General features: G+C 70.1%; 44 protein-coding genes (3 of these 44 running past the window's edge). 24 read left to right on the forward strand and 20 right to left on the reverse strand.

Annotation, left to right across the window (positions count from 1 at the left end; all coding sequences use genetic code 11):
* Positions 1-1,007, forward strand: the 3' portion of a protein-coding gene (locus EV193_RS05845; RefSeq protein ID WP_130342979.1) for a lipase family protein. Its footprint begins 109 nt before the window's first position; 1,007 of the gene's 1,116 nt are visible here — the last part of the coding sequence; the start codon falls outside the window, past its left edge; it ends in the stop codon at positions 1,005-1,007.
* Here the strand turns inward: EV193_RS05845 and EV193_RS05850 are convergent.
* On the reverse strand, positions 973-1,725 hold the full coding sequence (locus EV193_RS05850; protein ID WP_165401254.1) for a pyridoxal-phosphate dependent enzyme: 753 nt from the start codon (positions 1,723-1,725) through the stop codon (positions 973-975). The two genes, EV193_RS05845 and EV193_RS05850, sit on opposite strands and share 35 nt — an antisense overlap.
* A 132-nt stretch (positions 1,726-1,857) precedes the next feature.
* Positions 1,858-2,832, reverse strand: coding sequence for a type VII secretion protein EccE (locus tag EV193_RS05855; protein WP_130342981.1), 975 nt, complete (start codon positions 2,830-2,832; stop codon positions 1,858-1,860).
* Positions 2,833-3,024: 192 nt separating this feature from the next.
* Here EV193_RS05855 and eccB point away from each other — a divergent pair, with 192 nt between their 5' ends.
* A complete protein-coding gene (eccB, locus tag EV193_RS05860) occupies positions 3,025-4,410 on the forward strand; it encodes a type VII secretion protein EccB (protein WP_130342982.1) in 1,386 nt (461 codons plus the stop codon).
* A gap of 17 nt (positions 4,411-4,427) precedes the next feature.
* Here eccB and mycP read toward each other — a convergent pair whose 3' ends face one another.
* Together mycP and eccD are read right to left on the reverse strand one after the other, a co-directional pair.
* Positions 4,428-5,633: a type VII secretion-associated serine protease mycosin gene (gene mycP / locus EV193_RS05865; RefSeq protein ID WP_130342983.1), complete on the reverse strand. Its 1,206-nt coding sequence runs from the start codon at positions 5,631-5,633 to the stop codon at positions 4,428-4,430.
* Entirely contained in the window at positions 5,630-7,183 is a 1,554-nt protein-coding gene (gene eccD / locus EV193_RS05870) for a type VII secretion integral membrane protein EccD (RefSeq protein ID WP_130342984.1), read from the reverse strand. Before eccD ends, mycP begins: the two co-directional genes overlap by 4 nt.
* A gap of 124 nt (positions 7,184-7,307) precedes the next feature.
* On the opposite strand from eccD, the gene eccCa reads away from it, so the two are divergent.
* The 7 genes from eccCa to EV193_RS05910 all read left to right on the forward strand — a co-directional run bounded on the left by eccCa (position 7,308) and on the right by EV193_RS05910 (position 15,851).
* Complete coding sequence (eccCa, locus tag EV193_RS05875; protein ID WP_207222526.1) at positions 7,308-11,237, forward strand: type VII secretion protein EccCa; 3,930 nt, start codon at positions 7,308-7,310, stop codon at positions 11,235-11,237.
* A 120-nt stretch (positions 11,238-11,357) separates the two neighbouring features.
* Entirely contained in the window at positions 11,358-11,693 is a 336-nt protein-coding gene (locus EV193_RS05880; RefSeq protein WP_130342986.1) for a hypothetical protein, read from the forward strand.
* A 27-nt stretch (positions 11,694-11,720) separates the two neighbouring features.
* Positions 11,721-12,020, forward strand: coding sequence for a hypothetical protein (locus EV193_RS05885; RefSeq protein WP_130342987.1), 300 nt, complete (start codon positions 11,721-11,723; stop codon positions 12,018-12,020).
* Positions 12,017-12,331, forward strand: coding sequence for a hypothetical protein (locus EV193_RS05890; protein WP_130342988.1), 315 nt, complete (start codon positions 12,017-12,019; stop codon positions 12,329-12,331). The genes EV193_RS05885 and EV193_RS05890 overlap by 4 nt, the downstream gene beginning before the upstream one ends.
* Positions 12,332-12,352: 21 nt before the next feature.
* Positions 12,353-13,612, forward strand: a complete 1,260-nt coding sequence (locus tag EV193_RS33675; RefSeq protein ID WP_207222527.1) for a hypothetical protein — start codon at positions 12,353-12,355, stop codon at positions 13,610-13,612.
* 5 nt (positions 13,613-13,617) lie between these two features.
* Positions 13,618-13,959, forward strand: a complete 342-nt coding sequence (locus EV193_RS05905; protein ID WP_130342990.1) for a hypothetical protein — start codon at positions 13,618-13,620, stop codon at positions 13,957-13,959.
* Between the two features lie 2 nt (positions 13,960-13,961).
* On the forward strand, positions 13,962-15,851 hold the full coding sequence (locus tag EV193_RS05910; protein WP_165401255.1) for a putative alpha/beta hydrolase: 1,890 nt from the start codon (positions 13,962-13,964) through the stop codon (positions 15,849-15,851).
* 4 nt (positions 15,852-15,855) lie between these two features.
* Here EV193_RS05910 and EV193_RS05915 read toward each other — a convergent pair whose 3' ends face one another.
* Positions 15,856-16,371 (reverse strand): hypothetical protein, encoded by a 516-nt coding sequence (locus EV193_RS05915; RefSeq protein ID WP_130342992.1) that lies wholly within the window; start codon positions 16,369-16,371, stop codon positions 15,856-15,858.
* A gap of 148 nt (positions 16,372-16,519) precedes the next feature.
* Here EV193_RS05915 and EV193_RS05920 point away from each other — a divergent pair, with 148 nt between their 5' ends.
* The gene (locus tag EV193_RS05920) at positions 16,520-17,512 is read left to right on the forward strand and encodes a hypothetical protein (protein WP_130342993.1); all 993 of its coding nucleotides are present in this window, start codon (positions 16,520-16,522) and stop codon (positions 17,510-17,512) included.
* Here EV193_RS05920 and EV193_RS05925 read toward each other — a convergent pair.
* From EV193_RS05925 to EV193_RS05945, 5 genes are all read right to left on the reverse strand, one after another.
* Positions 17,478-20,528, reverse strand: a complete 3,051-nt coding sequence (locus EV193_RS05925) for an AfsR/SARP family transcriptional regulator (protein ID WP_130342994.1) — start codon at positions 20,526-20,528, stop codon at positions 17,478-17,480. The genes EV193_RS05920 and EV193_RS05925 overlap by 35 nt on opposite strands.
* The gene (locus EV193_RS05930; RefSeq protein WP_130342995.1) at positions 20,518-21,900 is read right to left on the reverse strand and encodes an AfsR/SARP family transcriptional regulator; all 1,383 of its coding nucleotides are present in this window, start codon (positions 21,898-21,900) and stop codon (positions 20,518-20,520) included. The genes EV193_RS05925 and EV193_RS05930 overlap by 11 nt, the downstream gene beginning before the upstream one ends.
* A gap of 373 nt (positions 21,901-22,273) precedes the next feature.
* Positions 22,274-22,681: a DUF3224 domain-containing protein gene (locus tag EV193_RS05935; RefSeq protein ID WP_130342996.1), complete on the reverse strand. Its 408-nt coding sequence runs from the start codon at positions 22,679-22,681 to the stop codon at positions 22,274-22,276.
* A 250-nt stretch (positions 22,682-22,931) separates the two neighbouring features.
* Entirely contained in the window at positions 22,932-23,384 is a 453-nt protein-coding gene (locus tag EV193_RS05940; protein WP_130342997.1) for a MarR family winged helix-turn-helix transcriptional regulator, read from the reverse strand.
* Positions 23,385-23,422: 38 nt separating this feature from the next.
* On the reverse strand, positions 23,423-23,629 hold the full coding sequence (locus EV193_RS05945) for a hypothetical protein (protein WP_130342998.1): 207 nt from the start codon (positions 23,627-23,629) through the stop codon (positions 23,423-23,425).
* Positions 23,630-23,664: 35 nt separating this feature from the next.
* Between EV193_RS05945 and EV193_RS33160 the strand changes: the two genes are divergently transcribed.
* A complete protein-coding gene (locus EV193_RS33160) occupies positions 23,665-23,838 on the forward strand; it encodes a hypothetical protein (protein ID WP_165401256.1) in 174 nt (57 codons plus the stop codon).
* Positions 23,839-23,897: 59 nt separating this feature from the next.
* Here EV193_RS33160 and EV193_RS05950 read toward each other — a convergent pair whose 3' ends face one another.
* Both EV193_RS05950 and EV193_RS05955 read right to left on the reverse strand, forming a co-directional pair.
* Positions 23,898-24,641, reverse strand: coding sequence for a S1 family peptidase (locus EV193_RS05950; RefSeq protein ID WP_130342999.1), 744 nt, complete (start codon positions 24,639-24,641; stop codon positions 23,898-23,900).
* Positions 24,642-24,828: 187 nt separating this feature from the next.
* Positions 24,829-25,440, reverse strand: coding sequence for a TetR/AcrR family transcriptional regulator (locus tag EV193_RS05955; protein ID WP_130343000.1), 612 nt, complete (start codon positions 25,438-25,440; stop codon positions 24,829-24,831).
* A gap of 108 nt (positions 25,441-25,548) precedes the next feature.
* Here EV193_RS05955 and EV193_RS05960 point away from each other — a divergent pair, with 108 nt between their 5' ends.
* The 13 genes from EV193_RS05960 (at position 25,549) to EV193_RS06020 (ending at position 39,691) form a co-directional block, all read left to right on the forward strand.
* A complete protein-coding gene (locus EV193_RS05960) occupies positions 25,549-26,892 on the forward strand; it encodes a cytochrome P450 (RefSeq protein WP_130343001.1) in 1,344 nt (447 codons plus the stop codon).
* Positions 26,889-27,788 carry an alpha/beta fold hydrolase gene (locus EV193_RS05965; RefSeq protein WP_130343002.1) on the forward strand — a complete coding sequence of 300 codons (900 nt, stop codon included), beginning with the start codon at positions 26,889-26,891 and terminating at the stop codon, positions 27,786-27,788. Before EV193_RS05960 ends, EV193_RS05965 begins: the two co-directional genes overlap by 4 nt.
* On the forward strand, positions 27,772-28,620 hold the full coding sequence (locus EV193_RS05970; RefSeq protein ID WP_130343003.1) for an SDR family NAD(P)-dependent oxidoreductase: 849 nt from the start codon (positions 27,772-27,774) through the stop codon (positions 28,618-28,620). The genes EV193_RS05965 and EV193_RS05970 overlap by 17 nt, the downstream gene beginning before the upstream one ends.
* Complete coding sequence (locus EV193_RS05975) at positions 28,617-30,074, forward strand: flavin-containing monooxygenase (protein WP_130343004.1); 1,458 nt, start codon at positions 28,617-28,619, stop codon at positions 30,072-30,074. Before EV193_RS05970 ends, EV193_RS05975 begins: the two co-directional genes overlap by 4 nt.
* A gap of 45 nt (positions 30,075-30,119) precedes the next feature.
* Positions 30,120-31,211, forward strand: coding sequence for a calcium:cation antiporter (locus tag EV193_RS05980; protein ID WP_130343005.1), 1,092 nt, complete (start codon positions 30,120-30,122; stop codon positions 31,209-31,211).
* A 39-nt stretch (positions 31,212-31,250) separates the two neighbouring features.
* Entirely contained in the window at positions 31,251-32,063 is an 813-nt protein-coding gene (locus EV193_RS05985; RefSeq protein ID WP_130343006.1) for an NAD-dependent epimerase/dehydratase family protein, read from the forward strand.
* 171 nt (positions 32,064-32,234) lie between these two features.
* Positions 32,235-33,833, forward strand: coding sequence for an AMP-binding protein (locus EV193_RS05990; RefSeq protein ID WP_130343007.1), 1,599 nt, complete (start codon positions 32,235-32,237; stop codon positions 33,831-33,833).
* A gap of 4 nt (positions 33,834-33,837) precedes the next feature.
* Complete coding sequence (locus EV193_RS05995) at positions 33,838-35,070, forward strand: acyl-CoA dehydrogenase family protein (RefSeq protein WP_130343008.1); 1,233 nt, start codon at positions 33,838-33,840, stop codon at positions 35,068-35,070.
* Positions 35,071-35,093: 23 nt separating this feature from the next.
* Positions 35,094-35,840, forward strand: coding sequence for an enoyl-CoA hydratase/isomerase family protein (locus EV193_RS06000; protein ID WP_130343009.1), 747 nt, complete (start codon positions 35,094-35,096; stop codon positions 35,838-35,840).
* Positions 35,841-35,855: 15 nt separating this feature from the next.
* On the forward strand, positions 35,856-36,797 hold the full coding sequence (locus EV193_RS06005) for a VOC family protein (protein ID WP_130343010.1): 942 nt from the start codon (positions 35,856-35,858) through the stop codon (positions 36,795-36,797).
* Positions 36,797-37,828 carry an acyl-CoA dehydrogenase family protein gene (locus EV193_RS06010; protein WP_130343011.1) on the forward strand — a complete coding sequence of 344 codons (1,032 nt, stop codon included), beginning with the start codon at positions 36,797-36,799 and terminating at the stop codon, positions 37,826-37,828. Before EV193_RS06005 ends, EV193_RS06010 begins: the two co-directional genes overlap by 1 nt.
* A gap of 7 nt (positions 37,829-37,835) precedes the next feature.
* Positions 37,836-38,915 (forward strand): alpha/beta hydrolase-fold protein, encoded by a 1,080-nt coding sequence (locus EV193_RS06015; protein WP_130343012.1) that lies wholly within the window; start codon positions 37,836-37,838, stop codon positions 38,913-38,915.
* A gap of 14 nt (positions 38,916-38,929) precedes the next feature.
* Positions 38,930-39,691 (forward strand): class I SAM-dependent methyltransferase, encoded by a 762-nt coding sequence (locus EV193_RS06020; protein WP_130343013.1) that lies wholly within the window; start codon positions 38,930-38,932, stop codon positions 39,689-39,691.
* A gap of 673 nt (positions 39,692-40,364) precedes the next feature.
* Here EV193_RS06020 and EV193_RS06025 read toward each other — a convergent pair.
* On the reverse strand, positions 40,365-41,084 hold the full coding sequence (locus EV193_RS06025; RefSeq protein ID WP_341273140.1) for a tyrosine-protein phosphatase: 720 nt from the start codon (positions 41,082-41,084) through the stop codon (positions 40,365-40,367).
* 36 nt (positions 41,085-41,120) lie between these two features.
* Positions 41,121-42,815: an ABC transporter ATP-binding protein gene (locus tag EV193_RS06030; RefSeq protein ID WP_207222528.1), complete on the reverse strand. Its 1,695-nt coding sequence runs from the start codon at positions 42,813-42,815 to the stop codon at positions 41,121-41,123.
* Positions 42,808-53,649 (reverse strand): non-ribosomal peptide synthetase, encoded by a 10,842-nt coding sequence (locus tag EV193_RS06035; protein ID WP_165401258.1) that lies wholly within the window; start codon positions 53,647-53,649, stop codon positions 42,808-42,810. The genes EV193_RS06030 and EV193_RS06035 overlap by 8 nt, the downstream gene beginning before the upstream one ends.
* Before the next feature lie 48 nt (positions 53,650-53,697).
* Positions 53,698-55,485, reverse strand: a complete 1,788-nt coding sequence (locus EV193_RS06040; protein WP_130343015.1) for an ABC transporter ATP-binding protein — start codon at positions 55,483-55,485, stop codon at positions 53,698-53,700.
* Complete coding sequence (locus EV193_RS06045) at positions 55,482-55,691, reverse strand: MbtH family protein (protein WP_130343016.1); 210 nt, start codon at positions 55,689-55,691, stop codon at positions 55,482-55,484. The genes EV193_RS06040 and EV193_RS06045 overlap by 4 nt, the downstream gene beginning before the upstream one ends.
* A 10-nt stretch (positions 55,692-55,701) precedes the next feature.
* On the reverse strand, positions 55,702-56,766 hold the full coding sequence (locus tag EV193_RS06050; protein ID WP_130343017.1) for an iron-siderophore ABC transporter substrate-binding protein: 1,065 nt from the start codon (positions 56,764-56,766) through the stop codon (positions 55,702-55,704).
* Between the two features lie 76 nt (positions 56,767-56,842).
* Positions 56,843-57,671: the 3' portion of an ABC transporter ATP-binding protein gene (locus EV193_RS06055; RefSeq protein ID WP_130343018.1), read on the reverse strand. The gene runs 2 nt beyond the window's last position; the window shows 829 of its 831 coding nt (coding positions 3-831); its start codon straddles the right edge of the window (only 1 of its three bases is visible, at position 57,671); the stop codon is at positions 56,843-56,845.
* Positions 57,670-57,671 carry a 2-nt sliver of a FecCD family ABC transporter permease gene (locus EV193_RS06060; protein WP_242613175.1) on the reverse strand. Its footprint extends 1,078 nt past the window's final position, so only 2 of the gene's 1,080 nt are visible here; the start codon falls outside the window, past its right edge — the gene reads right to left on this strand; only part of the stop codon is in view: it crosses the right edge, with 2 bases visible at positions 57,670-57,671. The genes EV193_RS06055 and EV193_RS06060 overlap by 4 nt, the downstream gene beginning before the upstream one ends.

The raw sequence follows: 57,671 nt of genomic DNA on the forward strand, positions 1-57,671 counted from the left end.
TGCCTGGCCAGCATTGGTTGCCCGGCACCGGCAAGGCGTACCGGCTGACGTACCGCACGACCGGACCGTCCGGCCCGGCGTCGAGCACCGGCGCGCTGTTCGTGCCGAGGGGAACACCGCCGCCCGGCGGGTGGCCGGTGATCTCCTGGGCGCACGGCACGTTCGGCATCTCCGACGCGTGCGGGCCGTCCACGACCGGCACCAACGAGCGGGACACCGTCCACCTCGCGGCTTTGCTCGAGCAGGGGTACGCCGTCGCCGCGACCGACTACATCGGGCTCGGCGCCGGCGGGGTGCACCCGTACCTGGACGGGCGGTCCGAGGCGCACGCCGTGATCGACATCGTCCGCGCGGCGTCCACAGTGGACAGTGCGGTGTCCAGGACATGGGTCGTCGCAGGGCATTCCCAGGGCGGGCACGCGGCGCTGTTCACCACCAAGATCGCCCCGACGTACGCGCGGGAACTGGACTTCCGCGGCGGCGTGGCGACCGCGGCGCCGAGCAACATCACCGCCGTACTCGCCCTCGCCGCGCCGGGCGAGCCGGTCCCGTTCGCCACCACGTTGCTCACCTACATCCTGGCCAGCTTCGAGACGACCCGGCCCGACGTGGACATGGAGCCGTACCTGTCCGACCGCGGTCTGCGGGCGATCAGCGACGCGCGCCGGTTGTGCTACCGCGACCTGGAGAAGACTCTGGTCGGCGTGACGGTCGGTCAACTGCTGCGCAAACCGCTCGCGCTCGGTGACTTCCTCCCGGCCGCGCGCCAGGCAATGGAGCCGCCGTCGCACGGCTACGAGCGCCCGTTCTTCGTCGGCCTCGGCACGTTCGACTGGCTGACTCCATTGACCGGCAAGCTGCTCGCCGAATTCGCGCTGCACGGCGAGCCGGTGACCGCCAGGTTCTATCCGAGCGATCACGACAACACGATGGACCTGTCCCGCGCCGACACGATTCCCTATGTTCGGTGGCTCATCGGGCGACGTTCCACCACAGGTCCTGGTTAGCCGCGTCGCGCTGGATCAGCGGCCAGAGTTTGGCGTCGTAATGTGTGTTGGATGGGACGGGCGGCGTGACGGCGCAGGGTTCGAGGAATGCCTCGCTCGCTCGCCGCACACTGACGCCGGGCAGGTCCGCCAGTTCGTGAACACGCGCGTCGGCCGGGTCGAGCACACCGACATCGACGCAGGTCAAGCTGATCCCCTCGGGCAGAACGTCGAGCATCGCCCTGGCGAAGGTCCCACTGCCCACCGGCAGCCACACGCGCTCCGGCGTGTATCCGAGATCATTCGTGATGTGTGCCCATTCGCGCCGCAATGTCGCGCGAAGACATCGTATGAACCCGGTGTCGCCGAATCCGAGCGGCAGCTTCACGCAATCCGCCTCGCGATCGCGATAGGCGGAGGCCGCCTTTTCGGCGAGCGCCAATGTCGCACAGGGTTCAATGGTGGCACCATAGGAACGCGCCAATAACGAGAACTCGTGGTAGGAATCGCCGAGCTGCTGGCAGAACAGGACGCAGTCGATCTCCATTCGCCGGCACACATAAGCGAGCGCCACCTGCGCGAACCCCGGCGCCGGGCTGGCGTAGACGACCGACCTGGCACCGCCGGCCACGATGTCGGTCAGATGCGCGGCCAACGCGCGCTGTTTCGTGCCACCGGGCAACAGGTCGTCCCGGACGACGGTCACGGTGCCTGCCGGGGTCTCCAGCGTGGACAGCACGGCTCGGGGTGACAGTTCGTCAGCGTGGCTGTTCGTGATCATGATCATGGTGATCAGTTACGCCAGGACCGGACGAACGGTTCAATGGCGGCGGGCCGGCTGCGGCGACCTGACTCGTCTTCGACTGTTTCCTCAGTGCTTGACGATCGCGTGAGTGAGATTTCTCGGGGTGCCGCCGAATGGGAGGCTCAGGTGGACTCCGGCCGCTTGCCGGCCCGACAGCGGTCTGACTGTCGCGGTGCTCAACATTGTCGAGCGTGCGGCCATGGCGCGTTGATGATCGCGGGCGACGATTCGGACGGCGGCGCGAATCGTGGCGAGCTTTCCGGTCATTTCCACGGACAGGGCGACAATGGTTCGGTCGGCCGGGCCGGTCGACGCGGCGGCCAGCAGGTGCTCCCAGTGTTGGGGTGATCGTGGCGCCGCGGCGAGCACGCAGTGTGCGGCCGCCGGCGTGATCCACGCGTCGGTGCGAAGTTGGCCCTGATGGCTCGCGTCGCCGAGGGTCAGCACGGCGTCTCGCAGCGCGTTACGGGGAAGGATCGACGTCCGGATTCCGCGCTGTGTCAGGACGGCGCGCAGCCGCAGTGCCGTGGCGGCCGCTGCTTTGGACGCGCCGTGCGCTCCGCCGCCGCGGGCGGTGGTGGCGTCCGGCGCGAACAGCGGTTCGTGTCGAACGGCGAGCAGCAGGCGACGCCGTTTCTGGCTGTGTTCGACCAGTATCTGCAGGCCACTGGGGGTGGCGGGGTCGGAGGCCAGGTGCTCGGTGAGGGCCGCGAGATCGAGTGTGGGCAGGGCGGTGTGCTCGAGTTCCAGCACGGCGGCGAACCCCTGCCCGTCGGTGAGGATGCCGACCGGTGGCGAACTCTGGATCGAGCATTCGGTGAGGCGGGCGCTCGGGAGTATGCCGGCCAGCGCACCGAGTTCCGCGGTGGCTGCCGGGGCCGGTGGACCCGACGGGACGGTGGGGTGCGTGCGGTCGAGTTTGCCCAGCGGGGAGACCGCCAGCACGGTCAGCAGCAGGCCGGCGGCGGCGAGGGCGACACCGCCGGCCATCGACCCGGAATCGAAGACCGCCAAACCGGCCACCGCGACCGCGAGACCCACTTCCGCGACGATTATCCGGCCGCACGAAAGAATGGTGGAACCGAATTTTCGGTCGGTGATCACAGGGCCTCCCTCTGGTGCCTTTTCCTACGTTCTTGCCGTATTCGGCAGCCGCGCCCGGCGTGTGTGTGCTACCAATAAGTCAGGGCCGTCCCGCGCATTCCAGAAAAGCGCGCCAGGGGAGAGGAAGCAATGGGGAACACGAAGGATCACGTCGAGGCGTACGCCTACGAGGGCCGCCGGCAGGCGACCAGCCTGCTCCGCGGTGCCGACGAGGCGGCCGTCGATCCGCGGCGCAGGATCAACCGGGGCGCCGCCACCGGCCTCGTGATCGCGGTGCTCGTCATGGCCGGTTTCGGTATCGCCGGCTGGCTGGGTGCGGGCAGCGGGCCGGGCCTGCCCGACTCCGGTGCCGTCATCGTGCGCGACACCGGCGACACCTACGTCGCGGTGGACGGCGTCGTGCACCCCGCGCTGAACGTCACCTCCGCGCTGCTCGTGGGCGGCGGGCAGGTCACCCACGTCAAGGCGAGCGCACTGGCCGGCAAGCAGCGCGGGCTGCCCATCGGCATCCCGAACGCCCCGAATTCGTTGCCCGGTAAGGAAAAGCTCACCAACGCGCCGTGGACGGCCTGTGCCGTCCCGGCCGAGGGGAACCTCGCCCCGCCGGTCGACCTGGTGATCGGCGCACCCGCGCCAGCAGAGGGCCGCCTCGCACCGGACGCGGCGATCGTCGTGCGCAACGCGGCCGGCCGCGAGTGGCTGATCATGCAGGGGCGGCGGTTTCCGTTGGAGCCCAACGCGCGCCGCCAGCTCGATCTGCAGTTCGCACCGGTGGTCACGCTGCCGGATCAGGTGATCGCCACCGTGCCGGAGGGGCCCGTGATCGCCGCACCCACGGTCGCGGGTCAGGGCGGCCGGTCGACGGTGGACGTCCCCGGTACGACCGGGCAGATCGGCGACCTGGTCAGCACCTCGGCGCCGGGCATCGGCGACCGGTTCTCGGTGATCCAGCGCGACGGGCTCACACGGGTGACACCACTGGTGTTCACGCTCCTCGTCGGCAACGGCGCCCGAGTGTCCACAGTGGACCCATCGGTGGTCGCCAGGGCACCGGTCTCCGCACTTCCCGCACCCGGCAGCCCGGCCTGGCCGGACGTGAAACCGCGCAGTGCCAACCCGATGCGCGGGCAGCCGGTCTGTGTCAGCACCACTCCCGGCGCGGCGCCGGGCAACGCCGCCTGGATCGTCGAGGTCAGTCAGCCGTCCAGGGTGCCGAGCCCGCCGGGGTTCAGCCCGGTGGCTGTCCGGGACGTGCAGGGCGTGCTCCGGTCGATCGTGATCGCACCCGGGACGGGCGCGGTGATCAAGGCGGTGTCGTCCAGCGGGCAGGACGGCGCCATCACCTTGATCACCGACGCCGGACTGCGGTATCCGATCCCGCCGGGGGATGCCGTTCAGCGGCTGGGCTACGACCCGGCGGCGCTGCGCGGCGTGCCGAAGTCCTTCGTCGAGCTGCTGCCGGCCGGTCCGGTACTCGACCCGGAGGCGGCCCGGCGGGAGTTCCCCGGGGTGTGAGGTCCCAGCGCGTGCGGTCACAGCAGGTCGACCTCCGGCGGATCGGCCGCCGAGCGCGCCGGGCCGGTGGCCGACCGGCGAGCCCAGCGCAGGACGAGCACGCCGGCGAAGATCGCCGCGAGGGCGAGCAGCGCGCCGCCCCAACCGAGTGCGGTCTTCGCGAGCGGGGGCAGCGCGGTGTCCTCGTGCGGCAGGGGAGCGACCTCGATCTGCTTCGGCCGCGGTGGCGCGCTCGGCACGGCCGCGCCGGGGGCGGTGAGTGCCGCGTACGGGTCCACGATTCCGGCGCCGACCCGGCGATCGCGCGGCCCGGCGATCCGGACCGCGGTGGACGTCAGCCGGTCGGCCACCTCCGCGGCGGTCGCCTTCGGGTACCGCTGGAGCACGAGCGCGGCGGTACCGGACACCACGGCGGTGGCGAAGCTCGTTCCACCGACGGTCAGGTACCGGCCGCCGGGCGCGGTCGTGGTGAGGGCGACCCCTGGTGCGGCGATGTCCACCCAGTCGCCGGCATTGGACTCCTCGACCGGCCTACCCCGCTCGTCCACGGCGGCGACCGCGAGCACCCCGTCGTAGGCCGCCGGGTACCACGTCTGGCCCGGCTGCGTCCGGCCCTCGTTGCCCGCGGCGGCCACCACGACGACACCTCGGGCCACCGCGTCGGCGACGGCCGCGCGGATCGCCGGATCGTCCACCGGCGTCGCGAAGGACAGGTTCAGCACCCGCGCGCCGTGGTCCACCGCGTCTCGGATGCCGCGGGCCAGGAGGTCGCGTCGGAGGTTCTCCACCGGAGACGCGAACCGGACGGGGTAGATCGCCGACTGCGGTGCGATTCCGTACACCCGAGGATCGGTGCCGCGACGCGCGGCGATCAAGCCGGCGACCATCGTGCCGTGCGGCGCGCAGTCCAGCGGCTGTCCGGCCGACAGGGTGCCCGACTCGTCGATCTGGGTACCCGGACCGGCGAGCGCGCCGGTGAGCTTCGGGTGCTGCCAGTCCACGCCCGAGTCCACGACGCCGACGGTCACCCCGGCGCCGGTGGCCAACTCGTGCGCGCGTTCCAGACCGAGCCGGGCGATCAGCGGATCCTGACCGGCCGGTGGCTGTGGCTCGCCTTGCGCGACGGGCGCGGAGCATCCCGGCTGCTGTGCCTGCGCGACGGCGGCGGGGCACACCAGCATGGTGATCGCGGCGGCGAGCCCGGCGGCGGCCCGCCTGGTCATGCGCCCAACTCCAGCAGCGCCGAGTAGACCTCCCACACCGCGAGCGCCAGCGGTGCCACCGACAGCAGCAGCACCAGCTCGGCGAGGTCCAGCGAGCGGGCCGCCCTCGGGCTCGGCGGGCGCTTGCCGTGCACGACACCGGCGAGCCCGCCACACAGCGCGATCGCCAGCAGCGTCGGCAACGCGATGCCCAGCAGCGCGCCGTCGTCGCCCGCGTTCTCCATGAGGTAGCCGATGATGACGCCGACGAGTGCCAGCGCCGCCGTGCACACCGCCGTGATCACCTGCGCGCGCTCGCGGAAAAGCCTGGCGCGCAAGGCAACCAGCACGGCCAGCACGGCGGCGAGCACGCGCGCCCAGGTGCCGTCGAACGCCAGTACCGCGATCCCGGCGGCCACGACGGCGTGCACCCCGGCGGACAGACCGGTCAGCAACTGGCGCGCGATCGCCACCTGACGACTCGCGCGCTCCAACTCCACCTGGCCCGGCACGTTCGCGATGTCCTCCGCGGACTTGGGCAACTGTGGCCTCGGCAGCCGGGCCAGCCGCAGCGCCAGCGTCGGCAACGCCGTCGAGCCGGCCAGTGCCAGGGGCGCGATCAGGGCGGCCACCCATGCCGCGGAACCGTCCGACAACACGGCCACCACACCGGCGAGCAGGCCGAGGATCCCGATCATGGCGATCGCGGCGAACGTGGCGTCGCCCGCACCGACGAGCAGCGCGCCGAGCACCGCGACCACGAGTACGGCGGCCGAGGCGAGCAGCAGGTGCGGTGCGCCCCACGGATCGCCGAGCAGCCGGACGGCGCCGGCGGCGGCGAGTGGTGCGGCGAGCGCGGCGGTGACGGTCGCCGCCCCGGTCTCACCCGCCGCGCGGGCGAGACCGGTACCTCCGGCGACCAGCAGCGCGGCCGCTGCGAGGGTGAGCACACCGCCGAGCATCGCCCCGCTGATCGCCGCCGCGGTCGCCGCGCCGAGTACCGCGAGTATCGCGAACGTCGCGCACGCCGCCCGGGTTTGCTTTGTGCCCCAAGGGTTTTCCACCGACTCGTGGCCGATTACCTCGACCACGTCGTCGTACAGCGGCGGCGGGCGGCGCTCGGACGCCGGGCGCAGCACGAGCACCTCGCCCTCCCGCACGGCGTTGGCGTGCAGGCTGAGTGCAGCGTCAAGCGTCGCGCCGTCCAGTCGGGTCAGCAGCCAGCCGGTGCCACCGGCCGCACCCCGGTCCGGGATCGCGTACCGCAACATCGCGGGCAGCAGGTGCGCGAGCGGAATCGAGGACGGCACGGTCAGGTCGACCCTGGTGCGCGGTCCCGCGATGGTGACGCGGCACAGGCCGCCCGCCGCCCGGCTGCCGATGCCGGTCGGCGAGGCCGCGGGCGAGGGCTGGGGTCTTCCGCCGGGCGGCGGAGCGGCCGGCCGCCGCGCCGGGGGCGCGGGTACCGGTTGCGCTTGCTTGTGTTGTCCTTGCTGGGGTTTCGGCGGTGTGCCGGTAGCGCGTACTGTGGCGTTCGCGCCGCCGGTTGGTGGAGCCGGCGGCCTGGTCATTCGATGTTCCCCCTTGGTTTTCGTGGTTCGCGATTCGTCAGTCGCACCCGCCATGGTGGCGAGCCGACCTTGAACAATCCCTGGTACGGCCGCTCACCGAGAATCGCGACAGGGGAGCGACCTGGTGACCGAGACGCTGTTCCGCCGACCGCCGCGGCTGCCCGTGCCGTCCGTCCCGGACGGTGAGGTGGCGCTGCGCCCACCGCCCGAACTGCCCCGCCCGGACTCCGGCGGCGGCTGGCTGACCGCCCTGCCCGCGCTGTCCGGCCTCGGCTCGGTGGCGTACCTGTTCGCCGGACCGCCGAGTCCGATCACCTACGTGGCCGGCTCGTTCTTCCTGTTCTCCTCGCTGGCGATCGTGGTCTGTTCGCTGCTGCGGAGCCGGTCGAGCCAGAAGGGCGACACGGCCACCACCCGCCGCGACTACCTGCGCTACCTCGTGTCGGTCCGCGCGCAGGTGCGCAAGACGGCGGACGCGCAGCGCGAACACCTGGAGTGGACCGCGCCCGAGCCCGGCGTGCTGTGGTCGCTGGTGGACGACGCGCGGCTGTGGGAGCGGCGGTCATCCGACGAGGACTTCGGCGTGGTCCGGCTCGGCACCGGCCCCCGATACCTGGCCACGCCGCTCGTGCCGGCCGAGTCCGGGGCCGTCGAGGACCTCGATCCCCTTGCGGCACAAGCACTCAAGCGGTTCGTCACGACTCACACGGCCGTGCCCGACCTGCCCGTGCAGGCCTCGTTGCGGCGGTTCGCCGGCCTCTCGATCACGGGCGATCGGGCCGCGGCGCGCGCACTGGCCCGTGCGGTGATCGCGCACGCCGTCACGTTCCACTCGCCGAAGGATCTCCGAGTCGCGGTGTGCGCCGACGTGGACGGCGCCGACTGGAGCTGGGTCAAGTGGCTGCCGCACGCCCGGCACCCCGCGCACACCGACCACGCCGGCCCGGCGCGGCAGACGCACCGCGCGCTGGCCGTGCTGGAGGAGATGCTCGGCGACGAGCTGACCAGGCGGTCGCGGTTCAACCGGCACGGCGAGCCGGATCCGGATCTGCCGCACGTGCTGGTCGTGCTGGACGGCGCGGCGGTGACCGGCGAGGAACTGGTGCTCGCCGAGGACGGTCTGCAGGCCGTCACCGTGCTCGATCTGGACGGGGTGGCCGACGAACTGGTGCGCGCACACGGGCTGGCCCTGCGGGTGGACTCCGACCGCACGCTCACCGTGCGCACCGCCGGCCGCGACGATCACCTCGGCACCGCCGACACGCTCGCGCCGGCCAGCGCGGCGGCACTCGCCCAGCAGCTCGCCGGGTACCGCCTGGACGCCGACACGACCGGCGACGGCGATCTTTCCGCGGCCAGCAAGACGCTGCCGCAGCTGCTCGGCATCACCGATCCGGCGGCGATCGACCTTGCCACGTCGTGGAAACCGCGTCCGGTCCGCGATCGGCTCCGTGTTCCGATCGGTATCGCGGCCGACGGCACGGTGCTCGAACTCGACGTGAAGGAATCGGCGCAGGACGGCATGGGCCCGCACGGGTTGCTGGTCGGCGCGACCGGGTCCGGCAAGTCGGAGCTGCTGCGCACGCTGGTGCTCGGCATGGCGGCCACGCATTCGCCGGAGCAGCTGAACATGGTGCTCGTCGACTTCAAGGGCGGCGCCACGTTCGCCGACCTCGGGCGGCTGCCGCACGTCGCCGCCACGATCACCAACCTGGAGGACGACCTGGCGCTGGTCGACCGGATGCGCGAAGCGCTGGCCGGGGAGATGAACCGGCGGCAGGAGATCCTGCGCGACGCCGGGAACGTGGTCTCGATCCGGGACTACGAGCAGCGGCGACAGGCGGGCGCTCCACTGCCGCCGATGCCGAGCCTGCTGATCGTGGTGGACGAGTTTTCCGAGCTGTTGAGCCAAAAACCGGACTTCGTGGACCTGTTCGTCCAAATTGGACGGTTGGGTCGCTCGCTCGGACTGCACCTGCTGCTGGCGTCGCAGCGGCTGGACGAGGGGCGGCTGCGCGGGCTGGAGGCGCACCTGTCCTACCGGATCGGGTTGCGCACGTTCTCCGCCGAGGAGAGCCGGGTCGCGATCGGCGTGCCGGACGCTGTCGATCTGCCGTCCGCGCCCGGTCACGGCTATCTGGCGACCGAGGCGCGCACGCGCAAGCGATTCCGCGCGGGGTACGTCTCCGGCGCGTACTCGGCACCCGGCCGGCGCGGGCCGGTTGGGCCGGACGCCGTGCCCGAGGTGCGCCCGTTCCCGGCCTCGCGGCTGCCGGTTCCCGCGCGACTGCGCGCGCCCGCACCGGGACCGGCGGACCCGAAGAACGAGGTCACCCTGCTGACGGTGATGGTCGGCCAGATGGCGGGCAAGGGCACGCCGGCGCACCGGGTGTGGCTGCCGCCGCTGGAGGCGCCCGAGCCGCTGGACGCGCTGCTGCCCGGGGTCGCGGTGCGGCCCGATCGCGGGTTCTGCGCCTCGCCGGACGCGCCCGAGTTGGCCGTGCCGATCGGGATCGTGGACCGCCCGTACCACCAGCGCCGCGATCCGCTGGTGATCGATCTCGCCGGCGCCGGCGGGCACGTGGCGATCGTCGGCGGGCCGCAGTCCGGCAAGTCGACCACGCTGCGCACCCTGATCACCGGGCTGTCACTGCGGCACACGCCCGACGAGGTGCAGTTCTACGCGATGGACTTCTCCGGCGCGTTGTTCTCCCTCGTCGGCCTGCCGCACCTGGGTGCGGTCGCCGGACGGCAGGACGAGGAGGTGCTGCACCGGATCGTCGCGGAGGTCACCGCGGTCGTGGAGCACCGGGAGACGCGGTTCCGCGAACTCGGTGTGGACGGGATGGCGGCGTACCGGAAGTTGCGCGCGAATGGTGCGGTGCCCAGCGACACTCATGGGGACCCGTTCGGCGACGTGTTCCTCGTGGTGGACGGCTGGGCGGTGCTCCGGCAGGACCACGAGGACCTCGAGGAGCGGATCCTGAACCTGGTCAGCCGGGCGTTGACCTACGGCGTGCACGTCGTGGTCACCGCGAACCGCTGGCTCGATCTGCGGCTCGGGCTGCGCGACCTGATGGGCACGAAGATCGAGTTGAAGCTGGGCGACCCGCTCGACTCGGAGATCGACCGCAGGACGCAGGAAGCCGTGCCCGTCGATCGGCCGGGCCGGGGCGTCAGCCGGGACCGGGCGCACTTCCTCGGCGCGGTGCCGAGGGTGGACGGCGTACGCGGCGCGGACGATCTCGGCGCGGGCGTCGCCGACCTGATCGGCAAGATCGACGGCAACTGGCCCGGCGCGCCCGCACCGCCGGTCCGGCTGCTGCCCGCGTTGCTGGAGTACGACGAGCTGCCCACCGACGGCGGTCTCGCGATCGGTCTGGAGGGCCAGCGCCTCGGGCCGGTCGTGCTGGACCGGCGCACCGATCCCGGGCTCGTGCTGATCGGCGACGCCGAGTCGGGCAAGACCTCGACACTGCGCGCGATCGCCCGGCAGGTGGTCGATCGGGCGCGGCCGCGCGAGGACAAGATCGTGCTGATCGACTACCGGTTCACCATGCTCGGCGAGTTCGACGGCGACTGCGTGCTCGGGTACGCCAACAACCAGCAGCAGGTCGTGGACGTGGTGGCCGGGCTGGTCGAGGGCTTCACCAAGCGGCTGCCGGGGCCGGACGTGACGCCCGAGGAACTGCGCACCCGAAGCTGGTGGACCGGGCCGGACGTGCACATCGTGGTGGACGACTACGACCTGGTCGCCACCTCGGCGGGCAACCCGCTGCTGCCACTGCTGGAGTTCGTGCCGCAGGCGCGCAGCCTCGGGTTGCACCTGTACGTGTCCCGCGCCGCCGGTGGGGCGGGGCGGGCGGTGCTGGATCCGGTGCTGGGCCGGCTGCGCGAGTTGGCGTTCCCGACCGTGGTGCTCAGCGCGCCGGTCGACGAGGGACCGCTGTTCGGCGTGCGGCCGATCCGTCAGCGGCCGGGCCGGGGAACGCTGGTGCACCGCACGATCGGCACGGTCCCGGTCCAGCTCGCCAGGCTGGATACGGCGCGCTGAATATTACGGAATTCGGCAGAGTGCGCGAAGCAAGGTTTCTTCAAGGTATTCGTCCTGCGGAGATGCCAATCTTGGCGATGTGCGGCACCGCGCTGTCCAAACAATTCGAAGGGACTCGAAATGCCTGATGGTCCGAAAATCGACCTGACCGCCGTGCAGGCGGCGGAGCGGGTCGTCGACGACGCCGTTCAGCAAATGGAGGGCGTGACCAAGCAGATTCTCGCGCAGGCGGGATTGAGCCAGGCCGCCATGAAAGCGCCCGCCGGACAGATCACGGCCAGCACGTTCGACGACATCGGTGGCGGCGGGCGCGCGCTCGCCGAGACGCTCGGCCAGCTGCGTACGGACCTCGGTCTGCTGCGCCAGGCCGCTCTCGCCGGGTCCGACCGGGCCTCGTCGGCGGCGTCCCGGGGTGCGGCCGGTGGCGGGCACCCGGTCGCCGGCGGAATGCAGTAACCGATCATCTGACAAGGGGAGGAAGAAATGACCGATTACCTGGAATTCAAGACCGGGGAGATTCAGCAGATCGCCTCGGCCACTCGTGGTCACCAGGCCCAATGGGATCAAATCTGGAATACCGTGCGCACCCGGCTCGGCGGTGTCGTCTCGGCCGCACTCGACGCGCAGACCGGTTCCTCTCTCGAGGAGCGCACCGTCGAGTACAACCAGAAGACCCAGCAGTACAACCAGCAACTGCTCGCGCAGCAGAACGCGGTGCGCAATGTCGGTGACATCGCCACCGAGACCAATCACCAGATGACCAGGACGATCTCGGGCCGATGACTGGCGATGTCGTCTTCGACGAGGGAAAGCTGCGCGCGTTCGCCGCGGAGCTGCGAAGCACGCACAACTCCGAGCAGCTCAAGGCACAGCTGATCGACGGGCTTGTCGGGCCGGACGTGTTCGGTCCGATCGAGGGCGGGGCGCGGGCCGCGAACGGTTTGCGGCAGACGCTCACCGCGCTGCTCGCCGACCTCGAGCGAATCGGGGTGGACACCGCGGAACTGGCCAGCAACGCCATCGCCGCGGCGGACCAGGCGACATCGGCGGCACGGCGGACGGAGGCGGCCGCGCGCGGCGGTCGCGATCGATAGTCGACAGAGGGGGAGAAGACCATGTCCGGCGCGGACTTCGACGCGCTCTACGCGAAGATCAACGCGATTGTGCCAGGCGGGCTGAACACCGCGGCCGCGGCGTGGCGCGGGTTCGCCAAGGCGTGCCAGATCTCCGCGGCCAAGGCGGGCCGGGCGGCGGGCAACGTCGGCGGTCACTCGACGGCGCCGTACCAGGCGGCGGCCGACCGGGCCAACCCGATCGCCGGCCGGGTCAGCGGGCTAGCCGCGCAGGCGACCGCGATGGCGGGCCGGCTCGCCACCGCGAGCGAGGTGGCCGCGCGGGCGCAATACGAGGCGTACCAACAGAAAGCGCAAGTCGATCAGGCGATCCGGCAGGCCGGCGCGGCCGCGGACTATCACGGTGACACCAACGTGCAGCCCAACGGCGCCGCCACCGCGAGCACGAACGCCGGGACCCGGCTCGCCATCGAGAACGCCAAGGCCGCAGCCGCCGCGAAGCTGCGCGCGGAGGCGGCGAAGGTCACCGCGGCGTACAACGCCTTCGGCACGTCGGCCCCGAGTGAATCCGGCGGCGGTGGAGCGGGCGGCGGTGGAGCGGGCGGCGGCGGTGCGGCTGGTGGCGGTGCGGCTGGTGGTGGTGCTTCGGCTTCCGGTGGGCCGGCGCCCGCGTCGTCGGCCGTCGCCGGACCGGAGGCGGGCGACTTCGCCGGTTGGGTGCGCGACCCGCGCACCGGGCACCTGGTCGATCCGGCGAGCGGCCAGGCGTTCGACCCGGGGTCCGGCCGTTACATCGATCCGTTGACCGGCAAGCCTTTCGGCGAGGTCGCCCAGTACGCGTCTCGGTTGGAGGGCCTGTCCGCCGGCGCGCCGGCGACCAGCGCCGGCGGGATCGCGCCGCTGGCCACCGCCGGCACGGGTTCGGCGCCGGTGTACGGCGGCGTGATCCCACCCAGTTTGAGCCCGACCAACCCGGCCGCCGCGCAACTCCAACAACGGGCGGCGCAACAACTCGCCGCCAACGCGGCGGCGGCGCGCCAGTACGCCGCCGCCTCCGGACACCCGTACCCGCCGCCTGCCGGGGGTGGGTACGCCGGTGCCGCGCCGTCCGGCACCCGAAGCAGGGGTCGGTCGCCCCAGAACTCCGCACCCCCCTCGATCTGGGGCGGCCACCCCTCCTCCACCCGCTCCACGCGCGAGCGGAAGCAGACAGAGGAGTCGGCATCGCATTGGGCCACGGACAACGAGATGTGGTCCAGCGGCCAGCAGATCCGCGACGACCTTCTCGACGACAAGGGCTGATGACCATGAGCGACATGAAGTACAACACCGACCAACTGCGCGACAGCGCGAGGAGCGATCGCCAGGCGAGCGACGCCGCGGACGCGGCGGGGCGTGGGCTCGGCGGCGCCAGCATCGGCGCGGGAATCTTCGGTGACATCGACGGCGGCGGTGGCCTCGCGGGTGCCCTCGGGAGCGCCCAGTCCGACCATGTCCGCGCCGCGCGAGCGGCGGCGACCAAGGCGGACAATCAGGCCGGCGGGACGGATCAGACCGCCGCCGCCGGTGACCACCTGACCGCCGCCACCACGCGGATCGCCAACCAGGGCACGGTCAACCGGGTCGCCGACGGAATGGGTGGGAGCTGACCGTGCCGATCACCCAAGCCGATCTGGCGGCACGTGCCCAGATCAACCCGTGGAAACTGCTGGAGGGATTCACCGCGGGCGATCCCGCCGAGATCAGCAACCTGGCTTCGCAGTTCGCCAAGGCGGGCGGAGACACGAAAGCGTCCGTCACCTACAGCCAGCAAGCCGGAAAACAGGCCCACGACGGCTATTCGGTCGCCGGGAGTCCGGTACCGACGAGCCATGTCACGCAGATCAAGAATCAGGTCGGCAGCGGCGACAAGCTGACCAAGATCGCCGGCAGCCTGGACGCCATCGCCGACGACCTCTACGCGCGCACCGCGGCGTCCAAGAACTCGGTACACACGCTCAACGCGCAGATCGCGACATGGAGTGCCGCATACGACCGGAACGAGCTGCTTCAACGCGATCCGGACCAACCGAATGTCGCACAGCTCAAAGCGGCGAACCGAAAAATCCTGGCCGACGCCGTCGCGGCCACGCAGACCGTCGGAAAAGCGGTCGACACCTCGCGAAAGGCGTACGAACAGGCCTTGGCCGGCCATCGGCGGACCCTGTCGAGTCTCGGCTATACACCGCCACCCGAGCTGAACGAAGGAACTCCGGCCGGGCCGCTTCCCGCGGTCCCGGGGGCGGGATCCACACCGCAGAGCAATCGAGCCTGGTGGAACAGCCTGACCGCGCAGCAGCGTCAGGATCTGATCCAGCAGAACCCGCGGGCGATCGGCAATCTCAACGGATTGCCCGCGTCGGCGCGGGACGCCGCGAACAGAATCGCGGTCAAGCAGGACCTCAGCAGTGCTGACAAACGGGTACGCGACAACGCGAATGCCGCACTCCGAGGTCTCTACAACGCGTCTCAGAAAAAGGATCCGCGAACCGGTGAACCGCCCATCGTGCAGCTTTACGCCTACGATGCCCGCGCCTTCGGTGAAGGGGGACGGGCGGCCATCGCCGTCGGCGATATCGACAAGGCGGACAACGTCGTCTTCAACGTTCCGGGGATCAAGAGCGACGGCCTCAGTGCGCCGGATTTGGCCGGACGTGCGGGAGATGTCTACATCGCTAGCCGGAACAGCGATCCGTCGCAATCGACCGCGGTAATCGCCTGGATCGGATACGACGCTCCCGGTGAGGGGATTCCCTCCTCCGAGGCGAACGCGCAGCAGGGCGCGCAGCGACTGACCGCCGATCTCAACGGCCTTCGTGCGAGCCGAGGCAGCGACCAGCCGCACGTCACCGTCGTCGGGCACAGCTACGGAAGTACCGTCGTGGCGCGCGCCGGGCACGATTACCACGCCTACGGACCGAATGACGACATCGTTCTCCTGGGAAGCATCGGCCCGGGTAACGGGATCACCAAAGCCTCGGACCTCAACGTGTCACCGGATCAGGTCCATGTCGGCACGGCTCGCAATGACATCACCATCAACGCGGGTGGCGGACACGGCGCGGACCCGACCAGCAAGGAATTCGGCGCGAAGAGAATCGCCGCCGAGACCGACACCCCGGATATCGATCTGCCCTACGTTCCGGCAGGCGACTACGGTTTCGGCTTCGGCGGCGCACACGGCAGCTACTTCGATCCGAACAGCGAAAGCCTGTACAACGTTGGGCAGATCGCCACCGGCCACGGGGATTCGGTCATTCGGGACTCCGGATCGGACCATCCCACGGCTCGCCCGAACACCCATCGCGACGCGTCGCCGCATCTCGGGTCGCACGACACCGCTCCGCATGTTTCGCAATCGACGGGTACGGCCACCACCTCGGCGGCACCGGCACCGCAGGCACCCGTTCCGGCGCCGACGAACACGATCACCGCCGTGCCGCCGGCCGGTCCGATTCAGGTGATTCCGCAGCGCGAGCGGGTGACCCGCGGAATGGAATGAGCGGTCACCGAAGGATGTCGCAGAACGCGGGCAGTGCTCGCGTGATGTCGAAGCTGCCGTCGAGCAGGCGGCGCACCGGGTGCGGTCCGGCGGCGAAGAGGATCTTTCCGGTCTGGCCGTCGATGACGATCGGGCCGCGATCGACCAGGTGCTCGGTTCCCCGGCGCACGGTGACCGAGGTGCCGTTGATGTAAATGCGTTGGCGCAGACCGGTTTCCGGGTCGAACGTCGATGTCTGTACGAAGTCGACCGGACTGTCGGGCAGGGTGAGCCCGGTGACCGTGTTGCGCACGGTGTTGTCCTCGGTGATGTGTTGCACCAGCTTCACCCGGCGACCTTTGTCGTCGAAGAACGTCCAGTTGACCGAGTGCAGATCGATACTCCACTCGACGCCGTAGTTCCCGCACGCCACCGGATTGGTCAGCACCTGCTGGCGGTCGGTTTCCGTTCGGGTCGGTGGCACCCACGCGACGGCCGGGGTCGCCAGACCCGCCAGCACCGTCGTCGCGATGACGGTCACCACGATTCCTCGCCACGCCATTCTCATGTCGTCAGCAAACTCGGGCAGTCCTTTCCGCACAAGGCCGGCGACACCGATGGCGGGAATTCTTCAAGGTCGGATCGCTAGCGTCGGTGGCGATCTTGGAATCGGCGGCGGAGGAGGCGGCGTGCGGCGGTGGAGGCGGGTTCTGGTCGCGGCGACGGTGGCCGTCGGAGTGGTGGCAGCCGTCGGGGCCGCGAGTGCGGCACCTGGTGAACAGAACCGCTGGGTGGAGCTGGCCGACTGGACGCAGGGCGAGGCGGTCGGCTACGCGAACCAGCTCGACGGCTCCGGCCAGAACGTGCCGACGATGTACTACGCCGCGCTGGCCTACCACGACGCGCTGCGCCACGGCTGGCAGGACAAGCGCACCCAGGAGTGGCTGGGCAAGGTGTACGGCGACCGGCTGGCCAGCGGCGGGTACGGCCTGGACGAGCGGATGGACGCCTACGGCGACGGGCGCTGGAACACCCCGGACACCACCTACGCGATCACCACGGCGTGGCACGTCGGGCGGGTGCTGCTGGCCGGCTACGACGCCGGCGCCGTGCCGCGCGAGGAGATCACCAGGATCGCCGATACGTTGATCGACTTCCCGGTGCTGCGCGGCGGCGAGTGCATCGCCTACTCGTCCAGCGGCTACGACCAGGGCAAGCCGTGCGTGTGGAACGTGGTCGCCGCGGCCGCCTGGTTCCTGTGGCAGACCGACGTTCGCGGCCTCGCACCGCAGGGGGAGCGGGACAAGCTGCTCGCCAAGACCAGGACCTGGCGCGACAACGTGCGCAGTCAGTTCCGCACCGGCCTCGGCGGCTGGCCGTACCAGGACGACACCAGCGGCCCGCAGGGCGCGTGGCACAACGCGGCCACCGTTTACACGATGGCGCAGGCCGACCCCTCGATCGCCACGGCGGCACTGGACGGGCAGTTCCGCGCGTTCCCGGCCAACGGCTCCAACACCGATCTGATCGGCGCGTTCACGAACTACTGCGGCCACGCCGACGTCACCTACCGGGCCGCCTACGACAGTGCGCACGCCAATCCGCCCACGATCAGGGAGAAGCTCGGCGTCCGGGCGTCGTACGTGTTCAGCACCCTGCTTGCCGGGTCGAGTTGCGGCTGACCGTGGCCAGCACCGCGAGCGCCCGCTGTTCGCCGGGCCGGTGGCCGGTGTCGCGGCACAGCGACAGCGATTCGTTCGCCGCCGCGTCGGCGTCCGCGAGCCGGCCCGCGGCGAGGTGCGACCGCGCGGCGGCACACAGCGCGCGTGCCTCGAACACCCGGTATCCGTGCTCGCGGGCCACCGCGAGCGCTGTGTCCACATCGGACAGATCGGCCGTGTGTTCGGCGAACCGGGTCAGCACCTCGACCTGTGAGCGCGGCACGCCACATTCGCGGCCGGCGCGCACGGCCTGCCGATGCCGAGCGAGTGCGGCATCGGTTCTGCCATACAGGTTTTCGACGCAGGCCAGCGCGCTGAGCGCCTCCGCCTTGGTCGCGACACCGGCCAGCCGGGTGGCCAGCGCGAGGCTCGCCCGCGCGTGCCGTTCGGCCTCGTCGGCGTCGCCGAGTTCGAGGTACGCCGATGCCAGGTTCACGTGCGCGTCGGCCCGCAGCGACCGGTCACCGAGCGCCTCGCCGAGTGCGAGCGCGGCCGTGTGCTTGTCGATCGCGGCGGCGACATCGCCGAGCTGGGCGAGCGCCAGACCGGCGTCGGACAGCGCGTTCGCCTCACGGAACCGGGAGCGCGCGGCCGGCAGCAGCCGCAGCTCCTCGGACAGGTGGGCGAGCGCGCGCCTGAGGTGGCCGAGGTTTCCGCAGACCCAGCCGAGGTTGCCGTGCGCCGCACCTTCGATCGCCGGGTCGCCGATCTTCGCCGCGAGATCGATCGCTCTGATCAGGCACGCCATTCCCTCCTCGGGCCGGCCGAGGTTCGGATACAGCCTGCCGAGCTGGGTGAGCGCCGCGGCCGACCCGGGACGCCAGCCGGCGCGTTCCGCCTCGGCCGCCGCCGTCTCGAGCGCCCGCAACGCCTCGTGATCGCCGCCGCGCAGGCGAAGGAAGTAGCCGTGCGCCAACTCGGCCGTGGCGCGTGCCGCGTGATCGCCGTGCTGTCGCGCCGCGGCCACGCCCGCCTCCGTGACCCGCCGCCAGTCCGGGTCGAACGCGCGCACCTGGAAGTAGCCGCGCAGCAGTCCGGAGAGCTGCCACGCCAGCTCGGGCTGACCCTGTTCCTGCGCGGACGCGGCCAGTGCCACCAGGTTCGGGCGCTCGGCGTCCAGCCATGCGAGTGCGGTCTGCTCGTCGGCGAAGTCCTTGTGCGCCAAGGCAATCGTCGGCATGGCGAGGCTCGGCGCGGCCAGCCGGACGGCCCGCGCGGTCGTCGCCGCATAGTGCTTGCCCAGCCGGCACGCTGCCGCCAATCGGGTGAGGCCGTCCTCGTCCGCCTCGGCCCGGTCGCGCGCGAACTGCCGCAGCAGCTCGTGCAGGCGGTAGGTGGGGTGGGTGGGGACGTCGAGCAGGTGCGCCGAGGCGAGGCCGTCCAGCAGGCGGTGCGCCTCGGACGGCGTGACCTCGGCGAGAGCCGCCGCCGCGTCCGGTCTGATGTCCGGCCCGGGGTGGCAGGCCAGCAGCCGGAACAGCCGCCGCTGCCCGGGTTCGAGCCGCTGATACGACAACTCGAACGCGCCGCGCACTCCCGCCAGGGCCGTGCGTGCCCTCAGGTCACGCACGTACTCGTCGACCGCGCGGGCCGGATCACCCGCCAGGTTCGCGGCCGCGATGCGCAACGCGAGCGGGAGGCCACCGCACAACGCGGCCAGCTCGGCGAGATCGTCCCGCTGTCGAGCCCGATCGTCGTCCAGCGCGGCGGCCAGGAGCCCGACCGCGTCGCGCTCGCGGAGGCTCCGCAGCCGGATTCGCCGCGCACCCTCGTCGATCATGAGGTGTTCAAGGCGACGCCGCGACGTGACGACCGTGGCGCACCCGCCCGCCCCCGGCAGCAGCGGGCGGACCTGGGCGGCGCCGGCCGCGTCGTCCAGAACGATCAGCACTTTCCTGGTGGCCAACACCGATCGGTACAGCGCGGCCGCGGCGGCCTCGTCCCGGGGGATCTGCTCGCGGGCCACTCCGAACGCGCGCAGGAATCCGGACAGCACGTCCAGCGCGCACGCCGGTTCGCCGCCGGAGTGCGCACCCAGGTCGGCGTACAACTGCCCGTCCGGGAAATCCGCCGCGTGCCGACGCGCCCAGGTGACCGCGAGGGTGGTCTTCCCGACGCCCGGCTGCCCGGCGATCACCACGAGCGCGTCCCGGACGGTGAGTTCGTCCAACTCGGCCAGCTCCGCGTCGCGGCCGATCAGGTCGACCGGCGCCGGCGGCAACTGCGCGGGCGACCTGCGCGTTCGAACGGCCGCCACCACGGTGTCGCGGGCGGCGGTGAGCAGCTCGCTCGGCTCCGCGCCCAGCTCGTCGTCAAGCCGCCGCACGATCGCCTCGTAGTGATCGACGGCCTCCTCGACCCGCCCGGCCGCGCCGAGTGCCCCGATGTACTGCGCCGCCAACGCCTCGGCGAGCGGATGGTCGGCAGTCGGCTGCCGAAGCCGCCGGATCACGTCGTCGGCCGTGCCGGCGTCGGCGAGCCGCAGCCGGGCCCACTCGGTCAGCACGCCGAGACGTTGGCGACGCAAACTGTCCCGGACCCGGTCGACCCAGTCGCCGGACAGGTCCGCCAGCGGCTCGCCGCGCCACAGGTCGAGTGCCTGCGCCAAGAGCGTGGCCCTCGGCGTGCCGGACAGCCGCCGGGCCCGCGTGACGATCGCCGCCGCGTTCAGCACGTCGACGCGCGACGGCGACACGTCCACGCGGTAGCCGCCGGACTGCCGGGTCAGCGTCACTCCGGCTGCGCCGAGATCACGGCGGAGCCCCGCGAGGTAGGCGTACAGCGTGCTGCGGCTGTGCTGTGCTGCCGGCCGGCCCCAGATGTGGTCGGCCAGCGTGTCGGGCGACACCGGCTGCCCGGCGGCGAGCAGCAACGACGCGAGAACGCACCGCTGCTTCGGTCTGCCGATCGGGCGAGGCACGCCGTTCACCAGCATCTCGACCGGCCCGAGCAGCCGGAATTCCGGGTCAGTGGACATCGGCCGCGCCCCGGACGTAGTCGGCGAGCGTGCGTCCCGGCTGATCGTGCAGCGTGCTGGCGGCGATCCGCAGGGGGAGTGGGAACCGGCCGCATCGTTCGGCCAGGTCCTCGGCGGCGGCCGGGTCCACTCGGTGTTCGCCGAGACGGTCGACCAGGACGGCGACCGCTTCGTCCAGCCGCAGCGGTTCGACGGCGAGCTGGCGGGTGCCCGGAGCGGACAGCGGGCGGCGGCTGGTGATCACGGCGAGGCTGCCCGAATCGTCGGGCGGCAGCAGCGGGAGTACTTGGTCGACGGCGGACGCGTTGTCGATCAGCACGAGCAGGCGGCGGCCGGTGACCGCGGCGCGGAAGGTGCCCGCGACGTCCGCGCCGGCCGGTTCGCCGAGCGCGCGCAGAAACGCCGACAGCACGTCGAGTGGCGGACGGTCCCGCAGATCGGCGTACAACTGGCCGTCCGGGAACCGGGCCGCCGTCCGGTGCGCCCAGGTCGCGGCGAGTGCGGTCTTGCCGATCCCGGCCGGACCGTGGAGCACCACCGCGGCGAGCCGCTGCGACAGCACGGTGTCCAACTCGGCGAGGTGATCGGTTCGTCCGACGAATCCACAGGGCGGCGCGGGGAGCTGGGCCGGCGGGGCGGCCGGGAGCGGGACGGCGGTGCTGGCCGGGCGGGCTCGCAGCAACTGCCCGTGCAGCTCGCGCAGCTTTGGCCCGAGCCGTTCGCCCAGGTCGTCGCGCAGGCGGGCCCTGGCGCGCTCGTAGTGCTCGAGCGCTTCGGCGACCCGGCCCTCGGCCCGCAGCGCGCGCAGGCACGCGGCGATGAGCGGCTCGGCGTGCGGGTGATCGTCGAGCGCGGACTCGACGCGCTCGACCACCTCCGCCGCCTGTCCGGCGTCCACGGCCGCGTCCGCCCACGTGGTCAGCAGCCGCACCCGTTTGCGGTGCGAACAATCGCGGACGACGGTCACCCAGTCACCGGAAAGCCCGTCCAGCGGCGTGCCGCGCCACTCCCGCAACGCCGCGTCCATCCGCGCCAGCGGCACCGGGCCGGCCTGCTCGGCCACCCGGGTGAAGCGGCACAGGTCGACCTGGTCGGGCGATGCCGTGATCACGTAGCCACGGTTGGACCGGCGCACCTCGACGCCGGTGCCACGCAGCAGGCGGCGGATCCGGGCGAGGTAGCTGTACAACGTGTTGCGTGGTTCGGCGGGCGGCGACTGCCCCCACACCCGATCGATCAGCATGTCGGTGGGCACCGGCCGCCCTGTCTGGGACAACAGGGCGGCCAGCACGCACCGCTGTTTTGACGGCCCGAGCTCCACGATCCGGCCCCCGTCGTGAAGCTCGACCGGGCCGAGCAATCGGAATTCCACCGTTCCCCCTCACGGTCACGCCGACGCGCACATCTCCTTGACACCCCCGGGACGACGTACGGGCCACATCGATTTCCGGCCGGCGTCCTCAGTGAAGAAGACGCCGAGTCACGCCGGCCGGATGCACGCGACGGCCCCGCGTAAGGCGCCTGTAAGCAACAGGCCCCTCACTCAGGTCTTTCGGACGGTCGCTCTATGAGGTGACGCGTGAAGGTGGTTCAGTCAGTAACGAATCGATAACACCGGTTCACAGGGTGAGCCGGGGCCAGGATTCCGTGTCCCGCAACAACTGCCGGTCGTGCGTGGCGATCACGACGGCGGCCGGGGTGGACCCGAGCGCCGCGGTCAGCTCGTTCATCCGAATTCGGCGAGATCACTGCTCGGCCGGAAGCTCGTACTCGAATTCGTAGGTCTGCTGTCCGCCGTCCATTCCCAGCACCAGCTTTCCGCTGATCCCCACCAGTTCCTCGGTGCCACTGTCGGGCACGACCGCCACGTCGACACGCCCGTCGCCGCGGTTGATCGTCGCGTAGTACTGGAGCACGAAGCTGCCGCGTCGGCCCGCGAGCGTTCCGGTGACCCGCTCGAACGCCACGTATCCGCCGGACGCCTCGGCCTGCGTGGAGGTGGCCCTGAGCAGTTCGGCCATGCCGGCGCCGTCCAGGTCGCCCTCGAACCGTTTGACCACGGTCACCCGCGCCAACTCGGCGCCCGCCACGTCGTCGTAGGGCGGCTGCCGGTCGACGGTCGAGGTGATGCGGCCGCGTGCCTGGTGATTCATCGAGTTCTCCTTCACTGAGGTGCTGTGTCGGAACCGTGAAATGCGCGAGTCCCGCGCTGTGCACCGCCGAGTGCCGCGCTGTGCACCCCGCGCCGGTGGATGAGCGCGGAACTCACCGTGTCCGAGCGCGGGACTCGCGGGCGCCGCGACCGTCCTCCGACAGGGTTTAAGTCGGCTATTAAGTCGACTATAACCCTGGCACAGACTTCACCCCGCGAGGGGTGATCAAGGTGCTGTGGCTAGCGCCCGCTCACCAGGCGTCGTCGTCGAAACGCTCGGGCAGGGAGGCCGCCACGAGCAGCGCCTCGTCCAGGGCCTCTCGTTGTGCGCCGGTGAGCGACGCGGTGAGTTCGTCGTCCAGGCCGCCGACGATCACGCGCACCTTGTCCAGGAGTTTCTTGCCTTCGGGCGTCACCTCGAGGCGAGCGGGATGGCCCTGCCCGGCGAGGGTGCGGTGCACGGCGCCCATGGTCTCCAGCCCTCGGACGGTGGCGAGCATGCTCGGCGCGGTCACCCCGGAACGGCGCGCCAGTTCGCTGTAGGACATGTCCGGCCGGCGGTTGAGGTGCCCGAGGGCGCCGAGGTGGCGCATCGTCAGCCCGAGTTCGGCCAACTCGCCCTCGAGGCGCTTCTGCAGCACGCGCCCGGCGCGGATCGCCTGCATCACCGTCGACGCCGACAGTTGGACCTCTTTCTTCGCCATGCGCGCCTCTCCTTGTGAACGGGCACTTAGCCTAACGTTTAGCCTGACGCATGGTCGGACAACATGGCGAGGCGTTCTGTGAAATGAACAGTTAATCGAACGTTCAGACGGCCATTGACGGGGTCTGTCGCCAGAGTTAGCGTGATCGCGTTCATTTTAACGAACAGTGACGCCTCGGTGTTCTCGCCGCCCTGCTCATTCGGCGCACCGGGGCCGTCGCTGACGCAGCCCTGCCCGAAATTCACTGCGTCTCGGCGAAAGCCGATCGGAAAGGCCCGTCATGAGATCCAGAATCCTGCTGCGGTGGTCCAACGTGGACGCGGGCGGCGCGTACACCGCGCGCACGGCGAACCTGTCGCAGTGGGCGGGCAAGACGGTGGCGCTGAGGTTCGTCAGTCGCGAGGACAGCACTTTGCAGACCGATTTCCTGATCGACACCGTGTCGATCGGCTGAGCTGTCGCGCTGAGGGAGCGGGCCGATGGACCCGCTCCCTCAGCGCACATGCCGGTTGATCAGATGCCGGCGACCTGCTTGATCCACGACCGGTACGAGGCGGTTGTGCTGTAGCCGCCCCACTGGTCGTTGGCCGGCTTGTGCCCGATGGCGCACACCCCGGCGTGCACCCACTCGCCGGTGGCGGCGCTCTTCACCAGTGCCGGACCGCCCGAGTCCCCGCCGGCCACGCCGCCGTCCGCGTCGGTGCAGGTGACGTGCACGGCCTGCTCGTCGCAGTTGTACGCGGTGCCGCTGGCCATTTTGAGCCGGCGTGGCAGGGGACCGGTCCAGTCGGCCTTTTCCGAGCCCCAGCCGTAGATCTCGACGGCCTGGCCGTCCCGCATGTCGGCGTCATTGGCGAGTGGCAGAGTTTCGGTTTGGACCGCCCGCTCCAATTCGAGCAGGGCGATGTCGTGGTCCGGCCAGTTGAACTGCGGGTGTTGTACGACCCGCTTGACATTGACGACCGTGCCGCCCTCCGACCGGTCGAGTGATCCGACGCGGACGGAATAGCCGGAACCTTCGACGCAGTGCGCCGCGGTGAGCACCCATGTCGGCGCGACGACCGACGAAGTGCAGGTGAAGCCGCCGCCGCCGTGCAGCGCGGCGATCCAGGGCTTCTGATCGGTGACGGTCTTGCCGCCCACGATGAACGGCTGCACCGCGGGTTCGTCCGCCGCCGCCTGACCGGTGAACGCCAATCCGGCCACGAGGCCGGCGGTGATCATCGTGACGGCCGCGCGTAGCAGGGATTTACGCATGGCTGTTCCCTCATTCTATTCGGGAAATCGATAACGCCTCGTTGTAGCAGCGCTCCACGGCGACAAACAATGACGGATTCGATCCGTACCGCTACCTAATTCACTACGCGTGATACGCAGCGGAAGGCATTACCAGTGAATATCGAAGAGGAAATTCAGACTTTCGGCTCTACCGCGATTCCGGCGGTCAGCGTCGGGGGTCGAGCAGGGCGATCGACGCCCGCATCGCGATCTCGGTGATGTCGCTGACCCGGCCGCCGTCCTCGACCGTGGTCGCGATCAGCTCACGGAGACCGCCGATCAGCAGCAGGATCAGTTGCCTCGGTACCGGCCCGACACCGGCCGAGCGCCACTCGTCGGTGTCGCACAGGGTCTCGATCATGGTGACGAACGCGGCCATTGAGTCGCGCTGCAACTGACGTGCGGCGACACCGAGTGACGGCACGTCCCTGATCCAGCTCACCGTGATCGCCGGCTCGGACTCGGACGCGACGATCCAGGCCTCGACCGCCTGGCGCACCTGGTTCTCCCACGGCGCCGCCGGGTCGACCGACGCGACGATCTCGCGGATCATCTCCGCGTTCTTCTCCGCGAGCAGCGCGACGAAGCAGCGCTCCTTGTCCTCGAAGTGTTCGTAGAAGGTCCGGCGTGAGGTGCGCGCGCGGCCGACGATGTCGGCGACCGTGGTGCTGCGGTACCCGTTGTCCACGATCGCCGAGGCGAGGCCGTCGAGCAGGCGCTGGCGGAACGTGCCGGCGTCCTCCGGCGTGCTCGCCGTTCGCTGCCCCGCGGTCGTCATCGTGTCCACGCTATACCTCGCTGTCGTCCACCCCTTGCCCAGTGATGGTACGCGGGCGTACCGTCCGTTGGTACGTCGATGTACCACTATTTCGGGAGGGTGCGATCAATGACGACGCCAATACTTCCGCCTGGCCCGAAGGTGCCGCGCGCCCTGCAGGGCGCGTACGCGCTGACCCACCCGTTCCGCGGAGTGGACAAGATGCGCGAGAAGTACGGCGGCGCGTTTACCGTCGACATCCCGGTGTTCGGCAAGGCGGTGGTGATCAGCGATCCCGCCGAGATCAAGCAGCTGTTTCAGACCAAGCCCGAGGTTGCCGAGAACATCGAGCCCAACCTGGGCCGGGTGCTCGGCGAGGGCTCGTTCTTCGCTCTCACCGGCGACGCGCACCGCAAGCAGCGCAAGCTCCTCGTCCCGCCGTTCCACGGCCGCAGGCTCACCGCCTACGAGCGGATCGTGGAGGAGGAGACCGTGCGCGAATTCGCGAGCTGGCCGCTCGGGTCGGAGTTCGCGACGCTCCCGTCGATGATGCGGATCACCCTCAACATCATTCTGCGCGCCGTTTTCGGTGCGGAGGGCGCCGAATTCGACCGGCTGCGTGATCTGTTGCCGCGACTGGTCAATCGCGGTTCCAAGCTCGCCGCGCTGCCGTTGCCGGACGTCGGCGGGAAATGGGGACCGTGGGGCCGGTTCCGCACGCTGCGACGCGAATACGACGCCGTGATCGAGCGGCTGATCACCACCGCCGAGCGGGACCCGCGCCTGGACGACCGCGACGACGTGCTCGCCCTGATGCTGCAGAGCCGCTACGACGACGGCTCCCGGATGAGCCACCGGGACATCGCCGACCAACTGCTCACCCTGCTCGCCGCCGGGCACGAGACCACGGCCACCACCCTGGCGTGGGCCGTCGAGCGCCTGCGCCGCCACCCGGCCGTCCTGCGCGATCTGGTCGCCGAGGTCGACGCCGGCGGCAAGGAGCTGCGCGAGGCGACGATCGTGGAGGTGCAGCGGATCCGGCCGGTGATCGACTTCGTGGGCCGCTCGGTGCGCGCGGAGACCATGGAGCTGGGCCGGTGGCGGGTGCCCCGCGGCCACTCGGTGCTCGTCAGCATCAGCCTCATCCACGACGACGACGCGATCTTCCCGAACGCGCGGGCGTTCGACCCTTCACGCTTCCTCGACGCGAAACCCGATCTGTACCAATGGATCCCGTTCGGCGGAGGCAACCGCCGCTGCATCGGTGCGGCGTTCGCGAACATGGAGATGACCATCGTGCTGCGCACCCTGCTCCGCGACTACACACTTGTCCCGACCAGCGAGCGGGACGAGCGCTGGCACTCCCGGGGTGTGGCCAACGCGCCGGCCAAGGGTGGGCTCGCGGTGGTCCACCGCAGGGCGATCAGAACCGGGGCGCAGGCACCCGCGGCCACCGAAGGAGCACTGTCGTGACCGAGCGGATCGTGGACACCGGCCGGGGGATTTCCCTTGCCTACGAGGAGATCGGCGACTCGGGCGGTGTTCCGCTGATCGTCGTCGCCGGGCTGGGACAGCAGTTGCATAGTTGGCCGGCCGAGTTCTGCGAGCGGCTCGCCGAGCGCGGCTACCGGGTGATCCGGTTCGACAACCGCGACGTCGGCGCCTCGACGCACGCGCGGTTCCGCCCGCCGCGCCCGCTGGACCTCCTGCGCCAGCGCTGGCACCCGGACCAGTACGACCTCACCGACATGGCCACCGACACGGTCGGCCTGCTCGATGCGCTCGACATCGACGGCGCGCACCTGGTCGGCGTGTCGATGGGCGGCATGATCGCGCAGACCGTCGCGGCCACCGTTCCCCGGCGCGTGCGCACACTCACCTCGATCATGTCCACCACCGGGTCCCGCCGGATCGGGCGTCCCGCGCTGTCCACCATGCGGCTGATGACCGCCCCTCCGCCGAAGACCAGGGAAGACGCGGTCGACCGCGCCGTGACGATGTTCCGGCACATCGGATCGCACGGTTTCCCGTTCGACGAGGCCGGTGTGCGCGAGCGTGCCGGGCTCGCCTGGGATCGCGATCCGTCGTCGGCCGGAATCGGGCGCCAGCTCGGGGCGATCTTCAGTTCCGGCAACCGAACCAGGACACTCGCCGCGATCACCGCCCCGACGCTGGTGATCCACGGCGACCGGGACCGCATGGTGCACCCGACGGGCGGTGCGGCCACCGCGCGGGCGATCCCCGGTGCCAGGCTGGAGACGGTCACCGGCCTGGGTCACGACCTCCCGGAAGGCGCGTGGCCCAGGCTGATCGACCTGATCGCCACCCACGCCGAAACCACGAGGAGTACCGATGTCCCGACGACCTAGGCTCAGCGGCAACCCGGTCATGATCACCGGCGCGGCGTCGGGCATCGGGCGCGCGCTGGCCACCCGGCTGTCCGCGACCGGCTCCCCGGTGGCCATCGCCGACGTGGACAAGGCGGGGCTGAAACAGACCGAGGCCGCGCTGTCCGGGCGGGTGCTCACCAGGGTGCTCGACGTCAGCGACGCCGAGGACGTGCACCGCTTCGCCGACGAGGTGCGCGACTGGCTGCCCGCGCCGCTCGCCGGGGTGTTCAACAACGCGGGCGTCGCGCTGTCCTCCAGCGTGCTGGACGCGCTGCCCGAGGACGACCAGTGGCTGCACGACATCAACTTCCACGGCGTGGTCAACGGGACGCGGGCCTTCCTGCCGATCCTCGTCGAGCAGGACACCGGCGTCATCGTGAACACCTCCAGCGTGTTCGGGCTGCTCGGCATTCCGCACCAGAGTGCCTACTGCGCGGCGAAGTTCGCGGTGCGCGGCTTCACCGACTCGCTGCGCCAGGAGTTGCGCGGCACCGGGGTCAGCGCGGTGAATCTGCACCCCGGCGGCATCACCACGAACATCGCCCGCAACGCGCGGATGCGCAAGGACCCCGAGGGCCTCGGGCGCACCAAGGAGCAGATGGCCGCCCAGTTCGAGGCCATGACGATGACCTCGCCGGACAAGGCCGCCGAGATCATCCACAAGGGCGTCGAACGTGGGAAGGCCCGCGTGCTCGTCGGCCCGGACGCCTACTTGTTCGACGCGCTCGCGCGGATCGCGCCGACGCACTACTTCACCGTGATCGCGCGCCTGCAGGCGAGGTTGCGCGCCAAGCAGAAGGAGGACGGGTGACCGAGCACCTCGACGTCCTGATCGTCGGCGCCGGGCTGTCCGGCATCGGCGCGGCCCGGCACCTCCAGTCTGAGTTCCCCAAGCGGAGCTACGCGATCCTGGAGGCGCGCGACGCGATCGGCGGGACGTGGGACCTGTTCCGCTATCCGGGCGTGCGGTCAGATTCGGACATGCACACCCTCGGCTACCGGTCCCGCCCGTGGACCAGTGCCAAGTCGATCGCGGACGGGCTGGCGATCCTCGAGTACGTGCGGGACACCGCGACCGAGGCCGGCGTGGACAAGCACATTCGGTTCGGGCACAAGGTGATCCGCGCCGAGTGGTCCACCGGGGACGCGCGCTGGACGGTGCACGCCGAGCACGACGGCGAGCCCGTGCGGCTGACCGCGAGCCTGCTGTACTTGTGCAGCGGCTATTACCACTACGACGGCGGATACCAGCCCGAGTTCGCCGGGATCGAGCGCTTCGGCGGCCAGGTCGTGCACCCGCAGAAATGGCCTGCGGACCTCGACTACACCGGCAAGAAGGTCGTGGTGATCGGCAGCGGCGCGACGGCGGTGACGCTGGTGCCGGCGATGACCGACCGCGCGGCGCACGTGACCATGTTGCAGCGCTCGCCGAGCTACATCATGGCGCTGCCGTCGGAGGACGCGATCGCCAACCGGCTGCGGCGGCTGATCGGCGCGCGCGGCGCGTACTTCCTGACCCGGTGGAAGAACGTGCTCGTGTCGACGCTGCTCTACCAGCTCAGCCGGCGTCGGCCGGAGATGATCAAGGGCATGATCCGCAAGGTCACCGCGAAGCAGCTGCCGCCCGACTACGACCTCGACACCCATTTCGCGCCGCGCTACCAGCCGTGGGACCAGCGGCTGTGCCTGGTGCCGGACGGCGACCTGTTCCGCGTGATCCGCGAGGGCCGGGCGTCGATCGCCACCGACCGGATCGCCGAGTTCACCGAGTCCGGGCTGCGCCTTGAATCGGGTGACACGCTCGACGCCGACGTCGTGGTCACCGCGACCGGGCTGCGCCTGCTGGCCTTCGGCGGGATCGAGCTGACCGTGGACGGGCACGAGATCAAGCTGCCGGAAACGTTGGCGTACAAGGGAATGATGCTTTCCGGTGTGCCGAACTTCGCGTTCACCATCGGCTACACCAACGCGTCGTGGACGCTCAAGGCCGATCTGGTGAGCGAGTACGTGGTGCGGCTGCTGAAGCACATGGACGCCGAGCGCCTCGACCAGTTCGTGCCGGTCAACGACGACCCCGCGATCACCGAACAGCCGCTGCTGGACTTCCAGGCCGGATACGTGCAGCGCTCGATCCACGAGTTCCCGAAGGCGGGCTCGCGGCGGCCGTGGCAGCTCGGTATGAGCTACGCGCACGACGTGGTGGGCCTGCGGTACGGGCGGGTCGACGACGGCACCATGCGCTTCTCGCGCGCCGGAGCACGCTGACCGCCACATCGATCACCCTGGCGGCACTTGTGTCAGGGTGATCGTATGAGTGTTCGCTGGTCAGCCTGGACCACCGTCCTGCCGGTACTCGGCGTGCTGGTGCTCGCGGCGACGTGGAAGGTCGACCTGCCGACCGTGCTGGTCGCGCTGGTGGCCGCCGTGCTGATCGGGACCGTGCTGGCCGCGGTGCACCACGCGGAGGTGGTAGCGCACCGGGTCGGCGAGCCGTTCGGATCACTCGTGCTCGCGGTGGCGGTCACCGTGATCGAGGTCGCGCTGATCGTCACGGTGATGGCCTCGGGCGGGCCGGAATCCGCCTCACTGGCCCGGGACACCGTGTTCGCCGCGGTGATGATCACCACGAACGGCATCGTCGGGATCTCGCTGCTGGTCGGCGCCCGGCGCTACGGCGTGACGCTGTTCAACGCCGAGGGCAGTGGCGCGGCGCTGGCCACCGTCACCACGCTCGCCACCCTGAGCCTGGTGCTGCCGACGTTCACCACGAGCCAGCCCGGCCCGGAGTTCTCCCCGTCCCAGTTGACCTTCGCGGCACTGGCGTCGCTGGTGCTCTACGGCGCGTTCGTGATCAACCAGACCGTGCGGCACCGCGACTTCTTCCTACCGGTGGACGACGGCGGGGAGGACGGGGACGACGAGAACGCGCACGCCGAGCCGCCGAGCGGGCGCGCCGCGAAGATCAGCCTCGGCCTGCTGATGCTGTCGCTGGTCGCGGTCGTCGGCCTGGCCAAGGTGGAGTCGCCGGCCATCGAGTCGGCGGTCGACGCTGCCGGGTTCCCGCCGTCGTTCGTCGGCGTGGTGATCGCGCTGCTGGTGCTGATGCCGGAGAGCATCGCAGCCGTCCGCGCGGCTCGTCGCAAGCGGCTCCAGATCAGCCTGAACCTCGGTTACGGATCGGCGATCGCGAGCATCGGCCTCACGATTCCGGCGATCGCGCTGGCGTCGATCTGGTTGGACGGGCCGCTGATCCTCGGCCTCGGCCCGACTCACATGGTGCTGCTGGCCCTCACGGTCGTGGTGAGCATGCTGACCGTGGTGCCCGGCCGGGCGACGCGACTGCAGGGCAGCGTGCACCTCGTGCTGATGGCGGCGTTCCTGTTCCTCGCGATCAACCCGTGAATCCGTCCACATGAGACTTGCGAGATCGGGGAATCCACTGTGGGACACCGTGTTCTGATCACCGGAGCGGCCGGAATCGTCGGCACGATGATGCGGCCGCGGTTGCGCGGAGCCGACCGGGTGCTGCGGTTGCTGGACGTCGCCCCGCTGCGGGCCGACGACGGCGAGGAGGTGATCACCGGATCGGTCACCGACCCCGAGGTGATGGCGCGCGCCTGCGACGGCGTGGACGCGGTGATCCACCTCGGCGGGCTGAGCCGGGAGAACACCTGGGCGGACACCGTCGAGATCAACATCAACGGCACGCACACCGTGCTCGAAGCCGCCCGTGCCGCCGGCATCGGGCGGGTCGTGCTCGCCTCCAGCAATCACGCCGTGGGATTCCGGCGCGTCGACGAGGCCGGCGAGCACGGCATACCCGCCGGCGCCAGCCCTCGGCCGGATACCTACTACGGCGTCAGCAAGGTCGCCATCGAGGCGCTCGGCAGCCTGTACCACTCCCGGTTCGGCATGGACGTGATCGTCATCCGGATCGGCTCGTGCTTCGAGACCCCTCGGCCGCTCGGCCGGCGCGGGTTGATCACCTGGCTGTCCCCGGACGACGCGGCGCGTCTGTTCGAAGCGTGCCTCGCGCACCCGTCGCCCGGCTATCGGATCGTCTGGGGCGTGTCGGACAACACCCGACGGATCTACTCGCTCGCCGAGGCGCGCGCGTTGGGCTACGAGCCCCGCGACAACGCCGAGGTCTACGCCGAGGAGTTGGAGCGCCTGCCCGCGCCCACCGCCGTCGAGGCGGAGCACGTCGGCGGCGGCTTCTGTACCGCACCGCTTGGGCAGCACAACGCTCTGTGATGGTCAACTCTCTTCCTCACCCCGTCGATGGCCTGCCTGACCTGGGCGTTTGCGCATCCGGGCGGTTGGGTACCGCTCAGTGGGGGTAGCCACGAAGGGGTGACTCGTGCTCGTATGGATGGCGCGGAACCCGCTTCGAAGGGCCTTCGGGAAGCCATACGGAGGGTGTGGATGCGCAGCGAGACGCTGGAGGATCTGGTCGTCGGAGACATTCTCCGAGAACGTGCGAGAACGCACCGTGCCGAGGTGTTTCTCAAGTTTCACGAGGGCGAACTCGGCTACGGCGAGGTCGACCAGATGGCCGACCGGGTGGCCACCGGTCTCGCCGCGCAGGGGATCGGCACCGGCCAGCACGTCGCCGTGATGTTGCCGAACTGCGCCGATTTCCTGTTCACGATCTTCGCGCTGTCCCGCCTCGGCGCGGTCGCCGTGCCGGTGAACACCGCGCACCAGGGCGAGCTGCTCCGGCACGTGCTGGCCAGCTCCGACTCCTCGACGCTGATCATCGACGCGGCCTACGCCGAGCGCGTCGTGCCGCTGACCGACCGCCTGCCCGGCCTCGGCAGGGTGATCGTGCGCGGTGGGGTGGACCGTCCACTGGGCAAGCCGACGCTGCCGTTCGCAGCACTGCTGGCCTACGGCGCCGAGCAGGTGCGCGGCGCCGTGGAGTTCTCCGACTTACAGGCGATCATGTACACCTCGGGCACCACGGGCCCGTCCAAGGGCGCGATGTGCTCCCACGCCCTCGCGCTGACCTGCGCGATCGACTCGCTGGACTACCTGGACCGCTGGGGCAAGACGATCTACTGCCCGCTGCCGCTGTTCCACGCCGCCGGATTGTGGGACGGCGTGTTCGCGGCGATGCTCGGCGGCGGCTCGATCGCGGTGGTCGAGCGGTTCCGCGCGTCGCGGTTCTGGGACGACGTGCGCGCGTTCGACGCCAAGGTGTGCATGAGCGTGTTCTCGATGATCCCGATCCTGCTCAACCGGCCGGCGACGCCGAGGGACAAGGACCATCCGCTGGAGACGTTCTACATGGGCAAGTCCGTCCTGGACGCCCCGCTGATGGAGCGGTTCGGCGTGCGCTCGGCGGAGACCTACACCAGCACCGAAGCCGGCATCGTCACCGGCAGCCCGTACGGCCAGTGGCGGCACGGGTCCTGCGGCACGCCGAACGACCGGCGGTTCGACGTCGCCGTGGTGGACGAGCACGACAACCTGCTCGGACCCGGCGAGCCCGGTGAGCTGGTGGTCCGCCCCAAGCAGCCGTACGTGATCACCACTGGCTACTACGGCGCGCCGGAGGCGACCGCGGAGGCGTTCCGCAACCTCTGGTACCACACCGGGGATCGCGGATACCGGGACGAGGACGGCTACTACTTCTTCCTTGACCGGATGAAGGACGCGATTCGGCGCCGCGGCGAGAACATCTCCGCGTTCGACCTGGAGTGCGAGGTGAACCTGCACCCGGACGTGCTGGAGTGCGCGGCCACCGGCGTGCCGTCGGAGCTGGAGGACGAGGACGTCAAGCTGACGGTCGTGCTGCGGGAGGGGACCACGCTGGCGCCGGAGGAACTGGTCGCGTTCTGTGAGGAGCGGCTGCCGCGGTTCATGGTGCCGAGGTACGTCGAGTACGTGGACGCCTTACCCCGGACACCGACGGACAAGGTCGCCAAGTACAAGTTGAAGGAGCAGGGCGACCACGGCCTCACCGAGACGACCTGGGACCGTGAGGCGGGCCAGAACCGCCAGACGGAAAGGACGGCGTGACCGCGTGAACTGGGAGGACTCGCCAGAGGAGGCGGCGTTCCGGCGGGAGGTTCGGGCGTTCATCGGCGAACACTTTCCCGCCGACTACGTCCCCGACCACGACGACGAGCACTCGATGGAGCCGGAGGACGTCTGGGGCTACAACTGGCCCGTCGACCGGGTTTCCGACGATCCGGCTCGCCGCGACGGCGCGCGCAAGTGGGCGAAAGCGTTGGCGGACAAGGGATGGATCACTCCGCACTGGCCCACGGAGTACGGCGGCGCCGGCCTGTCGGCGCTGCTGGAGTTCGTGCTGCAGGAAGAGATGATGCGCGCGCGGGTGCCCACCGTGAACGGCATCGGCGCGTTCCTGCTCGGCCCGACGCTGCTGGCGCACGGCACCGACGAGCAGAAGGCCGAGCACCTGCCGAGGATCGCGCGCGGCGAGGCGACCTGGGCGCAGGGCTTCTCCGAACCCGGCGCCGGATCGGACCTCGCGAGCCTGCGCACCCGCGCGGTGCGCGACGGGGACGACTACGTGGTGACCGGCCAGAAGGTGTGGACCTCACTCGGCCAGTACGCCGACTGGTTGTTCGTGCTGGTGCGCACCGACCCGGAGGCGCCCAAGCACAAGGGCATCACGTTCCTGGTGCTGGACGCGAAGACCGAGGGCGTGACCGTCCGCCCGATCACCGACATTCGCGGCTCGGCCCCGTTCGCGGAGATCTTCCTGGACGAGGTGCGGGTGCCGGTGGCCAACCGCGTCGGCGAGGAGAACAAGGGCTGGTACGTCGCGATGGACGCGCTGTCGTTCGAGCGCGCGGGCATCGGGGCGTGCGTGAAGATGGAGCAGGCGCTCGCCGACCTGGTGACCTACCTGCGTTCGGAGGAGGGCAAGCGCTTCGTCCGCGCCGACCGCGGCGCGCTTCGGCACGAGATCGCGCGCCGGTACACCGAGATCAGGGTGGCCTACAACCTCGCCAGGTACACGGTTTCCGTGCAGGCCGGCGGCGGCGTGCCCGGATACGAGGCGTCGGTGAACCAGATGTACGGCGCCGAACTGCTGCAACGGCTGGCGCGCACCGGCGCGTCCGCGTTCGGCCCGTTCTCCCAGCTGTGGCAACGCGACGGCGCGCCGCTGCACGCGACGTACGCGCATCTGCGGGCGGACGCGGTCGCGGCTACGTTCCTTGGTGGGACGACGGAGATCCAGCGCAACGTGATCGCCACCCGTGGACTTGGCCTGCCCCGTAAGTAGCGGAAGAGAAAGAGAAGGAGCACATGTACGAGACCCTTGACGTACAGATCAAAGACCGAGTCGCCTGGCTGACGCTCAACCGCCCGGACAAGCTGAACGCGCTGACTCCGGGCACCATGGAGGAGCTTCGCCGGGCGTTCACCGAGATCGATGACGACGAGGACGTCTGCGTTGCCGTGCTCAGAGGCGCGGGGGAGAGGGCCTTCTGCGCCGGGATGGACCTGGACTGGTCCGAGGGGCTGACCAAGAAGGACCGGATCGAGCAGGGCCGGCTCGGCGAGAAGACGTTCGCGATGATGTCGCGGCTGTCCATTCCGGTCTTCGCCGCGGTGCACGGCTACGCCGTGGGCGGCGGGCTGGAGCTGGCGCTGGGCGCGGACTTCATCGTGGCGCACGAGAACGCGAAGATGGGGCTGGTGGAGATCACCCTGTCCGCGAAGCCGCCGTACCAGCCGAAGTTCATGGACGGCAAGGAGGACCCGGACCAGCCCGAGTTCGGCGGGTCCGCGCCCGGCTGGGGCGGGGTGAAGCGGCTGCCGCAGCGGATCGGCAAGGCCCGCGCGATGGAGATGCTGTTCACCGGCGTGCGGCTGGACGCCGAGCGCGCGCTGAAACTGGGTCTGATCAACGACATCTACGCCGCCGACGAGTTCGACTCGCGGGTGGAGGAGCTGGCAACGCGGATCGCCGCGATGAACCGGTACAACCTGCGCCTGGTCAAGGAACTCGTGCAGAGCGGCTATGACTGGATCGAACCCCACCCATCCTGAGGAAGGAGTCACTCCATGCGGATCTATCGGATCGACCACGTCGCACAGGTGACGCCCGACCTGGACGGCCAGGTTTCCTTGCTGCGCAACGTCTTCGGGTTCCGGCCGACGAGTCGCTGGGACAACCCGGAGCAGGGTGTCAAGGGCGTGCGGCTCGCCGTGCCCGGCAGTTGGGGTCAGGACTGGGTGGTGCTCGCCCCGTCCGGCGAGAACTCGCCGTTGCAGTCCACTTTGGACGAACAGAAGGGCAGGCCGGGGTTCCACCACGTCGGCGCCGAGGTGCCCGATCTGGACGCGGTGCGCGCCGAGCTGGACAAGCGCGGGCTGTCCTATGTGGACTCCGGGCACGGCTGGATCGAGACGTCGCTGACCCCGCCGGAGCACGGGCCTGGGGTGCGCTTTCGGTTGCGCGGCATCGGAAGTCTGGCGCTCGCCGGTGACGAGAACGCGGTGCCGGTCAGCGATTCTGATGTGTCCGAAGTGGACGGTCCGGCGGTCGGGATCGTCACCATGGATCACATCTGCCAGGCCTACCCGGACCGTGAGGCGCTCGCCCAGTGGTACGCGGACCTGGCCGGGTTCCTGCCGATCTGGAAGACGCCGATCGACGAGCTGCCCGACATGGCCGACCTGGTGCTGAACATTCCAGGGTCCTCGGTGTGCTGGGAGATCATCATGCCGCGCGGTGAGGACTCGTTCATCGACCGGTTCCTGGCCAAGAACGGCACGGCGGTGCACCACATCACGTTCCAGGTCGCCGACTGGGACGCGGCGCGCGCTGCCCTTGCCCAGCACGGGATCGAGCCGTTCGACGACGAGGAGGGTGTCACCGACGGCGCGGCCTGGAAGCACACGTTCGTGCACCCGAAGCAGACCGGCGGTGTGCTGGTGCAGCTGTTCTGGGAGGAGAAGCCGGGCGTGTGGGTCCGGTCCGACAAGATCCCGGTGGACGCCTAGTGGACCTCACACTCACCGAGGACCAACAGCTGGTCCAATCCACGGCACGGGAGTTCCTCGCCGGGCGCGCCGGCGCGGACGGATCCGAGCTGTGGAAGGAGATCGTCGACCTCGGCTGGACCGGGCTGGCGCTGCCGGAGGACTCCGGCGGCGTCGGCTCGGACTTCCTGGACGTGTGCCTGCTCGCCGAGGAGTTGGGTCGCGCCGGGGTGGCCACGCCGTTCACGCCGACCGTCGCGGCCGCGCTGGCGATCGCTGAATTCGGTACCCCGCAACAGAAGCAGGACGTGCTGCCGGCGATCGTGGAAGGCCGGACGATCGCCCTCGCGCGCGGGCACTGGGGTGCCGAGGGGTCCGACCTGACCGCGACACCGGCCGGCGACGGGTACACGGTGGACGGTCGTGCGCTGTTCGTTCCGTTCGCCGGCGAGGCTGCCGAGCTGCTGGTGATCGCCGGCACGGTGGTTGCTCTGGTCGACGTCAGCACGCCGGGGATCACCCGCGAGCGCCTCGACGTGGTCGGCAACGAGCCAATGTACTCGGTCACGTTCGACGGTGTTTCCGTTGCGGCACAACGGGTTCTCGCCGACGGTGTGGACGCGGTGACGGCGTACGCCACCGTGCTCACTTGCGCGGAGATGGTCGGCGGCGCGCAGGCCGTGCTGGACATGACGGTGGACTACGCCACGCAGCGCCGCCAGTTCGACAAGCCGATCGGCACGTTCCAGGCGGTGCAGCACCACTGCGCGAACATGGCGATCGACGTGTTGGGCTCGCGGTTCGCCACCTACGAGGCGGCGTGGAAACTCGACACCGGGCAAGATGCCGGCACCGAGATCAACACGGCGAAGGCATTCGTCAGCGACGCCTACGAGCGGGTGTGCGCGCTCGGCCACCAGGTGCACGGTGCCATCGGGTTCACCGCCGAGCACGAGCTGCACCGGTATCTTCGACATGCCACGGCCGCCGCGCTCAACCACGGCGACGCCGATTTCCATCTCGACCAGCTCGCCACCCGGCTGGGTTTGTAGGAGCACGATGCGGGAACCTTTTTCGCGGTTCGGCCTGTCGGCGGAACCGGGAAGTGATGAATTCTGGAATGCCGTGCACGGGCCGGTGCCGGTTCCCGATTCCGACGGCTGGTCGACGTTGTTTCTGTGGCGCGGATCACCGGCCACGCTGTGGTTCGAGTCCTGGTCGGACACGATAAAACTCCGGCAATGGGAAGATTCGGACTGCTGGTACGCGGAAGTGCCGATGCCCGCGCGATTGCGGGTGACCTACCAGTACCGGACCGACGACGGCCACGACGCCGACCCGTTGAACCCGGCCGCCGCCGGGATCGACCGTTCGATCTTCGCCACGCCCGACGCGCAGGAGCAGCCGCACTGGCCGGTGGTCGGGCCGGACGACGTGCTTCCCTTGCCACGGACCAGAATTCGCTGGATCAGCACCCTGTTTGGTGGTCGCCGCACCGTCCGCGTCCACCAGCCGGACGGCGCCGGTCCGCATCCGACCGTGCTCCTGCTGGACGGCGACGACTGGATGCACGTGCACCCGGCGATGACCGCGTTCGAATCGGCCGTGACCGCCGGAGAAATGCCGCCCGCGACGCTCGTTTTCCTGCCCACCCCGAACTCTCGCGAGGCAGAATTCGCGTGCAACCCGACATTGTGGAAAGCGATTCGCGACGAGCTGATGCCGCTTCTGTCGGAAAACGGCGTGGCGATCGATCGGGAAAAGCTGGTGGTCGCCGGCCAGAGTTACGGCGGGCTCAGCGCGTTCTATGCCGCACTGGAATTCCCGGACCTCGTTTCCCGCGTCGCCTGCCAGTCGGGTTCGTTCTGGTGGCGAGCGAATCGCCAGGACGACTCATTCGACGGCCCACTCGGCGGTGACATCGCCGAGCGCCTCACGAAGGTGGACCTGTCCCGGCTGCGCGTCGCCTTCGATGTGGGGGAGCACGAGACCGAGATGCTGCCGCACTGCGAACTCGTCGAGAAGCTGACCGAAGAGGCGGGTGCCACCGTGCGCGTGTCCCGATCGACCTCGGCCCACGACCGCGCCGGCTGGCGGCACCCACTCGTCCGCGACGTCGCCTGGGCGCTGCGGGACTGACAGTTGGAGGCGGCATGGAGAAGATCGACTACGACGCACGGCTGCACGCGGTTTACACCGCCGGCCGGCGGATGTCGCCCGACGCACTACGAACCTGGATGGAGGCGTTCGCCCGCCACCTGCCGCAGTCACGACCACTGGCCTGGCTCGACCTGGGCTCGGGTGCCGGCCGGCTGACCCCCTCGTTGGCGAATGCGTTCGGCGGCCCTGTGCACGGGGTCGAGCCGTCGGACAAGATGCGTGCTCGAGCCCTTGCCGAAGCCGGCCATCCCGACGTCACGTATTCGGCCGGGTCCGCCGAGCACATTCCGTTGCCGGATGCCTCGTGCGACGCGGCGTTGCTGTTCTTCGTCTGGCACCACGTAGCCGATCACGAGCGCGCCGCTCAGGAATTGCGCCGGGTCGTCAAGCCAGGCGGCACGCTGCTCGTGCAGGTCAACTTTTCCGACCGGATGCCGGACACCTGGTGGTTCCGGGTCGTGCCCGAATGGAAGAAGGTCGACACGGCGCAGTTCCGGTCCCAGGACGAGGTGATAGCCGACTTCGCCGGCGCCGGGTGGACGCTCGCCTCTCGTGACGAAGTCACCTGGCCTCGTTCGGCGAGCTTGGCCGAGGATCTCGAGCGGCTGAAGCTGCGTGCCGTCTCGCTCTTCGAGCACATGAGCGAGGAGGCCGTCGAAGAGGGCTTCGCCCGGATCGAGGCGGCGCTGCCCTCACTCGACGACGGACCGCAATACGAGACCAACCACCTGCTCGTCTTCCAGAACGGTGCTTAAATCGACCACTAAGCCACTGCTAACAACTGCCAGACCTCAGGATCCACAGATAGAATCTCCAGTCGCTGGGAAATTCACGCCTAACCGTTCCCCTGGGTGGCGCACACGCATTACTGTGCCAGGTGACCTCACCGGTATGGACATTCCGAACGTACAGCTCCAGGGGGATGTTTCTTCCGCAAGATCTGTTAAAAAGCGTTGCCCAGCCGATGCCGCTGTCCCAATTAGTGCAGCCAGGCCATGCATCAGAAGCATCTGCCAACCCGTTGACAGGACCGGTTGCGGTGTCCGCGCCTGCTGGAGAAACATTGAGTCCTACCAGCAGCGCTACACCCGCTAGTGTGGACGTAGCCACTCTCATCAAATTTCTCATCGTAATACCATCGCTTCCGATTTCGGTCGCGGCCCTGGTGCGGCATCCACCCCCTGGCCGCAAAACGTCTTACCCCTGAACATGCTCACACAGCCCCCTTGCAAAAAGCTTGTGGCGCTGGTCCGGACCAAGCTTGGCCGCCAGTTGGCAGGGCACAGTTGGTCTGCACCTTCAATCCGGCAAGGGCCTCGGCGCTGACCGTGGCCGCCGTTCTGCCACACGGTCGATACCAACTGAACTCCAGGCAGGGCGGGCTGGTGATGATCACGATGGTGGTTCTGCCGGTGCGCAGCTTGTGGTTCAGGTAGTCAAGCGGGTCCGCAGGGCGGCGAGTTCAGTGTCGGACAGACCGTTCTCGAGGAGGAAGTCGGGCATCGTCAGCGATGCGATCGTCGAGGTCAGCGACGCCTCGATGGTGGTGTTGTGCTTCGCGACGATCTCGCTCACCGCGGCGAGTTGGTCGCGGAAGCCGAGTTCGTCGTACCGTTGTTTCATCCGGTCGTAGGTCAGCAGATAGTCGGCGATGATCTCTTCCGACGTCGCTCCGGCCAGCGTAAGCAACACCAAGGCGAGTAGCCCGGTTCGGTCTTTGCCGCCGGCGCAGTGGAATACGACGCATCCCGGCGCGGCGGTGGCGATAGCCCGGAGGGCGATGACCACCGGCTCCGGGTGCTCGGCCAGCATCTCCGGGAAGTACAGCGGCGAGGCCAGGTTGTCGATCTTTTCCCAGTGCTCGTAGAACGGCGTGCCGATTGGATCCAGCGGTACCCGCACGGTCGTGATCCCCGCAGGTCTCGGCGCGCGGTCCTGCCCGCACTCGTCAGCGTGGCGCAGATCGATGACGGTGCGGACCCCGTACGCCCAGGCCGCCGCCCACCCAGCCTCGCTCAAGCGCGCTGGCGCCTCCATCCGGACCACCGCACCCAGTCGGACCCGCCCCAGCCCGCCCAGATCACGAACGTTGACGCATCCGTCCCATGCAAGCTCTCTGCCACCAGCCACATCCACCAGACGCGGCACCCCGCTCCCGGGTTGGTTCGTGCGCCCAGTGGGCGCTCAGCGCGCGACGGCGAGGCGGTAGGCGTCGTCGGTGGTGAGCAGGTCGCGGTGCACGCCTTCGGTGGCGACCGCGCCGTCGTCGAGCACGATCACGCGGTCGGCGACGTCCAGCAGTGCCGGGCTCGTGGTGATCACGATGGTGGTGCGGCCGGCTCGAAGCTTCGCCACGCGCTGGGCGATCAGTTGCTCGGTGACCGCGTCGACCGCTGTGGTCGGATCGTGCAGCACGAGGATGTCGGGCCCGGCGGCGAGGGCGCGGGCGAGGGCCAGCCGTTGGCGCTGGCCGCCGGAGAGGTTGGCACCGCGATCACGGACGCCGTAGTCGAGACCGTCGCGGTGCAGTGCCACGACGTCGGTCAGCATGGCGGCCTCGACCGCTTCGGGTACCAGCTTGCTCGTGCCGGACGGGTCGATGTTGGTGCGCAGCGTGCCGGCGAAGACCTCGCTGTGGCTGGGGTTGACCAGCAGTGTCGCGCGCACGCTGTCGACGGACAGCTCGGCGATCGCCTGGCCGTTCACTCGGACCACACCGTCGTGGTCGGCCGGCGGCACCTCGACGGCGAGGATCGCGGCCAGTTCGGCGGCGGTGCGCTGGGAGTGGGCCGCGATCGCGACGAAGGCGCCGGCCGGGACGTCGAACGTCACCTCGCGCAGCGACCCGTGGCGCACGCCGTCCAACTCGAGGCGCCCGCCCGATGGTGACGGCTGATCTCCCGGCGTCATCACGGGTGGGGCGGCGAGCACCAGCGCCATTCGGTCGGCCGAGGCGCGCGCCATCATCACGTACTTGGGCATCTCGGAGAACAGCTTGAGCGGCTCCATGATGAACTGCGCCAGCCCGACCGCCATGACGAGTTGGCCGATTGTCATCTGATTGTCGAAGGTCAACCAGCCGGCGATCAGTGTCACCGCGGCGGCCAACACGGAGTTGAGGGCGAGCGCGGTGCCGGCGTAGGTGCCGTTGGCCCGCGCGACCGTGATCGCCTGGCTCTTGGCCTGCGTGCTCATCTTCCGGTAGCCGACGAACGCCGCGTGGCTGCCGCCGAACCCGTGCAGCGGCCGCAGCCCGGCGATCAGGTCGGACACCTTCGCGCCGGCTCGGGCCACGCGCGCCTGCTGTTCCTTGGTGCTCGACCCGATCCGCCGCGACATCAGGCTCAGCACGGCGAGGATCGCGGCGGTCCCGAAGATCACCAGTAGGCCGAGCCAGATGCTGGCCATGGCCAGTGCGACCGCCGTGATCAACACCGCGACCAGTGAGCTGACCAGAAGTGGGACCACTTCGATGATGTCGGCGGTCTGGTCGGCGTCTTCGGTGGCGATGGTCAGTACCTCGCCCGATTTGAGATCCACGTCCTGCGCGACGGGCTGCAGCCCGCACCCGGCCACCCGCACCCGCCACCGGTGCGCCTCGGTCGTGTTGGCCTTCTGCAGGATGCGCATGCCGAACCGCCACGACATCGACACCGTCGTGATCACCGCGGCGAGCGCGAGAACGGACAGCCCGAGCGAGCCGAGGTTCCCGCCTCGGATCGCGAACTCGACGATGGCACCGAGCACGATGGGCACAGCCGTCTCGGCGGCCTGGTACATACCCATCAGCACCGTGCCGGCGGCCATCGCGCCTCGGTTACGGCGCAGCGCCAGCCGAAGAATCGCCGAACCTGTGCGGGCGTCGTTCTGATCAGTCATCAAGGTGAGAGGCAATCGCTTCCGGTGTGCCCAGCGAGAGTAGGTCACGAATGGTGATCACGGGCCCGAACTCGCGGCGCAACAACCCGATCAGCCGAACCGCCAGCATCGAGTGACCGCCCAGCGAGACGAAGTCGCTGTCCACCCCGACCTCGTCGTCGTCAAGGTCGAGCGCCTCGGCGAACAGCTCGCAGACAATCGTCTCGGTCTCCGTGCTGGGCGCGCGCCTCCCGCCGGTCAGCGCGCCGAGTGGCTTGGCCTCCGGCAACGCCGTCGTGTCGGCTTTTCCGTTGACCGTCAAGGGAATCGCGTCGACCCGCGCGTAGTGCGTGGGCCGCAGGTAGTCGGGCAGGCCGGCGCCCACCTCGGCCGCGACGACCGCCAGATCGGTGTCGTCCAGCACGAGGTAGGCCGCGAGCCGGTAGGCGCCGTCGACCTGCGGATCGGACTGCGCGACGGCGGCGACGAACCGCACCGCCGGATGCGCCGCGAACGCCGCCTCGACCTCGCCCAGCTCGACCCGGTGCCCCCTGATCTTGACCTGCTTGTCGGTGCGGCCCAGGTACATCAGGTTGCCGTCGGGGCGTCGCTGGACCAGGTCGCCGGTGCGGTACATCCGCTCGCCGGGCACGTACGGACAGGCAACGAATCGCTCGGCGGTGAGTGCCGCCTGGCCCAGATATCCTCGGGCGATCCCGATTCCGGACACGTACAGCTCGCCCGGAACGCCGTCGGGCACCGGCCGCAGCCACGGGTCGAGCACGTACACGTCGGTGTTGTCGATCGCCACGCCCACAACGGGATCGGCGCAGTCGAACGTGCCGACGCCGAGCGTGTTGATCGTGTACTCGGTCGGCCCGTACAGGTTGTAGCCGACCACGCCGTCGGTGTCCGCGAGCCGCTGCCACAGCGTGGGCGTGACCGCCTCGCCGCCGAGCAGGATCAGCGGCGGCCGGCGCTCGGCGTCGTCCAGCAGGCCCTCCGCGACCAGTTGCTGCGCGTAGGTCGGCGTCACGTTGATCACGTCGATGCGGTGTTCGAGGCAGTAGGCGACCAGGCCCGTGGCGTCCCGGCGCAGCTCCTCGTCACAGATGTGCACCTCGTGGCCGTCGGCGAGCCAGAGCAGTTCCTCCCACGACATGTCGAAGGCGAACGACACGGTGTGCGCGATGCGGAACGTGCGGTGGCCGTGCTCGGCCAGCACCGGCTCGAAGATCCGGCGCTGGTGGTTGATCAGCATGTTGGTCAGGCCGGCGTACTCGGTCACCACGCCCTTGGGCTTGCCGGTCGAGCCCGAGGTGTAGATCGTGTACGCGGCGTGCCGCAGCCGGTTCGGGTCCTCCGGGGTGAACGTCACGACGGGTTCGGCGGCCGGCAGCGGACGGTCCAGTTCGAGCAGTTCCGCGCCGACGATGCGGGGGACCACGGCGCTCACGGTGAGGATCAGGTCGGGGCGCGCGTCGGCGACGATCGCGGCGATCCGCTCGTCCGGGTGATCCAGTTCGAGTGGCACGTAGGCCGCGCCGCAGCGCAGGATCGCGAACAGCGCGACGATCGAGTCCAGCGACCGGGGGACCGCGATGGCGACCGTGCTGCCAGGCCCGATCCCTTGCGCGGCAAGCACTCCGGCGACCTCCCGGGTGCGGTCCCGCAGGTGCGCGAAGGTCATCGTGTCGCCGTGCGCGACCAGTGCGATCCGGTCCGGGTTGGCGTCGGCCGCGCGGTCGAAGCGGTCCACGACCGTGTCGGTGGTGATGTCGGTGCGCTCGGAGATCGCCGGCGCGGGGCCGGTGCTCGGCAGCGCGCCGACCAGTCCGTCCGATGTGGACAGTGCGTCGAGGAGGCGCAGGTAGTCGTCCAGCATCCGGCGGGCGGTCGCCGCGTCGGTGATCTCGTCGCGGTACTCCAGCTTGATCGCGAGCCGGTCGCCGGGGGTGACCACCCAGGTGAACGGGTAGTGCGTGGAGTCCTCCGCGTCGACATCGGTGATGCCGTGCGCGGAGTTCATCGCGGCGAACTCTTCCTCGTCGAGGAAGTTCTGCAGCACGAACAGCGTGTCGAAGAGCTGGTCGTGGCCGCTGGCGCGCTGGATCTCGCCGAGGCCGAGGTGATCGTGCTCCATCGCGGCCACCCGGTCGGCCTGCACGCCGGCCAGGTACCGCTCGACGGTGTCGTCCGGCCGGGCCTTGGTGCGTGTCGGCACGGTGTTCAGCAGGACGCCGACGATCCCTGACAAGTCGCCAGTCGTGTCACCGATGTCCGTGGCCTCGCGGCCGGACACGGTGATCCCGAAGACCGCGTCGGCCCGGCCGGTTTCGCTGCCGAGCAACAGGCCGAACGCGCCGGTGAGTACCGAGTTGAGCGTGACACCGTGCCGCCGCGCGGCCTGGCGGATCCGCTCGGATTCCTCGACGGACAGCGAGTGCGTGATCTTGCTCGGCAGCGCGTCGGACAGCTTCGGCGCCTCGCCGGCGAGCAGGGTCGGGCCGGGGAGATCAGCGAGATTCGCGGCCCAGAACTGTTCTGCCGCAACGGAATCCTTCGCCGCCAACGCGCGGGTGTACGCGTCGAAACTCGGCGTGGCCGGCGTGGAGTCGAGCACGCCGCCGTCGACGATCGTGCGATACGCGTCGAACAGATCGCGCAGCACCACCGCGCGCGACCAGCCGTCCCACAGCAGCAGGTGGTAGCTGAGCAGCAGGCCGTCGTGCTTGTCGTCCAGCCGCACCACGGTGAGCCGCACCAGCGGCGGTGCGCTCGCGTCGAAGCCGGTGTCACGGTCCTCGGTGCGCAGCGCCTCCAGCGTGCCGTCCGGCTCGCCGCGCAGGTCGACCGTGTGCACCGGAACCCGGATGCCGGGCCGCAAAATCTGCACGGGCGCGCCGGTGTCGTCGGTGCTGAACCCGGCGCCGACCACCGGGTGTCGCGCGATCACGTGCGCCATCGCGTCGGCCAGCGCGTCGGTGTCGAGGCGCCGGTCGAAGGTGAACCAGCTCTGCGCGACGTAGTGGCCGGCCGAACCGGCCAACTCGGCCTGGAAGTACAACCCGCGCTGCAGCGGCGAGACCGGTGCGGTGCGTTCGGCGGTCTCCGCGCCGTCCGCGATCCGCTCCAGCGCGCGTGTCCAGTGCTCGGTCAACTCGTCGGGTACGCCGTCGGCCAGGTGGAACGACGCGTGCAGGGCACCGGTCGTCCCGTCCAGCCAGGTGTTGACCTCGACGGCGTACGGGCTGGGCTGATCGCCGGCGTCGAGGTGCAGCGTGTCGTCCTCGGTGCCCCGGCCGAGGTAGTTGAACAACACCTGCGGCCGCTCGCCGAGCAGATTCGCCGTCTGCGGGTTGAGGTAGCGGAGCTGGCCGTAGGCGAGGTGCGCGCGCTCGTCCGGCTGCCGGTCGGTGATCTCGCGAGCCGCCGCGATCGGGTCGGTGTGCGCGGTCAGCCGCAGCGGCGCGATCGCGGTGAACCAGCCGACCGTGCGCGCGTAGTCGTGGTGTTCGAGTACGGGCACCCGACCGTGCCGTTCGAGTTCGATCGCCAGGTCGTCCGGGTGGATCTCGGTGAGCGCGGTGCGCAGCGCGCCGAGGAGCAGCTCGGTGAGGCCGATGCCGAGTGCGGCGGGGGCCATGCGCGCCACCCGGTCGGTGATCTCGGGTGCTAGCTCGACGGTGATCTCGCGCCGGCTGGTGACCTCGGGGAGCAGCGGGGGAGCGGCGAGCGTGTCGATCCAGGTGGCGAGGCTGTCGACGCCGGACTGCGCCTGGATCACGAGCGCGTCGGCGTAGGCGGCGTACGGAGTGGTCGGCGCCGCAAGGGTTTCGCCGCGCATCGCCGTCGCCAGGTCGTCCAGCAGCACCAGCCAGGAGATCGCGTCGACCGCCAGGTGGTGCGCCACGATCACCAGCGTGCGGCTGCTCTCGATCCAGGCGAACGCGATCGTGCTGCCGGCCTCGGGATCGAGCCGGGCGGCCAGCTCGTCGGCCACCGCGGGCGAATCGGCGCGGTCAACCGTGACCTCTCGGTCCGGATCGGTGCGCAGCGACCAGATGCCGTTGTCGATGTGCAGCCGCAGGCGCAGGGCGGCGTGCGCGGCGACGACCTCGGCGGCCGCGCGTTCTGCGTCCGCGAAACCGGTGCCGTCCGGCGCGGTGAGCGTCCGCGCCTGGGCGAACCCGGCGAGCGGGCCGCCGATTTCCCGCTGCCGCAACATGATCGGCGTCGGGGCGACCGGGCCGTCAGCCACGGGCTCGGGCTGTGCGACCGGCTGGACCCCGCAGTGGGCGGCCAGCGCGCGCGGCGTCTTACGCAGGAACACGTCGCGCGGCGCGATCGGCACGCCGAGCGCTCTGGCCCGGTTGACCACCGTGATCGCGATGATGCTGTCGCCGCCGGCCATGAAGAAGTCGGTGTCACCGTCCACAGTGGACTCGGGCAGTACGTCCGCGAAGATCTCGACCAGTGTCGTGAGCGCGGAATCCGTTGCCTCGCGGGGCTTTTCCGCACGTGCGGCACCGGCGGTCAGCGCTGTGCGGTCCAGCTTGCCGTTGATGGTCAGCGGCAGCGCGTCGACCGTGATCACCCGCTGCGGCACCATGTGCGCGGGCAGCGTGGCACCCAGCCGCGCGGTGAGATCGACCGGCGCGTGCCCGACGACATGCGCCACAAGGTGATCGTCGGTGTCGGCGACGGTTACCGCCGCGTCGACCACACCGTCCACCTCGCGCAGCGCCGTCTCCACCTCGCCCAGCTCGATGCGGAAGCCCTTGAGCTGCACCTGATCGTCGGCGCGGCCGGCGAATTCCAGCTCGCCGTCCAGCGTTCTGCGCGCGAGATCGCCGGTGTAGTACATGCGCGAATCGTTGCCGGAGAACGGGTTCGCCACGAACCGGCTCGCGGTCAGGCTCGGCTTGCCCAGATAGCCGAGCGCCACCTGATCGCCGGCCACGTAGATCGTGCCGATCTGTCCCGGCGCGACCGGCCGCAGTTGATCATCGAGCAGGTAGGTGACCAGACCGGGGACCGGCCCGCCGATCGGGCTCACGTCACTCTCGGCGAAGTCGTCGTCGCCGAGCACCCGGTGCGTGACGTGCACCGTGGTCTCGGTGATGCCGTACATGTTGACCAGCTCGGGTGATCCGGTGCCGTGCCGCTCGACCCAGCCGCGCAGCCGGCCGAGGTCCAGTGCCTCGCCGCCGAAGATGATGCGGCGCAACGAGTTCGGCGAGCGGTCGGCCTGCCGGTCGGCCTCGGCGAACTGGTAGAACGCCGACGGAGTCTGGTTGAGCACGGTCACCCCGCGCTCGCAGACGAGCCGGTGGAAGTCGACCGGCGAGCGGGTCAATCCGTGGTCCGGAATGATCAGCCGGCCGCCGTGGCACAGCGCGCCCCACAGCTCCCAGACCGCGAAGTCGAACGAGTACGAGTGGAACTGGGTCCACACGTCGTGCGGCCCGAACTCCATGTCCTGCTTGGTGTTCGCGAGCAGCGACACCACGTTCGCGTGCGACACCACGACGCCCTTGGGCTTGCCGGTCGACCCGGACGTGTAGATCACGTATGCCGGGTTCGTCCAGTCCATGGGGGCCGGCACCGGGCCGTCCGCGTCGATCTCGTCGCCCTCGACGAAGACGCGCGCGGACACCCCGGCGTTGGCCAGCAGCCGCTCGAAGCGCTCCCGCTGGTCCCGCTCCACCAGCACCACTTCGGGCGCGACGTCGCCGAGGACGTACTCCAGCCGCTCGTCCGGGTAGGCAAGATCGAGTGGCACGTACGCGCCGCCCGCCGTCGCGACCGCGATCAGCGCGATCACCTGTTCTGGCGATCGGGGGAGCGCGATCGCCACTCGCTTGCCCGGCCCGATGCCCAGCGTGTGCAGCGCCGAGGCGAGCCGATTCTTCGCGGCGGACAGCTCCTCGTAGGTCAGCGATCGGGTGCCGCCGTCGAGCCGGCACAGGGTCAGCGCGGTGGCCGCCGGATCGCGCTCGGCGGCGGCGTCGTACAGCTGTGCCAACGTTTTCGGCTCGACGGGTGCGGGCGTGCGGGCGGCGAGCGTCGGGGTGGCGACGGGCTGCTCCGGCTCGGCGAGCAGGGTGGTGAGCGTGTCGACGAACGTGCGCAGGATCGACCGGGCGGTGGCCTCGCGCAGCACCGTGCCGTCGTAGATCAGGTTGAACCGCTCCCGGCCCTCGACCACCAGGGTCAGCGGATAGTGCGGCGCGCCGTCGTTGACGATCTCGGTCACCGTGATGTCGCCGCCCGCGTCGCGCAGCTCGGCGGTGTCGGTTGCGACGTCGAACACGACCAGGGTGTCGAACAGCGCGCCGCTGGTGTTGGCCTGCCGTCCGATCCGGGTCAGTGACACGTGCTGGTGCTCCAGCACCGCCGTCTGGTGTTCGGTAACCGAGTCGATCAGGTCGCGTGCGGTCGTTTTCCCAGTCCACCGCACGCGCACCGGAATCGTGTTGATGAACAGGCCCACCATGTCCTCGATGCCGGGCACCGGTGCGTCGCGGCCGGACACAGTCGAGCCGAACACCACGTCGTCGGTGCCCAGGATGCCGCCGAGGGTCACTGCCCACGCGCTGTGCACCGCCGCGCTCACCGGCACGCCCGGCGGCAGTTCGCCCATCGGCACCGTGGTCTCGGCGAAGGTGGCCGACGGCGTGTGGTCCGGGGCGACCAGTGACGGGCCGGGCAGATCGGCGAGCTGCTCGCGCCACACCCAGTCGCCCTCGTCGGCGTCCCGGCCGGCCAGCCAGCGCACGTAGTCCGCGTAGCCGCCGCGTGTATACGCCGTGCCGGGTGCGGTGTACTCGGCCAGCAGCGCACGCAGCATCGGCGGCACCGACCAGCCGTCGGCGATGATGTGGTGCACGGTCTGCACCAGCACCGAGCGCGTCGGGCCGGTTCTGATCAACGTGAAGCGCATCAGCGGGCCGGTCGACAGGTCGAATCCAGCACGGCGATCGCGGTCGGCGTAGGCGCGGATCTCGTCGTCGGTGATCCCGGGGCGGTCCAGCGTGGTGAACGCCGGCGCCAGCCCGCCGTCGAGTACGGACACCACGCGCCCGTCGGCGAGTCCGACGAACCGGGCGGCCAGGTTCGGGTAGATCGCGAGCAGCCGGGTGGCCGCCGCCCGCAGCCGCTCGGCGTCCACATTTCCTTGCAGCGTCAGGAGTTGCTGCTCGACGTAGCTGTGCGCCGAGTCGTCGTCGAAGATCGAGTGGAAGTACAGGCCCTCCTGCAGCGGGCTCAGCGGGAGGATGTCGCGCAGTGCCGGGCCGTCCAGCGCGTCCACGTCGGCCTGGGTGAGCGGCACGAGGTCGAAGTCGCTGGGGGAGTGCCCGCCGTGGTCGAGCGTGGCGAGTGCTTCGAGTGTGGCGCGAAAGTGGTCGCCGATCGTGGTGATGTCGTCGTCGGTGAACACGCCGTCGGGCCAGGAGATGACCGTGGCCAGCTCCAGTTCGCCGGTGGCACCCGGTTCGGCGATGGCGTTGAACTCCAGCGCGCGGGGCAGCGGCATGGCCGGATCGCGCTTCTCGCCGAGCTGCTCGGTGGTGCCGGTCATCCGCCATTCGCCACCCTCGCCGCCTTCGAACCGGCCGAGGTAGTTGAACAGCACTTGTGGTTGCGGCTGGCCGATTTCCTCGTCGGTGAGGTGGTTCAGCACGCCGTAGGACAGGCCGTTGCGGGGGAGGCGGGCGAGGTCTTCCTTGACTGATTTCAACGCGGCGGACAGGCGCGCCGGGTTGGTCCAGTCGGCAGTGCCCGGGTCGACGGTGACCGGGCACAGCGTGGTGAACCAGCCGACCGTCCGCGACAGCTCCGGCTCGATCCCGACCGCGGCGGCCACGTGCCGCCCCTCGCGGCCGTGCCCCTCCAGTTCGACGTGCGCGAACGTCTGCGCCTGGCCCTGATCGCGGCGCCAGCGTGCGAGTGCCACGGTCAGCCCGGTGAGCAGCACGTCGTTGACCCGGCCGTGGAACTTTGCCGGCACCTCGGTCAGCAGCGCGGCCGTGGTGGCCGGGTCAACGGTCACCACGCGGGTCCGCTCGGTCGCGACCGTGTCGGACTCGGTGACCGCACGCCGGCCGAGCGGCTGATCGATGTCGGGCAGCGGACGGCGGAAGTACTCCAGATCGGCCGCGAACCCGTTGCCAGCAGCCAGTTCCAGCAACTGCGTCCAGCGGCGGAACGACGTGCCGACCGCGGGCAGGTTGATCGGCTCGCCCGTGTCGAGCTGGCGCCAGGCCAGCGCGAGATCGTCCAGCAGGACGCGCCAGGACACGCCGTCGATGATCACGTGGTGCGCGACCAACACGAGTTGCCGTGCCGCGCGGCGCCACACCGCGGTCAGCATCACGCCCGCGTCGGGGTCCAGTCCGGCGGATGCCGAGGCGACACAGTCTTCGAGCGGCTCGTCGCTCTTCGACCACGGCACGGTGCCGTGCTGTGTCTCGTGCTGGGGTACCTCGAATCCCCACGCGGTACCGCGAATCAGCTTGGCGCGCAGCATGTCGTGCCGTCGCGCGAGCGCGTCGAGCATCTCGCCGAGCGCCTCGGGCGTCAGGCCGTCCGGGGTGCTGACCACGACCGATTGCACGAACCCGTCGATCGCGTCGGTGGTCTCGCCGAGCCACCGCGTGATCGGCGATCCGGTGATCGGCCCGGTCGCGACGTCGTCGTGGTCGACCGACGCGTCCTCCCGGCTGGCGACCGCTGCCAGATCGCGGGGAGTCATGTGCTTGAAGATCTGGGTGGCCGTGACGAACAGGCCCGCGTCGCGCAGCGTGCTCAGCAGGGAGATCGCGAGGATGCTGTCGCCGCCCAGCTCGAAGAAGTTCTGGTCGGCGCCGACCCTCGGCAGCCGCAGCACGGACGCCACCGCCGCGCAGACGGCGCGCTCGTCGTCGGTGGCCGGCGGGGTCAGCTCGTGCGTCTCGACGGTCGGCTCGGGGAGTGCTCGGCGGTCCAGCTTTCCGTTGGCAGTCAAGGGAAACTCGGGCAGCACGACGATGTGCGCCGGCACCATGTACTCGACCATGTGCTCGGCGGCCCACGTCTTGATCTCGTCGGCGCGCAGGTCCTCGCTGCCGGTGGCCGGGACGACGTAGCCGACCAGGTAGGTCCCGCCCGCGGAGTTCTTCTTGGCGACCACGCAGGTGTGCCGCACCCGGGGGTGCTCGGCGAGGCTCACCTCCACGTCCTCGGTCTCCAGCCGCATGCCGCGGATCTTGACCTGGTTGTCCGCGCGGCCGAGGAAATCGAGCGAGCCGTCCGGATGGAATCGGGCCAGGTCGCCGGTCCGGTAAAGGCGCGAGCCGTCGTTCTTGAACGGATTCGCCACGAATCTCGTGGCGGTCAACGCGGGCGCGTTGATGTAGCCGCGGCCGAGCAGGAATCCGCCGACGTACAATTCGCCGCCGACACCGGTGGGTACCGGCCGCAATTCCTCGTCGAGGACGTACAACTCGGTGTTCGGATTCGCCTTTCCGATCGACGTGGAGAGCCGTTCCGCCTCGCCTCGATAGATGACGTGCGAGACGCCGATCGTGGTCTCCGCCGGGCCGTAGCCGTGGTACATGGGAATGTCGAGCTGGGTGCGAAACCGTTCGTACAGCTCGGGTGTGAGCACCTCGCCGCCACACCACACGTGCCGCAGGCTGTCCAGCCGATCACCGCCCTTGGCGATCTCCAGCAGCACGTCCAGCATGGACGACACGAGATACACGAATGTCACGCGATTCTCGGCGATCGTGTGCAGCAAATGGTGCGGATCGCGTTCCCCGCCGGACGGCACGATCACCACTCGGCCGCCGGAGACGAGTGGCAGGAAAATCTCGTTGATCGAGATGTCGAAGGACAACGGCGCCTTGAACAACGACGCGTCGTCGATTCCGAATTTCAGGATCTCGTGCACCTGCCACAGCAGCCGCTCGCTGATGGCCTCGTGCCGAATCATCGCGCCCTTGGGGCGGCCGGTCGAACCGGACGTGAACATCACGTAGGCGAGCGCCGGCCCGGGAATCGCGATGTCGACCAATTCGGTGGGGTAGTGCCCGAACCGCCATTCGCCGAGATCGACCGGTACGGCGTCGGGTTCACCCTCGGGCCGTTCGCCGGAGTCGTTGAGCTGCAGCACGGCCCGCGCGTCCGCGATCACGACGGCGCGCCGCGCGGCCGGCCACTGCGGGTCCAGCGGCACGAACGCGCATCCGGCCTGGAGCACGCCGAGCAGGCCGACCACCATCTCGGCGGACCGTCCGAGCGAGATGCCGACCACCTGCTCGGCGGTGAGCCCCCGGTCGATCAGGTGCCGGGCGAGCTGGTTGGAGCGGTCGAGCAGTTCCCGGTAGGACAGCGACCGATCGCCGTCCACGACCGCGGTTGCGTCCGGACGCAGGCGCGCCTGCTCGCGGAACATCTCCACGATGGTCGGGCGCTCGCGCGGGGCGTCGGTGTCGTTCCAACGCGCGAGCGTCTCCAGTCGGAGCGCGGTGCTGTCCGGGCCGATCGTGCCGACCGGGCGGTTGGGGAACTCGGCCAGGTCGTCCAGGGCCAGCCGGGCGTCGTCGAGCGACACCTCGGCGGGAACCGTGATGGCCCAACCGTTCTGGGGCGTCTCGACCGCCCACCGCGTGTGCTCGGCGGACTTGTCGACCCACGCGAGGATCTCGTCGAACAGCGTCGCCGCGGTCACGTCCAGGCCGTCGACCCGCAGGCTCGCGCCCTCGGCCCAGTACGCCAACGCGATCGCGCTGGCGGCCGCGATGGTTCCGGGGGAGTACTCGTCCGTCCGGCGCTGGATCTCGGCGATCCGCTCTGTCGAGAGCAGCACTTCACGACTCCCAAATCCCAGGTAAGCCTTACCTAACCGCGATCGACACTAGCTGGCCCGTCGCCACGCGGTCCAGAGCCGGGAGTAGCGCCCACCCAGCGCGACCAGCTCTTCGTGCGTGCCCTGCTCGACGATGCGGCCGGCTTCCAGTACGGCGATCCGGTCCGCCGCCATGGCCTGCGTCAAACGGTGCGCGACCAGCAGAGTGGTGCGGCCACGGCAGGCGGCCAGCGCAGCCCGTTCGAGTTCGGCGGCGCCCTGACTGCCCGCCTCGGCGGTCGACTCGTCCAGCACCACGACCGGTGAACGGCCCAGGACCAGGCGGGCCAGCGCGATCTGGGCGACCTTGGTCACGTCGAGACGTTCGCCACCCTCGCCGACGACCGAGTCGAGTCCGTCGGGCAGCGCGTCCACCCAGCCGCCGGCGCCGACCACGCGCAACGCCTCGGTCAGCTCCTCGTCGGTCGCCTTGGGCGCGGCCAGGCGCAGGTCCTCGGCGAGCGTGCCGGCGAACACGTGCGCCTCCTGGGTGAGAATGCTCACCAGCGAGCGCGCGTCCGCCTCGTCCAGGTCGACAAGGTCTGTCTGTCCAATGTGGACAGAGCCGTGCTGGGGCGTGCCGATGCCGGCGATCAGCGCGGCGAGCGTGGTCTTTCCCGCACCGGTCGCCCCGACGAGCGCGAGCGACGTCCCGGCCGGGATCTCCAGGTCGACCTCGTGCAGCACCGGCTGCTCGGAGTCGGGATAGCCGAAGGTCAACCCGCGCACCACCACCGGATACGCGCCGGCGTCCAGATCGGCCACGGCGGCCGAGCGCACCAGCCGGTCGCCATCGGACTCGGACAGCACGCCGACCAGCCGGGTCATGCTGGCGCCCGATTTCTGCGCCTCGTCGAAGGTGAACATGATGGCGCCCAACGGGTTGAACAGCCGGTGGAACAGCAGCGGCGCCACCGATACCTGGCCGAGCGTGGACATTCCGGCGTCCAGCAGGAAGTACCCGGCCACGATGATCAGCGACAGCCCGATGAACTCGGCGCGGTTCTCCCGCCCGACGAACCGGCCGAAGAACCGGAACACCTCGACGCCCAGGTCGCGCACCCGCCACGACTCGCGGGTGACCTTGTTCCGGAAGGTCTCCTCCAACCGGTAGGCGCGAACGGTGGCGATCCCGTCCAGGCCGCTGATCAGCGCCTGCGCGCGATCCGCCTGCGCCTCGCGCTGCGCCCGGTAGAGCTTCGCGGAGCGCGGCAGGTACCAGCGCAGCGCCACCGCGTACATCGGCAGCGCACAGGCGCCCGCGATGCCCAGCCGCCAGTCCAGCCCGAACATGCCGATCGTCGCGATCCCGACGAGCACCCCGGAGGAGAAGATCGTCGGGATCGCCGTGCGGATGCCCTTGGAGATGACCGCCACGTCGTCGCCGACCCGGGACAGCACGTCACCCCGGCCGACCTGCTCGACGCGGGTGCTCGGCAGGCCAAGTACGGAGCGGACCGCGCCCTCCCGCAGGCGCGCCAGCAACTCCGCGCCGAGCCGGCCGATCAGGTAGGTCGACGCGGCGGTGAGGACCGCCGCGGCGATCGCGGCGCCGACGATGGCCACGCCGATCGACACCAGCATCGATCGCGGCTCACCGCCGACCACCCCGTCGACGACCCGGCCGAGCAGCAGGATCGGCACCACCTGGAGCAGCGCCCCGACCACCGTGGTGAGCACGGTGGTCGAGGTGAGCCACGGCCTTGCGCGCAGGTTCGCACCGATCCAGCGCACCGCCTCCCGGCCGGTCGCGGTGCGGAGTGCCTGCCGCTCGGGCTGAACGTCGGTCGCGGTCACGCTCGCAGGCTGGCCGGCCGCATGTCGGTCCAGTTCGCCTCGATGTGGTCGAGGCACTCCTGGCGCGACGAGCCGCCGGTGTCACCGAAGGCGATCTCCCAGCCGGCCGGCACCTCCTTGAACGCCGGCCACAGGGAGTACTGCCGCTCCTCGTTGACCAGCGCGTAGAACCGGCCGTCCTGGTCGTCGAACGGGTTCTCCGACATCGCGAAACTCCTATTTGGCTGCCTTGACGATCTCGTCGATCGCGTACGGGAGGGACAGGACGGTGCTCTGCGACATCGCCGCGCCCACGGCCGGCTCCTCGCTGTCGAGCACGTAGGACACCCGGCCTTCGCGCACCGCCGGCAGGTTGGCGAACAGCGGGAAGTTCTTCAGCGCCTGCTGGTCGGCCTGGTCGCCGATGACGAAGATGCGGTCCACGTTGATCAGGTCGACGCGCTCGGGCGACAGCGTGGTGTAGAACTTGCCGGCGGCGATCTTGTCGATCTCCGTCACGCCCTTGAAACCGAGGTTGGTGAGGATCCGGCCGCGCACGTCGGTCGTGGTGAACGGCGCGATCGAGTTCTTGTACCAGGACACGGCGACCGCGGTCTTGCTGGCGAGCTCCGGGTGCGCCTGGCGGGCGGCGGCGAACTTGTCGTCGATCGCCTTGATCGCCTTCGCGCCCTCGTCCGGCTTGCCCAGCGCCTTCGCGATCTGCAGCGCGTTGTCCTGCCACGGCGCGCTGAACGGCTCCTTCTCGGCCTTGGTGCGGCCGACCGTCGGAGCGATCTTGGTCAGCCGGTCGTAGGCGGCCTGGTCGATGTCGGAGTACACGGCGACGATCAGATCCGGACGCAGCGCGGCGATCTTCTCGTAGTTCGGCGCCGGGTCACCGTTGGTCATGATGACCTCGGGCTTGTTGGTGGCCCAGACGCCCTTCACCCACGGCCACTGGGTGTTGATGTCGGGGCTCTGGCCGGGCGGGTTGCTGTACTGGTCGACCATGCCGACGGGCCTGATGCCGTAGCCGAGGATGGCCTGGTCGTCGGTGTAGCCGAGGGACACGACCCGCTTGGGCGCCTGCTTGATCTCGGTGGTCCCGAACGCGTGCTCGACGGTCGTGGGGAAGGTGCCGGCGGTGGCGCCGGCGATGCTGAGGTTCTCGGTGTCGGCGGGTGCGCCGCCGGAGCTCTCCGATCCACATCCCGCGAGCAAACCCGCCGTGGCGGCGATGGCGGTGAGCGCGATACCAGTGCGCTTCCAGGCCGTCGTGACTCTCGTTCGGGAGGACAGCATGCGACACCTCTCGTCGTGCGGATCCGAAACCACCCATTTAGGGCAGGCAAACCATACAGACGCTATTAAGGTAAGGCTAGCCTTTCAAGTCGGTGCGAAACGTCACGTGTGTGCGCCCGATGGGCACGATGAGCGGCCGGTCGCTGACCGGGTCCTCGATCACCCGCGCGCGCAGTCCGAACGCCTCGTGCAGCAGCTCGTCGGTCACCACGTCGCGCGGATGTCCTTGGGCCACAATGGATCCGGCCTTCATGACGATCAGGTTGTCGCTGTAGCGCACGGCCAGGTTCAGGTCGTGCAACACCATCACCACGGTGCGGCCCGTCTCGTGTAAGTCGTCGATGAGATCGATCACGTCGATCGCGTGCGCCAGGTCCAGATAGGTCGTCGGCTCGTCGAGCAGCAGCAGGTCGGTGCCCTGCGCGAGCGTCATCGAGATCCACACCCGCTGGCGTTGCCCGCCGGACAACGAGTCCACCGAACGGGTGGCCAGGTCGCCGACGCCGGTCATCGCCAAGGCTTTCTGGACCACCTCGGCGTCGTCGGAGGACCACTGCCGGATCCAGCTCTGGTGCGGGTGGCGGCCCCGGGCCACCAGGTCGGCGACGGTCAGCCCCTCCGGCGCGACCGGGGCCTGCGGCAGCAGCCCCAGCTTTTTGGCCACGTCCTTGGTCTTGAGCTTGGCGATGTCGCCGCCGTCCAGCACGACCGTGCCGCGCCTCGGCTTGAGTAGCCTGGACAGGGTCCGCAGCAGCGTGGACTTGCCGCAGCCGTTGGGGCCGATCACCGTGGTGATCACACCCGGCGGGATGCTGACGTCCAGCCCGTCGAGCACGACGGTGTCGCCGTACCCGACCGTGACGCCGCGCGTCCCCAGTCGGGTGATCTCGCCGTTCTGAACGGTC

The sequence above is a fragment of the Herbihabitans rhizosphaerae genome (assembly GCF_004216555.1).
Taxonomy (GTDB): domain Bacteria; phylum Actinomycetota; class Actinomycetes; order Mycobacteriales; family Pseudonocardiaceae; genus Herbihabitans; species Herbihabitans rhizosphaerae.

Excerpts from the sequence above, each read along its gene's own strand:
- EV193_RS05980 (WP_130343005.1), top strand. The coding sequence starts at position 30,120 with ATGAGTGTTCGCTGGTCAGCCTGGACCACCGTCCTGCCGGTACTCGGC.
- EV193_RS05935 (WP_130342996.1), bottom strand. The coding sequence starts at position 22,681 with ATGAATCACCAGGCACGCGGCCGCATCACCTCGACCGTCGACCGGCAG.
- EV193_RS33160 (WP_165401256.1), top strand. The coding sequence starts at position 23,665 with ATGAGATCCAGAATCCTGCTGCGGTGGTCCAACGTGGACGCGGGCGGC.
- EV193_RS06045 (WP_130343016.1), bottom strand. The coding sequence starts at position 55,691 with ATGTCGGAGAACCCGTTCGACGACCAGGACGGCCGGTTCTACGCGCTG.
- EV193_RS05960 (WP_130343001.1), top strand. The coding sequence starts at position 25,549 with ATGACGACGCCAATACTTCCGCCTGGCCCGAAGGTGCCGCGCGCCCTG.
- EV193_RS05950 (WP_130342999.1), bottom strand. The coding sequence starts at position 24,641 with ATGCGTAAATCCCTGCTACGCGCGGCCGTCACGATGATCACCGCCGGC.
- EV193_RS06005 (WP_130343010.1), top strand. The coding sequence starts at position 35,856 with ATGCGGATCTATCGGATCGACCACGTCGCACAGGTGACGCCCGACCTG.
- EV193_RS06000 (WP_130343009.1), top strand. The coding sequence starts at position 35,094 with ATGTACGAGACCCTTGACGTACAGATCAAAGACCGAGTCGCCTGGCTG.
- EV193_RS05890 (WP_130342988.1), top strand. The coding sequence starts at position 12,017 with ATGACTGGCGATGTCGTCTTCGACGAGGGAAAGCTGCGCGCGTTCGCC.
- EV193_RS06015 (WP_130343012.1), top strand. The coding sequence starts at position 37,836 with ATGCGGGAACCTTTTTCGCGGTTCGGCCTGTCGGCGGAACCGGGAAGT.
- EV193_RS33675 (WP_207222527.1), top strand. The coding sequence starts at position 12,353 with ATGTCCGGCGCGGACTTCGACGCGCTCTACGCGAAGATCAACGCGATT.
- EV193_RS05905 (WP_130342990.1), top strand. The coding sequence starts at position 13,618 with ATGAGCGACATGAAGTACAACACCGACCAACTGCGCGACAGCGCGAGG.
- EV193_RS06050 (WP_130343017.1), bottom strand. The coding sequence starts at position 56,766 with ATGCTGTCCTCCCGAACGAGAGTCACGACGGCCTGGAAGCGCACTGGT.
- EV193_RS06020 (WP_130343013.1), top strand. The coding sequence starts at position 38,930 with ATGGAGAAGATCGACTACGACGCACGGCTGCACGCGGTTTACACCGCC.
- EV193_RS05990 (WP_130343007.1), top strand. The coding sequence starts at position 32,235 with ATGCGCAGCGAGACGCTGGAGGATCTGGTCGTCGGAGACATTCTCCGA.
- EV193_RS05925 (WP_130342994.1), bottom strand. The coding sequence starts at position 20,528 with ATGTCCACTGACCCGGAATTCCGGCTGCTCGGGCCGGTCGAGATGCTG.
- EV193_RS05955 (WP_130343000.1), bottom strand. The coding sequence starts at position 25,440 with ATGACGACCGCGGGGCAGCGAACGGCGAGCACGCCGGAGGACGCCGGC.
- EV193_RS06030 (WP_207222528.1), bottom strand. The coding sequence starts at position 42,815 with ATGACTGATCAGAACGACGCCCGCACAGGTTCGGCGATTCTTCGGCTG.
- EV193_RS05970 (WP_130343003.1), top strand. The coding sequence starts at position 27,772 with ATGTCCCGACGACCTAGGCTCAGCGGCAACCCGGTCATGATCACCGGC.
- EV193_RS05880 (WP_130342986.1), top strand. The coding sequence starts at position 11,358 with ATGCCTGATGGTCCGAAAATCGACCTGACCGCCGTGCAGGCGGCGGAG.
- eccD (WP_130342984.1), bottom strand. The coding sequence starts at position 7,183 with ATGACCAGGCCGCCGGCTCCACCAACCGGCGGCGCGAACGCCACAGTA.
- eccB (WP_130342982.1), top strand. The coding sequence starts at position 3,025 with ATGGGGAACACGAAGGATCACGTCGAGGCGTACGCCTACGAGGGCCGC.
- mycP (WP_130342983.1), bottom strand. The coding sequence starts at position 5,633 with ATGACCAGGCGGGCCGCCGCCGGGCTCGCCGCCGCGATCACCATGCTG.
- EV193_RS05940 (WP_130342997.1), bottom strand. The coding sequence starts at position 23,384 with ATGGCGAAGAAAGAGGTCCAACTGTCGGCGTCGACGGTGATGCAGGCG.
- EV193_RS05885 (WP_130342987.1), top strand. The coding sequence starts at position 11,721 with ATGACCGATTACCTGGAATTCAAGACCGGGGAGATTCAGCAGATCGCC.